The organism is Vibrio sp. Scap24 (assembly GCF_013394185.1).
In the GTDB taxonomy this organism is placed as follows: Bacteria; Pseudomonadota; Gammaproteobacteria; order Enterobacterales; family Vibrionaceae; genus Vibrio; species Vibrio pomeroyi.
On the sequence record NZ_CP041332.1, the window covers coordinates 3,344,537 to 3,400,792 of the forward strand.

Annotated in this window: 60 protein-coding genes and 1 pseudogene (2 of these 61 only partly in view); 26 read left to right on the forward strand and 35 right to left on the reverse strand. The window is 43.9% G+C overall.

The window, feature by feature from the left end; genetic code table 11:
- Positions 1–707, reverse strand: the 5' portion of a protein-coding gene (locus FLM53_RS14905; RefSeq protein WP_176681442.1) for an MBL fold metallo-hydrolase. The gene continues 88 nt to the left of window position 1, outside the view; only the first 707 of its 795 coding nucleotides appear in the window; its start codon is at positions 705–707; its stop codon lies beyond the left edge, outside the window.
- 113 nt (positions 708–820) lie between these two features.
- Here FLM53_RS14905 and FLM53_RS14910 point away from each other — a divergent pair, with 113 nt between their 5' ends.
- On the forward strand, positions 821–1,786 hold the full coding sequence (locus FLM53_RS14910) for a GlxA family transcriptional regulator (protein WP_176681441.1): 966 nt from the start codon (positions 821–823) through the stop codon (positions 1,784–1,786).
- Positions 1,787–1,910: 124 nt separating this feature from the next.
- Here the strand turns inward: FLM53_RS14910 and FLM53_RS14915 are convergent, their stop codons facing one another.
- Together FLM53_RS14915 and FLM53_RS14920 are read right to left on the reverse strand one after the other, a co-directional pair.
- Positions 1,911–3,026 carry a nickel/cobalt transporter gene (locus FLM53_RS14915; protein ID WP_176681440.1) on the reverse strand — a complete coding sequence of 372 codons (1,116 nt, stop codon included), beginning with the start codon at positions 3,024–3,026 and terminating at the stop codon, positions 1,911–1,913.
- 92 nt (positions 3,027–3,118) lie between these two features.
- Positions 3,119–3,841, reverse strand: coding sequence for a DUF1007 family protein (locus tag FLM53_RS14920; RefSeq protein ID WP_176681439.1), 723 nt, complete (start codon positions 3,839–3,841; stop codon positions 3,119–3,121).
- 318 nt (positions 3,842–4,159) lie between these two features.
- Here FLM53_RS14920 and rcnR point away from each other — a divergent pair, with 318 nt between their 5' ends.
- Positions 4,160–4,435, forward strand: coding sequence for a Ni(II)/Co(II)-binding transcriptional repressor RcnR (gene rcnR / locus FLM53_RS14925; protein WP_017631168.1), 276 nt, complete (start codon positions 4,160–4,162; stop codon positions 4,433–4,435).
- Positions 4,436–4,444: 9 nt separating this feature from the next.
- Here the strand turns inward: rcnR and FLM53_RS14930 are convergent, their stop codons facing one another.
- The 3 genes from FLM53_RS14930 to FLM53_RS14940 all read right to left on the reverse strand — a co-directional run bounded on the left by FLM53_RS14930 (position 4,445) and on the right by FLM53_RS14940 (position 5,839).
- Entirely contained in the window at positions 4,445–4,624 is a 180-nt protein-coding gene (locus FLM53_RS14930) for a DUF1289 domain-containing protein (RefSeq protein WP_176681438.1), read from the reverse strand.
- A gap of 32 nt (positions 4,625–4,656) precedes the next feature.
- On the reverse strand, positions 4,657–5,094 hold the full coding sequence (locus tag FLM53_RS14935; protein WP_176681437.1) for a hypothetical protein: 438 nt from the start codon (positions 5,092–5,094) through the stop codon (positions 4,657–4,659).
- Positions 5,095–5,341: 247 nt separating this feature from the next.
- Entirely contained in the window at positions 5,342–5,839 is a 498-nt protein-coding gene (locus FLM53_RS14940) for a heme-binding protein (RefSeq protein ID WP_176681436.1), read from the reverse strand.
- A gap of 225 nt (positions 5,840–6,064) precedes the next feature.
- Between FLM53_RS14940 and FLM53_RS14945 the strand changes: the two genes are divergently transcribed.
- Both FLM53_RS14945 and FLM53_RS14950 read left to right on the forward strand, forming a co-directional pair.
- On the forward strand, positions 6,065–6,739 hold the full coding sequence (locus FLM53_RS14945; RefSeq protein ID WP_176681435.1) for a response regulator transcription factor: 675 nt from the start codon (positions 6,065–6,067) through the stop codon (positions 6,737–6,739).
- Positions 6,723–8,126 (forward strand): cell wall metabolism sensor histidine kinase WalK, encoded by a 1,404-nt coding sequence (locus FLM53_RS14950; protein ID WP_176681434.1) that lies wholly within the window; start codon positions 6,723–6,725, stop codon positions 8,124–8,126. The genes FLM53_RS14945 and FLM53_RS14950 overlap by 17 nt, the downstream gene beginning before the upstream one ends.
- A gap of 30 nt (positions 8,127–8,156) precedes the next feature.
- Here the strand turns inward: FLM53_RS14950 and FLM53_RS14955 are convergent, their stop codons facing one another.
- Positions 8,157–8,981, reverse strand: coding sequence for a DMT family transporter (locus FLM53_RS14955; RefSeq protein ID WP_176681433.1), 825 nt, complete (start codon positions 8,979–8,981; stop codon positions 8,157–8,159).
- A 239-nt stretch (positions 8,982–9,220) separates the two neighbouring features.
- Between FLM53_RS14955 and FLM53_RS14960 the strand changes: the two genes are divergently transcribed.
- Both FLM53_RS14960 and nqrM read left to right on the forward strand, forming a co-directional pair.
- Complete coding sequence (locus tag FLM53_RS14960; RefSeq protein WP_176681432.1) at positions 9,221–9,667, forward strand: NifB/NifX family molybdenum-iron cluster-binding protein; 447 nt, start codon at positions 9,221–9,223, stop codon at positions 9,665–9,667.
- A complete protein-coding gene (gene nqrM, locus FLM53_RS14965) occupies positions 9,664–9,861 on the forward strand; it encodes a (Na+)-NQR maturation NqrM (protein ID WP_176681431.1) in 198 nt (65 codons plus the stop codon). The genes FLM53_RS14960 and nqrM overlap by 4 nt, the downstream gene beginning before the upstream one ends.
- Positions 9,862–9,904: 43 nt before the next feature.
- Here nqrM and FLM53_RS14970 read toward each other — a convergent pair whose 3' ends face one another.
- Positions 9,905–10,183, reverse strand: a complete 279-nt coding sequence (locus tag FLM53_RS14970; RefSeq protein ID WP_123309665.1) for a DUF134 domain-containing protein — start codon at positions 10,181–10,183, stop codon at positions 9,905–9,907.
- 44 nt (positions 10,184–10,227) lie between these two features.
- On the opposite strand from FLM53_RS14970, the gene FLM53_RS14975 reads away from it, so the two are divergent.
- Positions 10,228–10,677: a PaaI family thioesterase gene (locus tag FLM53_RS14975; RefSeq protein WP_176681430.1), complete on the forward strand. Its 450-nt coding sequence runs from the start codon at positions 10,228–10,230 to the stop codon at positions 10,675–10,677.
- Positions 10,678–10,770: 93 nt separating this feature from the next.
- On the opposite strand, the gene FLM53_RS14980 is transcribed toward FLM53_RS14975, so the two are convergent.
- Both FLM53_RS14980 and FLM53_RS14985 read right to left on the reverse strand, forming a co-directional pair.
- Positions 10,771–11,175: an AraC family transcriptional regulator gene (locus FLM53_RS14980; protein ID WP_176681429.1), complete on the reverse strand. Its 405-nt coding sequence runs from the start codon at positions 11,173–11,175 to the stop codon at positions 10,771–10,773.
- Positions 11,176–11,296: 121 nt separating this feature from the next.
- On the reverse strand, positions 11,297–11,683 hold the full coding sequence (locus FLM53_RS14985) for a VOC family protein (RefSeq protein ID WP_176681428.1): 387 nt from the start codon (positions 11,681–11,683) through the stop codon (positions 11,297–11,299).
- A gap of 299 nt (positions 11,684–11,982) precedes the next feature.
- On the opposite strand from FLM53_RS14985, the gene FLM53_RS14990 reads away from it, so the two are divergent.
- Positions 11,983–13,074 (forward strand): transporter substrate-binding domain-containing protein, encoded by a 1,092-nt coding sequence (locus FLM53_RS14990; protein WP_176681427.1) that lies wholly within the window; start codon positions 11,983–11,985, stop codon positions 13,072–13,074.
- Positions 13,075–13,102: 28 nt separating this feature from the next.
- On the opposite strand, the gene FLM53_RS14995 is transcribed toward FLM53_RS14990, so the two are convergent.
- The gene (locus FLM53_RS14995) at positions 13,103–13,318 is read right to left on the reverse strand and encodes a hypothetical protein (RefSeq protein WP_176681426.1); all 216 of its coding nucleotides are present in this window, start codon (positions 13,316–13,318) and stop codon (positions 13,103–13,105) included.
- A 365-nt stretch (positions 13,319–13,683) separates the two neighbouring features.
- Between FLM53_RS14995 and pnuC the strand changes: the two genes are divergently transcribed.
- The 3 genes from pnuC (at position 13,684) to FLM53_RS15010 (ending at position 15,962) form a co-directional block, all read left to right on the forward strand.
- A complete protein-coding gene (gene pnuC / locus FLM53_RS15000) occupies positions 13,684–14,418 on the forward strand; it encodes a nicotinamide riboside transporter PnuC (RefSeq protein ID WP_017065475.1) in 735 nt (244 codons plus the stop codon).
- Positions 14,419–14,426: 8 nt separating this feature from the next.
- Positions 14,427–15,155: a nucleoside phosphorylase gene (locus FLM53_RS15005; protein ID WP_176681425.1), complete on the forward strand. Its 729-nt coding sequence runs from the start codon at positions 14,427–14,429 to the stop codon at positions 15,153–15,155.
- Between the two features lie 126 nt (positions 15,156–15,281).
- On the forward strand, positions 15,282–15,962 hold the full coding sequence (locus FLM53_RS15010; protein WP_176681424.1) for a Crp/Fnr family transcriptional regulator: 681 nt from the start codon (positions 15,282–15,284) through the stop codon (positions 15,960–15,962).
- Positions 15,963–16,007: 45 nt separating this feature from the next.
- Here FLM53_RS15010 and FLM53_RS15015 read toward each other — a convergent pair whose 3' ends face one another.
- The 8 genes from FLM53_RS15015 to FLM53_RS15050 form a co-directional block, all read right to left on the reverse strand.
- Positions 16,008–16,922, reverse strand: coding sequence for a VirK/YbjX family protein (locus tag FLM53_RS15015; RefSeq protein ID WP_176681423.1), 915 nt, complete (start codon positions 16,920–16,922; stop codon positions 16,008–16,010).
- 281 nt (positions 16,923–17,203) lie between these two features.
- Positions 17,204–17,350 carry a hypothetical protein gene (locus tag FLM53_RS15020; protein ID WP_017632874.1) on the reverse strand — a complete coding sequence of 49 codons (147 nt, stop codon included), beginning with the start codon at positions 17,348–17,350 and terminating at the stop codon, positions 17,204–17,206.
- A 27-nt stretch (positions 17,351–17,377) separates the two neighbouring features.
- Complete coding sequence (locus tag FLM53_RS15025) at positions 17,378–17,653, reverse strand: HU family DNA-binding protein (protein ID WP_017632873.1); 276 nt, start codon at positions 17,651–17,653, stop codon at positions 17,378–17,380.
- 351 nt (positions 17,654–18,004) lie between these two features.
- Positions 18,005–18,700 carry a VC0807 family protein gene (locus FLM53_RS15030; RefSeq protein WP_017632872.1) on the reverse strand — a complete coding sequence of 232 codons (696 nt, stop codon included), beginning with the start codon at positions 18,698–18,700 and terminating at the stop codon, positions 18,005–18,007.
- Between the two features lie 155 nt (positions 18,701–18,855).
- On the reverse strand, positions 18,856–20,100 hold the full coding sequence (locus tag FLM53_RS15035; RefSeq protein WP_176681422.1) for an NADH:flavin oxidoreductase/NADH oxidase family protein: 1,245 nt from the start codon (positions 20,098–20,100) through the stop codon (positions 18,856–18,858).
- 207 nt (positions 20,101–20,307) lie between these two features.
- Complete coding sequence (locus FLM53_RS15040) at positions 20,308–20,880, reverse strand: YceI family protein (RefSeq protein ID WP_176681421.1); 573 nt, start codon at positions 20,878–20,880, stop codon at positions 20,308–20,310.
- Positions 20,881–21,102: 222 nt separating this feature from the next.
- Positions 21,103–22,878 carry a hypothetical protein gene (locus FLM53_RS15045; RefSeq protein ID WP_176681420.1) on the reverse strand — a complete coding sequence of 592 codons (1,776 nt, stop codon included), beginning with the start codon at positions 22,876–22,878 and terminating at the stop codon, positions 21,103–21,105.
- Between the two features lie 147 nt (positions 22,879–23,025).
- Positions 23,026–23,934 (reverse strand): LysR family transcriptional regulator, encoded by a 909-nt coding sequence (locus FLM53_RS15050; protein WP_176681419.1) that lies wholly within the window; start codon positions 23,932–23,934, stop codon positions 23,026–23,028.
- Positions 23,935–24,510: 576 nt separating this feature from the next.
- On the opposite strand from FLM53_RS15050, the gene FLM53_RS15055 reads away from it, so the two are divergent.
- Complete coding sequence (locus tag FLM53_RS15055; protein WP_176681963.1) at positions 24,511–25,227, forward strand: DUF1826 domain-containing protein; 717 nt, start codon at positions 24,511–24,513, stop codon at positions 25,225–25,227.
- 67 nt (positions 25,228–25,294) lie between these two features.
- Here FLM53_RS15055 and FLM53_RS15060 read toward each other — a convergent pair whose 3' ends face one another.
- Complete coding sequence (locus FLM53_RS15060; RefSeq protein ID WP_176681418.1) at positions 25,295–25,654, reverse strand: VOC family protein; 360 nt, start codon at positions 25,652–25,654, stop codon at positions 25,295–25,297.
- A gap of 133 nt (positions 25,655–25,787) precedes the next feature.
- Complete coding sequence (locus FLM53_RS15065) at positions 25,788–26,489, reverse strand: YafY family protein (protein ID WP_176681417.1); 702 nt, start codon at positions 26,487–26,489, stop codon at positions 25,788–25,790.
- Between the two features lie 303 nt (positions 26,490–26,792).
- On the opposite strand from FLM53_RS15065, the gene FLM53_RS15070 reads away from it, so the two are divergent.
- On the forward strand, positions 26,793–28,679 hold the full coding sequence (locus tag FLM53_RS15070) for a methyl-accepting chemotaxis protein (protein WP_176681416.1): 1,887 nt from the start codon (positions 26,793–26,795) through the stop codon (positions 28,677–28,679).
- Between the two features lie 102 nt (positions 28,680–28,781).
- On the opposite strand, the gene FLM53_RS15075 is transcribed toward FLM53_RS15070, so the two are convergent.
- Together FLM53_RS15075 and FLM53_RS15080 are read right to left on the reverse strand one after the other, a co-directional pair.
- On the reverse strand, positions 28,782–29,183 hold the full coding sequence (locus tag FLM53_RS15075) for an ACT domain-containing protein (protein ID WP_176681415.1): 402 nt from the start codon (positions 29,181–29,183) through the stop codon (positions 28,782–28,784).
- Positions 29,184–29,315: 132 nt separating this feature from the next.
- Positions 29,316–30,209 (reverse strand): LysR family transcriptional regulator, encoded by an 894-nt coding sequence (locus FLM53_RS15080; protein WP_176681414.1) that lies wholly within the window; start codon positions 30,207–30,209, stop codon positions 29,316–29,318.
- Positions 30,210–30,385: 176 nt separating this feature from the next.
- On the opposite strand from FLM53_RS15080, the gene FLM53_RS15085 reads away from it, so the two are divergent.
- From FLM53_RS15085 to FLM53_RS15105, 5 genes are all read left to right on the forward strand, one after another.
- Positions 30,386–31,288: a Vmh family MBL fold metallo-hydrolase gene (locus FLM53_RS15085; protein WP_176681413.1), complete on the forward strand. Its 903-nt coding sequence runs from the start codon at positions 30,386–30,388 to the stop codon at positions 31,286–31,288.
- Positions 31,289–31,569: 281 nt separating this feature from the next.
- Complete coding sequence (locus FLM53_RS15090) at positions 31,570–32,385, forward strand: TauD/TfdA family dioxygenase (RefSeq protein WP_176681412.1); 816 nt, start codon at positions 31,570–31,572, stop codon at positions 32,383–32,385.
- 323 nt (positions 32,386–32,708) lie between these two features.
- Complete coding sequence (locus FLM53_RS15095; protein ID WP_176681411.1) at positions 32,709–34,475, forward strand: ABC-F family ATP-binding cassette domain-containing protein; 1,767 nt, start codon at positions 32,709–32,711, stop codon at positions 34,473–34,475.
- 291 nt (positions 34,476–34,766) lie between these two features.
- Positions 34,767–35,630: a GyrI-like domain-containing protein gene (locus tag FLM53_RS15100; RefSeq protein ID WP_176681410.1), complete on the forward strand. Its 864-nt coding sequence runs from the start codon at positions 34,767–34,769 to the stop codon at positions 35,628–35,630.
- Between the two features lie 243 nt (positions 35,631–35,873).
- Positions 35,874–37,922, forward strand: coding sequence for a response regulator (locus FLM53_RS15105; protein ID WP_176681409.1), 2,049 nt, complete (start codon positions 35,874–35,876; stop codon positions 37,920–37,922).
- Positions 37,923–38,072: 150 nt separating this feature from the next.
- Here the strand turns inward: FLM53_RS15105 and cqsA are convergent, their stop codons facing one another.
- Positions 38,073–39,254, reverse strand: a complete 1,182-nt coding sequence (gene cqsA / locus FLM53_RS15110; protein WP_176681408.1) for an alpha-hydroxyketone-type quorum-sensing autoinducer synthase — start codon at positions 39,252–39,254, stop codon at positions 38,073–38,075.
- 219 nt (positions 39,255–39,473) lie between these two features.
- On the reverse strand, positions 39,474–40,901 hold the full coding sequence (locus FLM53_RS15115) for a PLP-dependent aminotransferase family protein (protein WP_176681407.1): 1,428 nt from the start codon (positions 40,899–40,901) through the stop codon (positions 39,474–39,476).
- Between the two features lie 103 nt (positions 40,902–41,004).
- On the opposite strand from FLM53_RS15115, the gene FLM53_RS15120 reads away from it, so the two are divergent.
- Entirely contained in the window at positions 41,005–41,919 is a 915-nt protein-coding gene (locus FLM53_RS15120; RefSeq protein WP_176681406.1) for an EamA family transporter, read from the forward strand.
- Positions 41,920–42,185: 266 nt separating this feature from the next.
- Complete coding sequence (locus FLM53_RS15125; protein ID WP_176681405.1) at positions 42,186–43,058, forward strand: aspartoacylase; 873 nt, start codon at positions 42,186–42,188, stop codon at positions 43,056–43,058.
- 97 nt (positions 43,059–43,155) lie between these two features.
- Here FLM53_RS15125 and FLM53_RS15130 read toward each other — a convergent pair whose 3' ends face one another.
- The 4 genes from FLM53_RS15130 to FLM53_RS15145 all read right to left on the reverse strand — a co-directional run bounded on the left by FLM53_RS15130 (position 43,156) and on the right by FLM53_RS15145 (position 46,675).
- On the reverse strand, positions 43,156–44,163 hold the full coding sequence (locus FLM53_RS15130) for a GTP-binding protein (protein ID WP_176681404.1): 1,008 nt from the start codon (positions 44,161–44,163) through the stop codon (positions 43,156–43,158).
- On the reverse strand, positions 44,153–44,713 hold the full coding sequence (locus tag FLM53_RS15135; RefSeq protein WP_176681403.1) for a carbonate dehydratase: 561 nt from the start codon (positions 44,711–44,713) through the stop codon (positions 44,153–44,155). Before FLM53_RS15135 ends, FLM53_RS15130 begins: the two co-directional genes overlap by 11 nt.
- A 37-nt stretch (positions 44,714–44,750) precedes the next feature.
- Positions 44,751–46,133 carry a dihydroorotase gene (locus FLM53_RS15140; protein ID WP_176681402.1) on the reverse strand — a complete coding sequence of 461 codons (1,383 nt, stop codon included), beginning with the start codon at positions 46,131–46,133 and terminating at the stop codon, positions 44,751–44,753.
- A gap of 65 nt (positions 46,134–46,198) precedes the next feature.
- A complete protein-coding gene (locus FLM53_RS15145) occupies positions 46,199–46,675 on the reverse strand; it encodes a Fur family transcriptional regulator (RefSeq protein WP_176681401.1) in 477 nt (158 codons plus the stop codon).
- 639 nt (positions 46,676–47,314) lie between these two features.
- On the opposite strand from FLM53_RS15145, the gene ihfA reads away from it, so the two are divergent.
- The 5 genes and pseudogenes from ihfA (at position 47,315) to FLM53_RS15170 (ending at position 50,598) form a co-directional block, all read left to right on the forward strand.
- Entirely contained in the window at positions 47,315–47,611 is a 297-nt protein-coding gene (ihfA, locus tag FLM53_RS15150) for an integration host factor subunit alpha (RefSeq protein ID WP_004734853.1), read from the forward strand.
- 434 nt (positions 47,612–48,045) lie between these two features.
- Complete coding sequence (locus tag FLM53_RS15155; protein ID WP_176681400.1) at positions 48,046–48,351, forward strand: c-type cytochrome; 306 nt, start codon at positions 48,046–48,048, stop codon at positions 48,349–48,351.
- Positions 48,348–49,574, forward strand: a pseudogene (locus FLM53_RS15160) (molybdopterin-dependent oxidoreductase). Before FLM53_RS15155 ends, FLM53_RS15160 begins: the two are co-directional and overlap by 4 nt.
- Positions 49,574–50,077 (forward strand): cytochrome C, encoded by a 504-nt coding sequence (locus FLM53_RS15165; RefSeq protein WP_176681399.1) that lies wholly within the window; start codon positions 49,574–49,576, stop codon positions 50,075–50,077. The pseudogene FLM53_RS15160 and the gene FLM53_RS15165 overlap by 1 nt, the downstream one beginning before the upstream one ends.
- Complete coding sequence (locus tag FLM53_RS15170) at positions 50,074–50,598, forward strand: cytochrome c (RefSeq protein WP_176681398.1); 525 nt, start codon at positions 50,074–50,076, stop codon at positions 50,596–50,598. Before FLM53_RS15165 ends, FLM53_RS15170 begins: the two co-directional genes overlap by 4 nt.
- Positions 50,599–50,729: 131 nt before the next feature.
- On the opposite strand, the gene FLM53_RS15175 is transcribed toward FLM53_RS15170, so the two are convergent.
- Positions 50,730–51,506 (reverse strand): RelA/SpoT domain-containing protein, encoded by a 777-nt coding sequence (locus FLM53_RS15175; protein WP_055318633.1) that lies wholly within the window; start codon positions 51,504–51,506, stop codon positions 50,730–50,732.
- A 323-nt stretch (positions 51,507–51,829) separates the two neighbouring features.
- Between FLM53_RS15175 and FLM53_RS15180 the strand changes: the two genes are divergently transcribed.
- Positions 51,830–52,483: a thiopurine S-methyltransferase gene (locus FLM53_RS15180; RefSeq protein ID WP_176681397.1), complete on the forward strand. Its 654-nt coding sequence runs from the start codon at positions 51,830–51,832 to the stop codon at positions 52,481–52,483.
- 114 nt (positions 52,484–52,597) lie between these two features.
- Here FLM53_RS15180 and purT read toward each other — a convergent pair whose 3' ends face one another.
- The 5 genes from purT to sbcB all read right to left on the reverse strand — a co-directional run.
- On the reverse strand, positions 52,598–53,773 hold the full coding sequence (gene purT / locus FLM53_RS15185; protein ID WP_176681396.1) for a formate-dependent phosphoribosylglycinamide formyltransferase: 1,176 nt from the start codon (positions 53,771–53,773) through the stop codon (positions 52,598–52,600).
- 167 nt (positions 53,774–53,940) lie between these two features.
- Positions 53,941–54,828, reverse strand: coding sequence for a cytidine deaminase (gene cdd / locus FLM53_RS15190; RefSeq protein ID WP_176681395.1), 888 nt, complete (start codon positions 54,826–54,828; stop codon positions 53,941–53,943).
- Positions 54,829–55,114: 286 nt separating this feature from the next.
- The gene (locus FLM53_RS15195; protein ID WP_017629975.1) at positions 55,115–55,792 is read right to left on the reverse strand and encodes an LrgB family protein; all 678 of its coding nucleotides are present in this window, start codon (positions 55,790–55,792) and stop codon (positions 55,115–55,117) included.
- A 2-nt stretch (positions 55,793–55,794) separates the two neighbouring features.
- Positions 55,795–56,166 (reverse strand): CidA/LrgA family protein, encoded by a 372-nt coding sequence (locus FLM53_RS15200; RefSeq protein ID WP_017080643.1) that lies wholly within the window; start codon positions 56,164–56,166, stop codon positions 55,795–55,797.
- A 24-nt stretch (positions 56,167–56,190) separates the two neighbouring features.
- Positions 56,191–56,256, reverse strand: partial view of an exodeoxyribonuclease I gene (sbcB, locus tag FLM53_RS15205; RefSeq protein WP_176681394.1) — the 3' end only. It continues 1,359 nt past the right edge of the window; 66 of the gene's 1,425 nt are visible here — the last part of the coding sequence; the start codon falls outside the window, past its right edge; it ends in the stop codon at positions 56,191–56,193.

Genomic DNA, 56,256 nt, shown 5'->3' on the forward strand with positions numbered 1-56,256 from the left:
TGGTCAATCGCACAGTGGTTTAACGCTTCCATATGATTCGCAATCACCTTGTTTGGTGAAAGTCGAATAAACTCCATCACTTCATCTTGAGGCATCAACAAAGGTTGCCCAACATCCATTTGCGCTTGCCCTGCAGCCACCACGGTAATATCGGGTTTTAGCTCACTCAGTGCGCGTTTCACATGGTCAGTCAGTACGGTATCACCGCTGATGTAGATCGAAGGCTCATTAGGCAACTCTAAAAAGAAACCCACGCCATTGGCCATAACTTTATGAATCCAGCCGTGACCATGTTGTGCAGGGATAGCAGTCAGATTACCGCCCAAGAAGTCGATGGTCTGCCAATCATCAATACCAGATTCGACGTTTAAGCCGTATTTTTCTAGATAAGCTTTATCTTTACTTGGCGTTGTTACGGGAAGTTGTCGGCTTGAGAGGAAGTCTTCTCCTGCGCCATCAAGGTGGTCACCGTGCTGCAACGCTTTGATACCAAAAGTTTGGCTGTGCGTGATAAGCGTGTGAGTGACTTTATCAAGCAGCTCGTTCGCATTGTGTGGCATTTCAACGGTTGGGTTTTTCTGCATCTTGGCGCGAAACACTGAGAACGGTGGCAAAGAACCTTTCTTACCTAACATAGGATCAATCAAAATATAGTGATCGCCAGATTCGATAATAAACGTTGCGCTTCTTAGGTGATGAATCTTCATAGGGTGCCTCATTAGTTCTGAATGTGTTTCGCTTTGATGATGTAAATATACACCGCGACTCAAAGCTGCAATACTGTCTCTAAAGACATCATTCGCTCAAATATGGTCATTCTATGTCAACGCCTGAAAGAACCATCAATATCGCTTTGCTCGCCTTTGAAGGGATTAGCGCCTTTCATCTGTCTGTTCCTTGTATGGTGTTTCAAGATGTATTCATCCAACAGGCGCCGCCGTTTCGCTTGAAGATTTGTGCAGAAGATGCGCAAGAGATTCCTTCTGGATCAGGTTTTAATATTTCTGTGCAAGAGGATCTTTCAGCGATGGATAACGCTGACATCATCATCATACCCAGTTGGCCAAACTCTCTGCCTGAGCCCAGCAACCAACTTCTTGATTCTTTGAAGCGCCAAAATGAAAGGGGAGCATTGCTTGTTGGTTTATGCCTTGGTAGCTATGTTCTGGCTTGTGCAGGCATTCTTGATGGTAAGCGTGCAACAACGCATTGGGCGTTTGCCAATTCGTTCCAAGAGCGATTCTCTTCAGTCGAGCTAGATCCTAATCCACTGTTTATAGAGCATGAGCAAGTGATCACGTCTGCGGGTACAGCGGCTTCCTTGGATTGTTGCCTTCATATTGTTCGTCGTTATTGTGGCGGGGAAGTGGCCAACGACTTAGCTCGAATGATGGTGACAGCGCCTTTTCGTTCAGGAGGGCAGCAGCAATACATTCCTGTACCCGTTAGCGTAGACACGCCAAAAGAGACGAGCTTGAGCCGAGTAATCGAGAGTGTTCGAAAAGAGCCAACCAAACCCTATTCGTTAGACGAGATGTCTGAACGATGTGCGATGAGTAAACGCACATTTACCCGACAGTTCAAGTCAGCTTATGGCTGTACGTTTGGGCATTGGTTGCTGAATCAACGTTTGGTTCTAAGCCAGCGTTTATTAGAAACTACGCTAAGCCCAATTCCAGAGATTGCAGAACTTTCAGGGTTCGGGTCTGAAAGTGTTTTTAGGAAGCATTTTAGCGCTGCGTTTCATGTCTCACCAACTCAGTGGCGCACAACGTTCAGACGTTAAATGCTCTTATCTAATGTTCTAACTACGGTCGTGTTAGGTAAAGAAGGGCGCATAGAAAAAGGTGGTTCAGCGAATTATCACTCAACCACCTTTAGCTATATTTCTACGTTTAAGTCTAAGAGCGTTACATAGTAAACACAGGCGACATACCGCTGTCTTGTCCACTCATTAGCAACAAGCCCATTAAGACAAGTAAAACACCACCAAATAGCTGCAAATAATGGCCTGCGGCTTTTAGTGACGCACTGTTATTTTTGTTACCGGCTGCCAAATAGCGTTTTACTAAGTTCTTACCTGTTAGTGTCATGATTGCAATCGTCGAGGTCGTGAACGCGGTACCTACCGCCATGGCGAATGCACTCAGAACACCCATCCAATACAAGCCGACCATATTCGCGAACAACAGAACCATAATGGCACCTGTACACGGTCTTACGCCAATTGTAACGATGATTCCGGCGTATTCACGGAGCGTTGAAGCTTTGTTTATTGCGTCTGCATCGGCAACATGCTGGTGGCCGCATCCACAGTCGGCATGAGAATGATCTGCGTGAGAGTGCTCTGCAGGTTGTAATGCGCTAGATGGATTCAACATCATTGAACCTGGAGATACTGATGAGCGAAGCGCCATTGGTGATTGGACTGAAATCGACGAGCGAGCAGACATTGGCGAAGACGTATCAGCAGCTAATGTGGTGATGGTTTTCACTTTCAACTTTGGTTTACGCATTGTAGTGTAGATGTTCTTAAGAGCCTTCCAACAGATCAAGGCACCGACTACCGCGACTAACGCAAAGCTTAACGAAACAAACATATTAGCCTTGTCATCCACCACTCGCATTGATGCGCTAAAGCCCCACAGCAATACACTCACCAGTAAGATTGCAACCAGCGCTTGTAAAAACGCAGAGACAACCGTGAGCACGAGACTCGCTTTCGCCTTAGTTGGGTGAGTTGCTAAGTAAGTGGACACGATAACCTTACCGTGGCCTGGGCCTAAAGAGTGAAGCATGCCGTAGACGAAGCTGAATCCGATGAGGTAGCTGCCTGCACCCCAAGGGTTAGACTTGGCTTCATAGAGTAGGTCAGCAAGTTCTGAGTTAACTTCTCTTTGCCATTGGATACTAGAGATAACCAATGATGGCCACATAAACCACAATTGGTATGCGCCGACAGCAACCAGCAATAAAGCGCCAATACCAATGAGGTAATAATTTGTTTTGATTTGATTTTTCTGCATTTAACAAGAACCTGTATCAGAGACCTTTCTCATTGAGTGAGGTTTAATGAGTTTGAGTTAAGACGTTTTATGACTGAAACGACTCATTATGATTAAGAAGCTGGAACCGCAGCACAGTGAAGCTCAACCGATTGAGTAAACAGTTGGCCTAACGTGTTGTCTGGATCGGCATCGGCAGGTAAAGACATCGCATAGCTCATTTGTTCAGGTGTCGGGTTCGGTTCAATGATCTCCAACTGGCATTGTCTTGCGAGTGAAGACGATAAAGTCACATCGTTATTTGAGATCCACGACATATCGACGAAGTAACTCGGATCAAAAATCAGCACGCGAAGCGAGTCTCGGGTTACTTGTTTTGGTTTTGAAAGTGGCAGGTCAAAAGTCAGTACCATCTTGGCTTTGTCACGCTCAAATTTGGCATGTTTAGCCACTTGATATTTGATTGGCTCTTCACCGTCGTAAAAGTAGGTGAAGTAGTGCTCGTACATCATGTTTTCGATGACAGATGCTGCAAGGTTTTTGTATGTCTCGACTTCTTTCTCTGGCGAGACATCTTCCCCGTCTAACATGTACATAGATGTCATGGCGTCAAAGGACCACTCCATTGAGAATCCGGTAATCATGCCATCCTCGCCCTCAATGTGGGTTTTCATTTCAATCCAAGAATGCGGGTGAGCAGATAGGCTCGGAGCAAAAGAGAATAATGCCAACCAAAGAGGCAAGCGCTTAATAGAACGTAAGCCCGCTGAAAAACGGCTTACATAGCGCGAAGGTAGGTGATTGAATGCGTTGGTTAGAATAAATAGCTGTTTCATGAGAGCGAATGGTTATTTAGTTTAATGTTATATTATAACAATTCATACCATTGTTCACTTCAAAATGTAAGTTTGTTTACTTCTAAATTGTCTCAATCCATGACTGTCTGTCTAATTCTTTTATCGCTATTAATCCGTTGAATAACGCTCGCCTCAGCATTAATTAAGTCAATGCTTGAGTGGCGTGCAGCTTGGATTAGATCTTAAACGCGTCGATAGGATTACACACCAGATAGGCTTAGGAACTACCCCCCAGTATAGGTAAGGTGCTATATTACTTGTTAAATCTTTCTTCCAACCACATTGAGTAACAACGTTATGTCACACACAGCCAAAGATCAGAAAAAACTCAAGGCAAGAGTGAGCAAGATACAAGGTCAGGTTAATGGTCTTAAAAAGATGTTGGATGATGAAGAACAGCAATGTCAGGATGTATTACAACAGATTGCAGCCATTCGTGGTGCTGTGAATGGCTTGATGCGAGAAGTGATTAAAGGTCACCTGCTAGAGCATGTGGTACTAGAAGATGACAAAGTTCAGCGTGAAGAAGATATGGAAGTCGTGCTTAAGGTTTTAGACTCTTACATCAAGTAGCCGGTTTGGTTAATCTGCCTTCATTTGTGACTTTCTTTTCTGCAGTTCTTTCTTAAGAGTATTGATGGCGTAAGGCTTCATCGATTTCCAAGCCTTACATTCTTCTCGGGTTCTCCCACACCCCAAGCACCATCCTTTACTGTTCGAAAAGTCGCACATATCAATACATGGGCTTTTTTGTTTTTTCATTTAGAGCCTGTCCTATTTAAAGTCGGTCTTCATTAAAGCCTGTTTAGCACTTTGTCGACACTTGCTTCAAGAGCACGTAATCGGTTGAACTCTTCGAACAAACGCTGTTCAAGGTTTTTAAAGTTTAGCGGAAGCGTTCGCTGGCAAATGCCATAGCTGTTGTCTTGGGTTTTGTATCCCTTCCAACTTTCGATGCGACTTTTTTCCAACTCTTTAAACTGACGTATAAATTCAGCTTGAGCAGGGCAATCTTCTTCTGCGTGCATACAGATTGGGAAGGCTTTCTGTTTAATTTGAGGACCTTCAATGAATGTCTCAAAGTGAATGCCGCCTTGGCTTTGGTTAAACCAGTTATCTTTATAGAGTTGAAGATACTCACCACGATTATAGATTTCCCAACCATCTTCAAACCAATTTGCGTTTCGTAGCATTTTCTCTAGGTTGCGGAACACACCCTTAACGTCTTTCATTCGGAAACTTTTCTCTGCTAATAGGGTTGCTAGGGGATACGAGATACATCGTTAAAAAAACTATACTCCCCTCCAGTATAAAATACTACCCCCTAGCATATGTGGTTATTTAAAGTTCAGCGCTAAGAGAGGGATGTTAAGTTGCTTTGTATAAAGAAAAGCCCCGCAAGTGCGAGGCAATTCTATTTGGGCAAGTAGATTTTAAGCCGTTTGCTAAACGAATTTAGACAACTAAACAAAAGGATTTTTAGAAGAACTTCTTGATTGCTTTTTCAGCACATGCGACATCTAAATGGCCACCTGGCGCACCGCCCACACCAATCGCACCAATCATCGCATTGTTTAATTGAACAGGAACGCCACCCGCTAGGAACAACAGGTTGTCGTCCATATTCTGCAAGGGTTGCATGATCGGCTTATCGGCGATGAGCTTCATCAAGTTACCTGAAGGCTGCTTCATGCTTGCCACGGTGAACGCTTTTTTGCGTGAGCTATCAAGTGTATGGATGCCAGCACCATCAGAACGCAGCTGAGCAATCACGTTACCCGACAAATCAACAACGGTCGCAGAAACCTTGTAGCCATCAGCTTCACATTGATTGACTGCTTCATGAGCAAGTTTGAATGCGGCTTCTGATGAGATTTGAGTGAAAGATACTGTTTGCGTTTCTGCTGCCATTGTATTGTGAGAAAGGCTAAGAAAACCAAGGGTTGCTGCTAGTACTGTTAGTTTTGTCGATTTCATGTTTACTCCGTTAAAGCATCTGTTTTCAAAAATATCCGTTTTCAAGTTCCGAATACTATTTTTTGCTTGTTTAGAAAGGGTGTTTTTATTCAACAGGCTCATACTAACGAACACATGATTACGAGGAACTTTCTCGAACATTACAAAGTTGCAATGTTGGTTATATTCGAGAAAGGATATTGATAGAGTGTGTTTAGACCACGGCAAACAGATAAACGGACGTTAATGAAAATACTATTGATTGAGGATGACATTCATATCGCAAAATTTTTGGTGAACGGTTTTCAGCAAGAAGGGATAACGGTGACCCACTCAAAGGATGGTGTTGATGGAATACACGAGGCCGTGACTGAAGAATACGACGTGATCATTCTTGATATCATGTTGCCTAAGAAAGACGGATTTGAAGTGCTTGCCGAGCTGCGAGGGCAGGGCTACGCGACGCCCGTCATCATATTAAGTGCCAAGCACTCGGTGGAAGAGCGTGTGCAAGGGCTGCAGTCCGGGGCTGATGATTATTTGGTGAAGCCTTTTGCATTTCCTGAGTTACTCGCTCGTTGCCAAACCTTGGTGCGTCGAGGCAAGCAGCCGACATCTCAACCATTAGAACTGCATTATGGTCCCCTAAGCCTAGATCTTCTGAAGCACACGCTACAAAGAGAACAACAAACGATCACCATCAATCAACGTGAGTTTATGTTGATGAAGCTACTGCTGGAAAACCCAGAGTCAGTGATGTCGAAAACGGCGATTCTTGAGCATGTCTGGGGGCATCAGTTTGATCCGCAAACCAACGTTGTGGATGTGCTCGTGTGCCGACTTCGCAGTAAAGTCGATAAAGGTTTTTCTAAGCCACTGATTCACACACTTCGAGGTGTTGGCTATGTCCTCAAGTCGTAGTATTGAAAAGGCACTTGCCAAAACGCAGAGGCATTTGTTGGTTCGTTTTATGTCGACCTTACTGCTCTGCTTGATGCTGGTGGAGTTGATTGTCGGGGCTATCTTCTTTTTCGATCTCTATCAAACCGAGAAGAAGATCCTTACGTCGATGTCTACTGAGTATCAACGTATTCTGACTTATGATTCGAGCGAACGTTTGATCCGTGTGTTGGAAGCCAACCCTCATCGTTTACTTGAAAACAACATTGCTGCTTATCAGGTTGAGAAGGGCGTTTCATCAGAGGGAACATTCATTGCGGGAACTCAACACCTATCAGCAACAGAGCCTTTTTCCAGCTACCAAATTGATGATAATCGCTCGTGGCTAGAGAGCTTCATCTTTAATCCTTATATGTCGTTATCTATTGAAGGAGAGCAGTATGATTTCTGGTTGGTTTTGGATAACCGATCGAGAGACTATATTGCTTACAATCAATGGCTAATGACTTTGTATGCGCTGTTGGCACTTGTGGCGGTTACTGCGGTGTTTACTCGTAAGATCATTCACAGTGCGATGTCGCCACTGATTACCTTTGGCGATCTGCTCGATAAGTTGAAAAAAGGACAGTTAGAACTTCCCAGCACTAGCACTCAGAAAGAAACCGAACTTCAAACACAGCAAGGTCTTAACGTCATCAGTTCCAGTGTTCACACGGCGGTTGCGAAATTGCAGCACGTGACGACAACCTTGAATACGACAGTTGATGCGATTGCTCATGATATTCGAACCCCTTTATCTCGTATTACTTTGGCGTCTCAAACCGCACTACTGAACAACGCCGATGAGCAAGCAATGAAAGATGCATTGGCATACTGTTCTGAACACGCAATGCAGGCAAGTAATATGCTAACTGCTTTGATGAAGCTGAACGATGAACTGACTGGCAAGCGAATACGCCAGAAAGTATCGACTCAGTTATCAGATGTAATTGGTAATGTGGTGAGCTGGTATGAAGATGTGGCAGAAGATAAACAAATCGAGCTGGTGTTTGAAGGTGAGCGTGACCTTATTGTTCAGTCCGATCCCGATAAATTGACTCAGGTTTTGGTTAATCTTGTTGATAACGCGATTAAGTACACAGAGCCCGAAGGAAAAGTGACGGTCAAAGTTGAGCAAACTACAGAGGGCAAGGTCGCGATAAGCTTTCAAGATACCGGTGTTGGCATAGAGCCAAAATATCAGGATCTGATTTTTGAACGACTTTACCGAGTCGACAGCAGTCGAAGTAATGTTGAGGGGTATGGCCTTGGGTTATCTTTGGCGCTTGCTATGGTCGAGAACCTCGAAGGCACTTTGAACGTGAAATCTGAGCTGGGTGTGGGGAGCACTTTCACGCTTACGCTTTAGTGTTCGGTTTTACCTGTTATCGTTTATTGGCTACGAAGGACGGCGACCTTTGTAGGTAACGAGTAGGTTACCAAGCAACATCACCACGCCACCAATGATCAGAGCTAGCGTTAACGGTTCGTCATAAAGCAGAATCCCGACAACTGCGATAACGGGGAGCCTAAAGAAGTCGAGTATCATCACCAGAGTCACTTCAGCGTTCTTCATGGCTTTGGTCAAGCAATAATGAGCGGAGAGTGCAGACAGGGCGACGAGTAACAACCAAGCTGATTCAAGTACTGAAGGAGTTTTCCATACTTGCCAAGACAGAATCAAACCGATCGGCAGTTGGATTAAACACATGTAAAACAGGATGGTCAGTGGAGCCTCTGTTCTAGCTAATGATTTGGTCGACGTATGCGCGACCGCGTAACAAAATGCCGCGCACAACACGACAATAGCTCCGGCATTCATGACATCTTGAGTCGGTTGAACAATGATGACAACGCCGAGTAACCCTAATGCGATAGCCATCATTTTCTTCAGTGTCAGGCTTTCACCCAGAAAGAGACTTGCCAAGAGAGCTGTCCAAAGTGGGACGGTGAATTCAAGCGCGAACACTTCCGACAGGGGAAGTAATCCAATTCCAACAAACCAGCCAAACTGCCCTCCAAAGTGAAAGACATTACGCAGGCTATGTAAGCGGAGTCGCTGTGTTGAAAACAGTTCCTTTTGCATAGACATGAAGATCAGAAATGACACCACGCATAAACCAATGACGCTTCTTACTAACAACACTTGATAAGTACTGATATTACCGCTGAGCTCTCGTGCTCCGATGGCCATCAAGCTGAATGACATCAGTGTGCCTATCATCCAAAGAATCGTTGATGAGATAGTGATTTCCTTATCGTGCGTATCAGGTTTCCATACTGAGTGATTGTGCAGAGTTTAACCGCTGTATTCAATTGAAACCTATTGTTTAATCGGATTTTGCATACTTGCTATTAAGATCTCTACAAACAGTAAATCTAATTTTTCACACGATAGTTATTGGCATATGCTAATAACTGGGCGTATTCTGAACTCCTGACCATCAATAACAGGAAGTTACCATGTTATACGCAGTACCTTGCCGCGACCTTCATGTCGGCAACCATTTTGCTCGTTCTCCTCAGATAGCTATTGTCGATGAGCGACAACAAATCAAGCATCTTATCCCTTTAGTTGAGTCAGATAGCCCGTGCAATAAGAAGAAACAATGGATGTCTGTCGTTAAATCTTACGATGTGCAGGCTGTGGTGGTTCGACACATTGGGAAGAAGATGTTGGCGCACTTGTTCAACAACGATATTCGTGTCTTTGCGTCTAAAGGAAAGGCGGAAGTGGCGACTTTGGACTTCAGCAGTCTGCAAGAAGTGACAGATATTGATTATGGTCGAGAGTCACGAAATAGCGGATGCAGCAAGAAAACGTGTGGCGAGAAAGGGCACAAGAAAGAAACGTCGATTCTCACGCCCCAGTTGAACCGGTTCAGTGTTATTCGAGGTGTGCGAAAATGACATTCTTACTCACACTAGTGGCTTTTGTTGGAGTGGTTGCGTTAATGGCAATAGGCGTGATTTTTTCACGTAAGCCAATCAAAGGCAGTTGTGGAGGGCTCGCGCAGTTAGACATTGAGCGCGAATGCAATTGCAAGGATGTGTGCGAAGGGCAAAGCCGAAAGCTGTATCAGATTACTGAGCCATCACATTAGTGCTCTTTGATAGCCTTTCGACAAGCAAAGTTAAAGCTTCGGACTATGAGCCTTGAATCACTAATGCATGGCCGTTGACGATGCACTTAGCGACTTTGGTTCGAGCACGTTTAATGATGTTGCCGAACGTTTGGCGCGACACCTGCATTTGCTCGGCGGCTTCAAGTTGGCTTAGGCCTTCTTGGTCCGCTAAGCGTAAGGCTTCCAATTCTTCTAACAGCAGTTCTTCCTTATGAAGCTCGTCCATAGGAATACCATTGGGCTTGAAACAAGAGTAAGCCGCACGGGTACATAACTGGCGATGTTTTTTTGGTCGAGCCATATCAATCTCTAAGAATCTAAGGGTAAAAAGGAATAAGGGAAAGTATGAAGGTTTTCATGCCTCACAATCATCGCCGTTGCCAAGTGTGCAGCCAAGGTTTTTTCGCAGACAGCCCCATTTGTTTTGAAGCCGTTGGCGTGCATGAAGCTCTAGTTAAATATGAAGCTAAATCCAAGTATGAAACTTTAATTAAGTATGAAACTTTCGCCAAGATTGTACCAACAGATAAAGTCGAGGGCTACGATGGCATCATGCAGGGCGGTATTGTTACCACATTACACGACAGCGCGATGCTGCATTGTTTGTTCCAAAACAGTATCAATGCGATGACGGTGAGTTTAACGTCTCGTTTTCATCATCCAATCGCCATTGGTCAAGAGTTGGAAGTTCGCGCTCAATGGGTCAAAAGCAGACGCAATATTCACTTCTTAGAGAGCAAAATCACTCAGAACGGAACCTTGTGTTCGTCAGCACAAAGCCAGTTTATGTCTTAGGTTTTAGCCGTTAGGTGTCAGCCAACACGTAATAGGTCTCGGAGTTGGTGGAAGGTGTATGGGTGGAGTTCGGCAGGGTATTCAAATCGAACGTTATTTCAGGTTTTCATTACACAAACGTTGAAAGTCTCTGGGTGAGTAACCTGTGCATTTGTTAAAGGTCGTAGAGAAAGTCGCCAAGCTTTCATAGCCGACACTCATGCAAACATCGGTGACAGAATGGCCCAGCTTCAAGAGTTCTTTAGCTTTGGCAATGCGCATGTCTTTCAGGTAGTTCCTAGGTGTAACACCATACACCTGTTTAAATACACGAATGTAGTGGAACCGAGACATAAATGCGGCTTTGGCTAGGTCATCTAACTCTATTTTTTCTGGATAGAACTCTTCTATGAATCGCTTCGATTGTCGGATGAGCACGTAATGTTTGGCTGGAAGTGCTATCTCACTATCCAAACGGTCGAGCTCTTGTTCATAGAATGTTTTAGGGGGGGATGACATTGCTCGTTAACCTGTTTTTGGATGGACATTTATTTATATTAGTCTTGTTCAGTACGAAAGACGTAGAACAACCAACAGGTGACACTCTTGGAGGCACCTGTTAGTCGAATAAGTTAGAGCGTTATAGCAATTGCATCAACTGGATGTAATTACCACAGGTGTCGTCTAACACGGCAATTATTACGCTTCCGGCTTCTCTTGGCGTTATTGAGAACTCGACCCCTAGAGCAACCAATCTTTCGTATTCTGCCTTAACGTCATCTACAGCAAATGACGTCCAAGGAATACCAGCTTCTTTCAATGAATTTTGGTATTGCTTAGCGGGTTCGAAAGCCATTGGCTCAAGAAGCAGTTCAACGCCCGATTGTTCTTGAGGAGACACAACCGTTAACCATTTGTGTTCACCGAGCGGGACTTCTGTTTTCTTGATAAAGCCTAGAATATTGGTATAGAAATCCAGAGCTCTGTCTTGGTCTTCAACGGGAACACTTGTTACGACGATTTTCATTGCGAACTACCTTTAATTGTTGGGAACAGGAGCAGAATAACCAGAGGGACCAAACAATACTTATTCTATATTGCTTTCCTGAAAGTGTAGAGTCGAGTTGTCCTGTAGTTCGTACTTTGTTGAGCCCGTTCTTTGCAGAATAAATAGGGTTCTCTATAGTTAAAGTAACAACTATTAAAGCTAGGGCAGCATTGAATTTATCATAAACTCTTTTCATTCCTGAGGACGATAAGGCGTGTTCGTTAGGCGAGCCTTTGCACTCGATTCAATTCATCGCTGCCTTTTCTGGAGGGCTGCTGATGCAAAAATTCTTCAAATCGACACTTCGATACTGTGCTCTTTCAATCGTTTTACTTTTCCCATTTTTCAGCACTTTTGCTTCATCTGCTCAGCTTAAAGTTGGTGTTTACCCTTGTCCTCCTTTTGTTATTAGTTCAATGGATAATGAGTGGGATGGACTCAGTATTGAGCTGTGGGAAAAGATCGCCCAAAACATGGGCGTTGAGTTCACGGTAGAAAATCACCCTCTCGATGACTTACTCAGCTCGATAGAAACGGGGCAAATCGATATTGGTGTCTCTTGCATCTCAATCACGCCAGAACGTGAACTGTTCGCCGATTTCTCACACTCATTCTACGAAACCCACCTTGCTATCGCAGTGAAGAAGAAAGGCTACCTAGAGACGTTACATTCGATATTCTTGAACCCTGCGTTGTGGCTCATTATCGGAGTGATCGTCTTTGTCGCCGGAGCTATTGGCGCATTCTTCTATGCATTGGAACATGGAGAAAATGAAAAGCTCTACTCCATGAAAAGCCGCACGGGACGTTGGCTAGAGAGCTTTATTCTCGGTTTGCTTTTCATTACCCGAGGTCCCTTCAATTACTTTGAATTCAAGAGCTTAACAGGGCGAATTGCGACGGTGTTCATTGGTGTTTTCAGCATGCTTTTTATCGCCAGTATTACCGCTGTGTTGGCGAGTAAACTCACGCTTAGCCAAGGATCTTCTCAGATCAAAGGTGTTAATGATCTAGCGAATGTCAAAGTAGGTGCCAAGGTCGCGACTACGTCCTCTCTGTTATTGACTAGCTTCGGTATCAGACACGAGAACTATATTGATATGCCAAGGCTGTTGACTGCTTTAGAGGAAGGGGAGGTAGACGCCATTGTAGCCGATGATGTGGTGCTCAAATATATGATTGGTAATGGCAGAATGAGAGGGCAATTTGAAGACTTAGAGGTGTTACCATACCAGTTAGAGAAACAAAACTATGGTTTCATCATCACGGAAAATAACCCGTATGAAGAAGAGATAAACCGCGCACTGCTGCAAATTCGGGAATCTAGGAAGTGGCGTAAAATCTTAGTCGAATACTTCGCGGATAACTAACAGAGACAGCGACACAAAGCGTAAGGTATTAGCTATCAGTCTGCTCTGATTCCAACGCTGAAATTTTACGCTTTTTGAAATGTTTAACACCGGCCCAAACGACATAAGCGGCAACAAAAACGATCAACGCTGAGCGAAGTAGGATCGGCGCGTCATGCTCTAACTGCTTAACATGAGGGGCGATACTGGCGAACAATCGGCTGGTAAAAAGCAGCCCCATAACTAACATAATAACTTTATTCATGTGACCAGCCTTTCAATGAGTTGGGTTACACAGAACAAGTTATCGTCGAGTTAGGTTATTAAGACGACCAAGAGCGGTTCTGCTTGGAAATAAAAGCATGCGCTTCTCAAACGTCACCGTCAACGCGATATCGGCCTAAAGCCAGTAAGCTAAAATTTCGTTTTTGGAAGTGGATTGTTCTTCAATGGAAACGAGATTCAGAAATGCCGATGAAGCATCAGGCTCTTTACGATGAATTTGATTCTTCCATTTATTATTCTGATTTATGATCGCATGCAATCTTAGGGGGACAAATGTCCTCCTGTTTGTTTCTGTCAGCGCAATAAGATAGGTGCTACTAAAAACAAATAACAAAGGACATCCCTATGGATCTATTCGCCCTACTTGATATCAACAATACTCTAGTCAATATCCCAATAGGGGATGGCTATGCAATGAGCTGGATCGAAGCATTCGGCACTGTGTTTGGCCTGCTTTGCATTTGGTTTGCGAGCCAAGAGAAAACCATTAACTATCTGTTCGGATTACTGAATGTCACCTTATTTGCGGTTATCTTTTTCCAAATTCAGTTATACGGACTGTTACTTCTTCAACTCTTTTTCTTCTGCGCTAACATTTACGGCTGGTACGCATGGACACGTCCTAATGAGCAAGGTGAAACGCTAGAAGTTCGCTGGTTGAGCCAAAATAAGCTCGTAGCAACGGCTGCAGCGTGTGCGATTTCGATTGCTTTGCTAACTATGTACATCGACCCATTCTTCTTTGCGCTAGCAAACATCGCGGTTGATAGTCTGAACCTATTTGGTGCGGATTTAGCGGAGCCAGTGCTTGAACCGGATGCGTTCCCATTCTGGGATGCGACCATGACCATTCTATCGATTGTTGCTCAAGTTCTTATGACACGTAAGTATGTTGAAAACTGGATCCTTTGGATTGTGATTAACATTATCAGTGTTGGTATTTACGCGACGCAGGGCGTTTACGCAATGTCTGTCCAATACGCTATTTTGATGTTTATTGCGGCGAACGGTACTCGTGAGTGGGCTCGTACAGCTAAACGTAACAGTGATAAATCACTGACTCAAGCAACGGCTTCTTAGGAGTTAAAATGGCAAAGCAACCTCATATTGGCGTAGATGCAACGCAAATTGCTCCGTTAGTCATTGTTTGTGGTGAGCCAGATAGAGCGAATCGCATTGCGAATTTACTTGAGCATGCTGAACTGGTGTCTGAAAACCGTGAATATCGAATTTTCACTGGTACCTATCAAGGTAAAGCGATATCTGTTTGTAGTACGGGCATTGGCGCACCTTCGATGATTATTGCGGTTGAAGAGCTTAAGTTTTGTGGTGCGACTCATATCGTAAGAGTCGGCTCTGCGGGGGCGATGCAATCATACATTGGGCTTGGTGAATTGATTATTGCAGAGGGTGCAGTTCGTGATGAGGGTGGTTCTGCGGCTTACGTTAAACCGTCGTATCCGGCTTATGCAAGTTTCTCTCTGCTTAAAGAGCTAGACAAGTTCTTGCAGCAGCAATCGACACCTTACTATTTAGGAACGGTGCGTTCACACGATAGCTTTTATACGGATGACGAACAGGCGCTTTGTCAGTATTGGAACGGCAAAGGCATATTAGGTGCAGACATGGAAACATCGGCACTGTTTACTGTCGGTCGCTTGAGAGGGGTTAACGTAGCTTCCATCCTGAACAATGTTGTCTTGTACGAACAAGATGTAAAAGACGGTGTTGGACAGTATGTTGATGAAGCAAAAGTGATGATGGAAGGTGAACGACTTGCGTCACTAGCGGCATTAGAAGCCTTGATTGCTCAATAAAGCTTGAACAAACTACTGATAAAAGCGATGGGAGACCGTCGCTTTTTTTATTGTTCTCTCCATTGGTTTAAGCCGCTACAATCGCTATAACATCAACAGCAGTTAATGCAATGAGAGACAGTTAGTATGAAGATCGAACCATATTCAAGCGGACGTTTTAAAAACTACCTAGAACAGAAAAGCTCTGAATTCAAAGCTCTCATTTACCAACACCAAGTCAGTTCGCGCTATTTTGATAAGAATGATGAAATTCTGCGCCAAGGTGAACAGCTTCAATACCTCTATGTTGTGCCAGCAGGGAGAGTCTCCATGAGTATTTCTGCGGCTAACGGGCGACGTTTTCAATTGGGGGAGGTGAATTGCGACTATCATATCTTTGGCGAGATGGAGTTCTTCACTCAAACGCCTTGTCAATGGAATGTAGTGGCAGATGAACACATGCAGGTTGATGTTATTTGTATCCAGAAACTATCAGAAGCATTACATGATAAGCCGGAGATGATGTTCTTTTTCGCCTCAGCACTGGCCGAAGATTATCAAGACTCTATGGGTATTTACACCAATCGTCTTTTACATTCGATTACTTACAACATTGCCTACGATTTACTGGTGCAAAGCCAGACTAATACCGTGTTAGGCGGGTTCGATAAAGTGAACCAAGAAGCTGAACGCTTTGGCACATCGAGCAGGGTGTACCGCAGAGCCGTCAAAGACTTGCTGGACAAAGGTTTCATCAAGAAAGGGCAACAAGGGTTAGAGATTATCGACCAGCAAGCACTTGAAGCCTTTATTGATTCGTATGAGTAAATAAAAGGCCCCGCAATTACGAGGCCTGGGTTCTGTTCCATTAAATCAGCTAGCTTTTGCCAGTTGCATTGGTGACACATAAGAGCCGTTAGTGTGCTGACCAATGACGTTATGAAGATCTTGTTCATATAGATCTAACCAAGCGTAGCGCTCACGATATAGCTTTCGTTTCTGACGCTTAAGTGCTTCAAGATCTTTCCTTGTTGACTGGATAGGCAGAGCATAAAAACATTTGTTATGTTGCTGACCTTCGTGTTCTTCCCATAAGCTATTGTATTTAAGACTTATCTCTTTGCCTTTTTTCCCGTAGCGAGAAGCGTTGTATACATGTCCCGTTTCGTTGACTGCATAGATGTGATTAACGCCAAAACTGGTCGCCATTAATCGAAGGGTTTCGACCATGAAGGACTTGGGTCTTAAACCATAAAATGCCTTGGTGAATGCACGGCTGAAACCATTGTCATTTGCTCCGCCTTGAACACCACCAATGTAGATATCATTGTTAAAAACAGAGAATGATATGGTGTACATTTTGTTCAACATGGAATCAGTAAGGGAGAGAGTTAGCTCACCTTCTTTTCTCGAATTCCTTTCAAAGCTCAGGTTTAGCAAGTAGGTTTGCTCGCCGATTTCTAGCTCTAGAAGATTAAGCCTTTCGTTATATATTTTATGGCGAGCTTCTGTTGTGAACTTGTCTTCGAACCAATCATAGTGCATTGATAGTATGTCGATTTTTTCTTTTTTACTGAAGTCAGTACACAAGTAAGGGGTGACAAACTTAGATAGGAAATTTGGCTGCTTTTTGAATAAGAGCTTTCTCTCAACAGAGCTGAAATTCTCATTCATTTTTTTAGTATCTGAATAATAAAGCAGAGCACGAGCAGCGAACTTAATTATCGCTTTGTACTTTCCCTTATTCTTATGGACATTAGCGTCAATTCCCATGCGAACTACATTCATAATCACCTCAACAAAGAAGCACAACACAAACACATCAGTGCCGTGAACAGCTTCCTTTCTTCTCACAAATAACAAGGGAGATGATGATAATGAAAAGTGTCTTTGGGGTATGTATGGGTATGTATTGCAATGTAATTGAGTCAGTTACTTTGTGCTCAGAACTTATGCAATCCTCTATTAATAATCACATCGGATTGATAGGAATAATGGGGGAAGGAGTAGGTTAATTCTAAATAAACAATGCCACTACAGGGCTGCAGTGGCATTTGAACGATAACAATCTATAGTTCTAGCAGCTTCGCCAATTCACGTTCTTCGAGAAGCTCTTCAATGCGTTGACGAGCCTTTGGCCCTTCGGCTTGTGCTTTCGTTGACTTGCCTGCTTTCTTACTGCGACTGGTTTTCGCTTTTTCCTTTGGCGTAGTCATCGTAACTTTCCTTGTTGTATTGCTGTGTTAAAGGTTGCATGCCTCTTTTAAAGCTTTACCTGCTTTAAATGCTGGCGTCTTTGATGCTGAAATTTGAATCTCTTCTCCAGTTCGTGGGTTACGACCTGTGCGTGCAGCACGAGTGTTCACTTTAAAACTGCCAAATCCAAGGATGGACACATCATCACCGTTCGCAAGCGTCGTAGAAATACCTTCAACGAGAGCATTTAATGCTGAGCCTGCTTGGTCTTTTGAGATGTCTGCAGAAGTCGCGATGTGTTCAACTAATTGAGATTTGTTCATAATCTATATTCCTTATTGAGTACGGCTGGCGTCTACCTTTAGCACCTAGCTGAGGTGATCTTATCAATCGCAACTGAAATAATGTCAGTGATTGGGTAGGGCTTTGTAAAGTAACCAACAAAATCGACTATAAAAGCATCTGTCGGTTCAATCAATGGAATTCATTGATTATTATGGATTTAAAGTCAGTTACTCACGCAAACTTGAGAAAAGTGACCTCGAATTTTAGATGTGATTCATTTGATCAATCAAAGGTAATACCTAACAGGCGCCTTGGTGCGAGTACAAAAACAAAAAGCCCAGCGTATGTGCTGGGCTTTGATATGCGTTTCTGTGCGAAATCAGTAACAGTTACTTGGTGATAAATATCTGCTCTGTTTCTAGCGATGTCATGTCACGAACCTGACGCCAGATATAGTAGAAAATACCGAGCATCATAAGCAGGCTAGGGATCGCGATCGCTGGGTAGCTGTAAAGTGTCAGTTTACCAAGCTCTTCATTGAAAGCTGCAGTGCCAGCAGGGCTGGTTACAATCCAAGTCGCTAGGAAATAGTTCATCGCAGATGAGAAAGCGAATGTACTAGCGAACATGTAATTTGATGTCATTAGGCAACGGTCAAACTTAGCTTGATTACCAAACTGTCTTAAACGCTCTTCAATCAAAGAGATGTTTAACAGTGCGGGCGTGAAGATCACTTTTTGGATAAATGGGTAGCGAGTAAAGGTAGAACCAAGTACCGCCAAGCCAATTAAGCCAGGGATTAGTGCTTCTTTTAGTGCTAACCAACGCGTGTCCAATTCGAAGAAACCAATGCCGCCCGTTAAAAGTACGCTGACAAAGCCAAGTGCGGCGATGAAGTTAAATTTCTTGTTGCGGATAAGCTCCATACCGCCGTAAGCGATAGGGAAGGCGAGTGCGACAAGCAGAGCTAAGCCAGTTCCGAGATGCTCTTCTCCACTGAACTTCATTAGGATGAACGAAGGAAGAAAGACGTTAAAAACGACTTCGAAAAGAGGGCTCGATTTTTTGTTTTCTGTATTACTCATAATTTCTAAATACATTATGTTATGGATTTATTCTCAGGGATTGTTGTTTACCTCGCCCAAGATGTAAAGCCTTAAGGGGGCATGCTATGTAACGACATGTGACACCAACGGCATATTTTTGAATGTCAGGCTCACCATTTGTCAGAAAAAACGCGTTATGCCCTACGCTTTTTGAAGGCGTGCCAACCTGCACTCAAAATCGTTTTAATCACCACGCCAAGAGCGCTCAGTTTCGGATCTGCGTTTTTACCTGCGGCAATTCTCCACATTTGATGTTCGTACCAAACTAATCCCACCATGGCTATTTTATCTAGTGCCGGTTTGCCTGTGGTTGGCACATCTAACGGCATTCCATGGCTTGGGTTTTCAATGAGTTTGTTTGGAAAGTCTGGATCAACCGCCATGGTGCGAGCAATACCAATAAAGTCGGTAGCGGATGTTTGCAACGCTTCGTTCATTGCCGGTGCGGTTCTAAAGCCACCAGTCACCACCAAAGGAGTGTTAACTAGTTTTCTTACTTTGACCATGTAATCCAAGAAATACGCTTCACGTTTCGCTGTACTGGCTTTAACGGGTTCGTTTTTGTTCTTAGAACCCATCATCGACGGGCTCTCATAAGTGCCACCTGAGATTTCAATCAGGTCGATGCCTTCACGGCTAAGCGCTTGAACGACGTGCATTGACTCTTCTTCGGTAAAGCCACCTTTCATGAAGTCTGCGCTGTTGAGTTTGATCCCGACAGGAAAACCTTCCCCAACTTCTGCACGAATGGAGCGATACAGTTCGAGCACGAAGCGAAGTCGGTTATCTAACGAACCGCCCCATTTATCATCTCGCTGGTTGTGTCTTGAAGATAAAAATTGGCTGACAAGGTAGCCATGAGCACCGTGAATTTGTACTCCAGTAAAGCCAGCTTGTTTTGCCAACTTAGCGCTTAAGGCAAACTTACCAATCACTTCATGGATTTCTGAATCAGTCAGTGCTCGCGGGGTATTGAAGCCTTTCTCTAATCCGCGTTCTAATGAGATAGCAGAAGGAGCGACAGGCTTATCACACAGGAATTTGGGGATCTGTTTTCCTGGGTGATTTAACTGCATCCAAATTTGTGAGCCATTTTGCTTTCCAGCACTTGCCCAAGCTTGAAACTGAGTGAGGTCACTGAGTTCATCCAAAACTACGTTCTTTGGTTCACCCAGTGCGTTCCTATCAACCATCACGTTTCCCGTCATAGACAAACCAATGCCACCTTTTGCCCAACGTTGGTACAAGATCGCTAGCCCCTCTTTAGGGTTATGTTGTTTATCACCAAGTTGTTCGCTCATTGCTGATTTAAACAGCCGGTTTTTGATGACTTGACCATTAGGAAGAGTAAACGGTTCGTTGAGGTTAATAGGTTGCATAGATGAGAGTTCGGATGTGCATTATAGATGGCTCTAGTATGTCTTATTTTGTCGAACGTTCCGAATCATTTGAATTTGATTGTATGGTTGAGCTGATTTCGCATAACAAGTGGATACCCTCTTAAACACAATGCTCAATCAAATACTCTTCTCTCAGACACTATGTTAAATGGTTCAGTGTTTGAGAGAAGAGTGGGGAGAGGTGGATTATTGGTCGAACATGAGATTGAAACTTAGTGGAACCTTATCGGAAATCGCTAGCCCGCCAACGGTTGCAGAAAGCTTGTTGAGGTTTTCTGCCGAAATCCCAAAATCAGCGCCATTGACGATGATCGTTGATGTTGAATTGACCATCACAAAACTTTCAGCCGGAACAACCATTACTGGGAAGTCGATGGTCTTAGTTACACCGTGAAGAGTCACTTCAGCGGCTATAGTCGTATTTTGTGGATCACCAGATAGCATTGAAGGGTCGATCTTTCCCGCGATCTTCACGTCAGGAAAAGTCATGGATTCGAAGTAGAGTTCATTGAGTCGCTGGTCGCGAATCGATACTCCGGTACTCAGGCTTTTCAAATCTAACAAAATAGAAAACTGGCCATCTTCTGTCAGCCCACCGGATAAGGGCTTCATGGATGCGGGTTCTACAACAAACTGCTTCTTAATGGTTGCGAACGTCACGTTCGATAACTTTGGATCTAACGTGAAGCCTGTTTCTGAAAAAGAGGGCGCAGAAATAAGGGTACAAAAGAGACCGAGTGCAGGTATTAGCTTTTTCATAAGTGGTCACCATATAGATGAGTTTCTTTGGTAAGTGTAGATAGAAGCTTAGGTCAGTATCTTAAGAATTACTGCAACTCAATAGGTAACAGTCAATTGTTGGAAGCAAGCGCAAGAAGCAGAGCATTTGATGTTACAAAGGGAACAGTTAGTTGAATGAGAAACTAAGGTAGTAACCAGGAGTTGTGCTTGTGAGGCCTATACGGCCCCACAAGTATTAGGTTAGTTTATTTTTTGGTATGTAGATACGTTCTTGGACTCGCCAGTTGGTAGCATTTTACGGCGAATTAAAACACCTTGATCCCAGTCTTTGCCTGCTGGCATGTATGACCATTTAACAAAGTACTCTTTACCTTGAGGGCATTCTGTTCCCATTTCGTAGTTACCTGAGTCACAGAAGCGAACAGTAGTATTCAGCTCACTAAGCGTCGCTTTTGAAATACGCCCTGTTTGGTTAAACCACCAATAGTCTAGGTTAGAAAAGTCGGCATAAGAATAAGGCCCCTCATCATCCAACTCTACTGGCGTGGAACCTGTACACTCTTGGCCAGATACAGTGATTTCCGTTTCACCAAATACATACTCAGAACGTGCTTGTTCCCCGTTGTTACAAGTTTCTAAGTGTTCCCATGTACCTACAAAATTGACGTAGCGGTCAGTATCTTGGTCATCGATTTGATAGATGAAACGAATTTTCTCACTAACGCCACCTTTGTTCGAAACTGATGGTGCTGATTTATCTTGCTCCGAACCTAGGTTGAACTTCTTATCTAGAATGGTTAGTACTTCAGTCGTAGCATCATAAGACTGTGAGTAAATGTTGTATTGCCACGCTGTTCCGTCTCTATTATTTGAATCATCATATAACTCAGTCTCAATCATAGAATTCAATTGAGACTGTGAAGTAGCGAGAACATAAGGCATATAGCTTTCTATCTCTTCATCGTCATAGTCCATGCTCTCTTCTGGTTCACTCTCATTTGGGTTGTTAAACTTGTAGGAGAATTGACTTCCAAGGTTGAACCGCTCATCAGTTGTTGCGTCTTGGCCGTCGCATTTGGTTTGATCATCATCGGTAACGGTGAATTTACGAGAGTCACCTGTCGACGCAACACAGCTTAAGTATTTGCTAGCCCAAGCCGAACTAAAACCTGAGTCGTTGTTACCTTCAAGGAAAACGATAGCGTCGCCAGAGAGTTTGTAATCCCAGCGAGCAGAACTACGAACTAAATCAAACGTCTCTTCGTCGATGGTTTTGTCAGCGTGAACATAAAACTGCTTTTGATTTGTAAGAGGGTCATGATCATTCAACTCATGCAACTGATATTGATTGATACTCACTTCACGAATGATGTTACCGCTACCACGCTGAAACATTGGAACAGACGAATCTTCACCGCGGTCATTATATTCCTTTAACGAACTGTTCATGTGAGCAACTGCGTCATCTTCGCTTACAATGTCAGCTTCATTCATCCCCATATGATCTTCTAGGAAAGTGATAACCGTGTCTTGGTCGTCTAGGTTGATTTTATGCAATGCACTGATGGTTGCTTCACCGATGTTCGTCGAGAGTGTTTCGGGTAACACGATATTTGAGTCTTGGTCGCCAACATTGACCGATTGAAGAAGAATAGCGAGGTTTACTGCTCTTTCGTAAGTACCTGTTGCTTCAAAGGGGCTTAAAACATCACGGTTAGATGCAGCACCGACTTTGAGCCCATCTTCACCACCCAAGTAAAAGGTCAGCGTCGTGTTTGATATCGCGCTGTATTGACCACCGTTATCGGTAAATCCGCTGTTTACGAGTTGATCTGTGTAATAAAGACCATCAACAGCTGCGTCAACAAAGGTGCCTTGTGTTGTCGTAATAGGACTGGTGAAGTCAATCGGTGCAGAGCTTGTGCTATCGTCATCATCATTACACCCAGTGATGCCAACCAAAATTGCTGCTGACAAAGCGCACATCTTAAGTGAGCCAATGTTCATTTTTCTCATTATAATGCCTTGTGATTTTTGAGGTTACTTCTATAAAACGCGAGGATTATGATGAATTTAAATATGAAAATTGGTTATATGTTAAATAATTAATGATTCTTCATGGATAAACGAGCATTAAATAATGAAATATAAATTAACTATGCACTAATTATAATTTTTAGCTGTTGCATATATTTGATTTCTAAGCCACTGATGAGCTGAGTCTACATTTTTACGTGGGTGCCAATACAAAGACATATTTATATCGCTGAGATTAAAAGGTAGGTCGAATGTTTTTATAGAAAACTTGTCCTTACAAGTACTTTCCATAAATGACGGTAAAAGGGCGATGCAGTCTGTTTTCTCAACTAAGGAAAGTGTCTCAAAGAAGCTAGATGCTTTATAAACTATTTTACGAGCATTGAGCGCTTCGATATCAGAATTCAACATTACATTGTCTCTGTTTATCTCATGAGTGATAGAAACATGATGTTCAGTATAGAATTGTTGCATGTTGGTATTAAATCCATCGATTCTAGGATGATCGACTCTGCAACAAGCTTTGAGCTTATCACTCATAATGACTTTGTGTTTTAACATCGTGTTTCCTATCGGGCGTAACCCAATAATCAAGTCGTAGTTACCTAAGCTAAGGTCGTTTTCGTAATCCGAAGAGGTCAAAGGGTGAATAGTGAGAGTAATGCCCGGTGCTAGTTGTTGAATCCTAGTAAATAACTCAGGAAGAAGGAAAAAGTCTACTGTATGTATACAAGCGATCGAAAATGACCTTTTTGAATTAATTGGAGAAAACGAGTTATGTGTCGAGGATAAGGTCGCATTAAAATTGTCAATTATTGCTGCCATATCGGAGTAGAGCGTAGACGCATAGCTAGTGGGTTCCACACCTGAACGAGTACGATTGAAAAGAGTATCTTCGTATATTTCTCTTAATCTCGATAGTGCCTTACTAACTGCTGGCTGAGTTATTGATAAACGTTTGGCGGCTTTTGATAAGTTTTTTTCTTCGAATATGGCGACAAAGATTGGAACCAGATTAAGGTCGGTAGTTTTCATTAGACGTTTTTTAAGGTGGCTTTTATATGATTTTTAAAATTGAACATTATTCTACGATATAAAAAACACCAATAAAACAATGTTTTATTGGTGTTTTTTTATGAGTGTAAATTGCTCAGTATTTGCTTTAATTGTACATTTTCTAGCATTGAGTGAATTCTATATTGAAATTGTATTTGGTTATGTGTTAGGTGGTTTTTATTCTACGGGTTTCTTAATGATGTTAATATTAACCTATGTTTAGGTTGGTATTTCAGCGCTATAAAGGTTGATTATGTTTGATTATTAACAATGGGTCTGGAAATAGTAATTTTATTTTCAGCTTCTTTATGTAAATGGTGAGAACTTCCCCTACAGATTTTAATTTAAGCTTGGAATATATTGTAAAGTTCAACGCAACCGAAATTATTAACGAATTTCATTATTCACAATGCTATCACTATTGAGTTGAGTGCTATAAGCTCAGTTGTAAATGCCCCAATTGATATGTTATAACGTATCATAAGTATTCTTGCTATAGATCATGATAGTAGCAGCAAGAGTGAGGCGATAAGCATGTATCAAGGAGAAGACGTAATGAATGCCGTGTTAACGAAGCCTTTGGCAACCAATAGTAACCAGCCACTTAATATTAGTTCGGCTGTGAGTATCAAAGATCAGGTGAGTCACAAGCCATGCGTTAGTGCTTCGGAGCAGCCCACGGTATTAGCCGATATTTATCAAAGTGATATCAACATCGCGATTTGGCAGCGTAAGTTTGATGCTGATTTAATCGGCGACATTGGCGAGTTTATCGCGTTGAATCCAAACTTTAGTAAGTCTGTTAGCGTGTCACCCGACAATGCCTACGAGAAATTAGAATTCTCGACTGACGGAACGGCTTCTAAAGCGCTATTAGAAAACATGGCGCAGCTGGTGGATATGTTCTGTTGTTTGTTTGAGCTTGAGGAAGTAGGGCTGCGTCTCGCGGTTTTAAATAAGGCAATGTGTCCTCGTTTTCATTTCGACCAAGTACCTTGTCGCTTAGTGACCACTTATCACGGTGTCGCGACTCAATGGTTACAGAATGATTCGGTCGATCGTTCCAAGTTAGGTCGTGGAAGTAATGGACAACCCGATTCTGCATCAGGCTTGTACAATCATGAATCTGATATTCAACAAATGGCGAGTGGTGACGTAGCGCTATTGAAAGGTGAGCGCTGGAGTGGCAATGAAAATGCGGGTCTTGTCCACCGTTCGCCTGTGACCTCATCTGAAGAAACAAGATTGCTGCTGACACTAGATTTCGGTTAGTAAGCTGTTTATGAGATGAGATGAGATGAGATGAGCAAGCGACCAAATGCAGCTTGCTCTTATTCGTTTAAGCGAAGACGCGGATACGGTGTCCGTCTGGATCAACAGCAAGGAAGTTGATGCCGTAAACAGATTCTTCTGGCTCTTGTTCAAACTGAATGCCTTTCTCTTTCCATGCTTGGTAAAGACTTTCTAGTGTCTCTTTGTTTGCAACAGGCATAGAGAGCTCAGTGCCGCCACCCTTGATGTCGCTTGCTGGGGTTAGAACATCCGCTTGCTTAAGTGTGATTTTTACGTTGCCTGCAAAGTCTAAGGCAGCGAAGGTTGGTGATAGAAGCTTTGGCTCGCAATCAAATGCCTTGGCATAAAAGTCCATGCTGCGATGAATGTCTGCGACATAAAGAACAAATGAATCAATGGTAAACATAGTAGCTCCTAGGCTGGTCAATTTGATTTGCGATGTTGTTTCTCAATAAACCCGTTGCGATTTAAGTTAACTCGAATTGTATCGAGTTCGCTTGGGTTGAGAGAAATATAGCGTGAGTCAGTGACAGTTTTTGTCAGTAGCGAATCACTTTATCTGCAATGCCTTCCATGTTCTTCCAGTCTTTGATTAAGTCATGACGCTGACGCTGGTATTTTTCTTCAAGCATTTTCCACTCGGTAATTCTATCGAGCCTGAAATTACGATACGCACTGCGTGTTTCACACCAAGCTACTAAAACGTAATGCTGTTCGAATAAGCCAATCAGCATGGGCCAAACGATTCTTTCGCTAATCTGATCTTTTGCGTCTGTGTAATGGATTTCGGCTTTGTTCTGTTGCTTAATTGCCAACTTGATGTCTGAAAGCTCCATGGTTAACTCTGCGACTTCAATGATAGAAGCAACACGAATAATGTCTTCACTGCGTTTGGCCTGATGATCAGTAGGTAACACGGCCGAAATCTTGGCAATCGCATTTCTAGCCGATTCACTGAACTCCCCATTAGCTTGCTTAGCGACCCATTCAGCACCGAGTCTTAATGCTTCCAACTCTTCCATTGAAAACATCATCGGCGGTAGCGTGAAGGTTGGTTTTAATTGATAACCAACACCGGCTTCACCATCAATTTCAGCGCCTTGTGTTTGTAGTGTCACGATGTCTCGATAAATGGTGCGAGTACTCACGTTTAGCTCTTTAGCGAGATGATCGGCCGACACGGGGTATTTATGACAGCGCAATAATTGGAGCAGATCGAAGAGGCGTTGACTTCGGGACATAGGAAAACTCTAAGTACTTAACAGGTTATAAGATTAATGCATTGAGAATACGAACGCTATTTACATCGATAGAAATGAAACAAAAGGCTTGGCATTTTTAGTGGGGCTTTGACGCGACCAATTAACGTATATCATTCTTGCGATTGTGAATTGATCTGGATCTGTTATTGGTTCACATATAACGATAATACAATGAGTTAGCCCGTTTTATTATTTATTTTAATGTGTAAAATATATTCGCTTGCTACCCGATGGGAACGGTTCTGTTATCCACGGTTATTTATATAAAATTATAGGTTTCCTATGTTAAAGAAACTCTCGCTTAAAAATAAGCTGGCGATCTCTGCCAGTATGGCCATCATCCTGGGGGGGATTTTGGTCGAGGCACTTTCATTTCGTGCATCGTTGCAACGATTGGATACAGAAGTGGAACAGCGCCTAGAAGGGGCATCAGCTTCTTACAACCAATACGTATCAGATTGGATCTTATCCAAAGAGCGTGCGCTCACTTCTCTGTCGAAAGAGTCCAAACAAGAAAGTTTGGTGACTCACCTAAAACAAGTTCGTGATTCTGCCTCTTTTGATAATGTCTTCTTGGCATTTCCTGATGGTTCGCAAAAGAACGCGAACGGTGTTGTGTTGCCACCGGGTAATGATGATCCACGTTTATGGGGTTGGTACACCAATGCTGTAGCAAACCCAAGCAAAGTATTCATGGATAACCCAACGGTTGCGGCGGCAACGGGCGCTAACGTTGTGTCGCTAGGTACTGCAATGCAATTGCATGGTCAGCAGGTTGTATTAGGTGCGGATGTAGAAATCACCGACATCCTTAACAGCCTTGAGCAAGTGATTCTTCCAGGTGAAGGTTACATGTTCATCGCGACCAATAAGGGCACGGTTTACACGCACGCTGACACCAAACTGTTGAACAAGAATATCAGCTCACTTGGGCTTGATTTTGCAGATGTACAAAAGGCGTTGGTGAGCGGTAAAGATACCTCTATCGACTTAAACGGCAGCGACTATGTTGTTTACGCACGTGCGATTGATGGAACAAACCTGATTACCATCAGTGTGGTTAACCATGACTCTTTGGTCGCACCGCTATTTGATGCAGTAATTGGCCAAGTGTTGGTGACATTGCTGGTTGTCATTGTATGTACTGTGTTGTTCAACCTACTGTGTACGATTCTATTCCGTCCGCTTAATCATGTATCTCAAGCATTGGCTCAAATCGCGAATGGTAGTGGTGATTTAACTCAACGTATTCATGTTGATAACCAGGATGAAGTGGGGGAGCTTGCTCAGAACTTCAATACCTTTGTTGGCAGTTTACAGCAGTTGATTGGTCATATCCGTGGACAATCGGAGCAGCTAAACAGCCAGTCGGAGCAAAGTGCCCAGCGTGCAAATCGTTCTGTTGTTGAACTTAACCACCAGCAACAAGAAATCACCATGGTAGCGACAGCGGTGACGGAAATGGCTTGTGCAACTCAAGAGATTGCATCGCATGCTGAGCAAACCGCAAAAGCTGCACAAGACTCAGCGGCAAGCACCAACAGTGGTCACGCTCTGGTTGTCGACACTAAAGGCTCAATTAACAATTTGGCCAATGAAGTTAACGAAGCGGGTAATGTGATTAGCGAACTTAACAAGCACGCTCAAGAGATCTCGACAGTATTAGCGACAATCCAAGGCATTGCTGAGCAAACCAACTTACTTGCTTTGAATGCGGCGATTGAAGCGGCTCGTGCGGGTGAACAAGGTCGCGGGTTTGCGGTAGTCGCGGACGAAGTTCGTGTGCTTTCTCAACGTACTCACTCTTCAACAGAAGAGATTAAATCGACGATCGATATTCTACAGCGCACAACGACCCAAGCTGTTGAGCTGATGGAGAGCAGTTCTAAACTGGCAATACATTCAGTAGAAGATGCCGACAGAGCTTCGCATGCGCTTGAAGAGATCAATACGGCAGTTGCTTTGATTAGCGATATGGCGACTCAAATCGCGACGGCTGCTGAAGAGCAAACACACGTGACGGGTGAAATTACCCAGAACGTGACGACCATTAAAGATGTTACCGACCACCTAGTTGTGGGCGCACAGGACAGCTTAACTGAGTCGAACGAACTTAAGAGCCAAGCCGCTGGTTTAAGTGACAAAGTGGCGACTTTTAAGCTTGCTTAATGGTCTTGTTCTCTGATGCCTGATCAGTGAATGAACAGTAAGCAATAAGCCAAAGCGACGTAGATTACGTCGCTTTTTTTGTGTCTGAAGAATGCACCTTTGTTAGCTCGCTTCTGAAAACTCTCTAAGCGCGCTCATTGCTTCGTCTGCTTTGTCTTTCTGAACGAAGATATGGTCATGGTAATAGCCAGCAATTACGTTGGCGCTGATGCCGTATGAACCTAGCTTAGTAGCAAAGGCGGCTGTTAACCCAACCGCTTCTAGGCTCGAGTGTACCGACAAAGTAATCAAGCTAAACACACCATCGAAATCGAGTTGAGCTTGGCGTGCGGCATCCTCAGCGAGCACCAAGGTTAAGCCTTCTTTTTCACGAAAGGTCGCGATTGGGTCGAGTTGAATATAGTCTGCCAACGCTCCGTCGACAGTACAGAAAACATAATTACCTTCGATGAGCTCAGGCGACATCGATTTGAGAAGAACATCTAAATCGGTAATGGCAGCCATAAATATTTCCCTAATAGTATTAACGCACTCGTTGATGCGGATTGGATAATCTAACCACGATAGAGTCGAGTGGAAGATAAGTAAAATGAATAATCCTTATTCCGCATCAGCTTTGTTAATGACAAGGCTAATCTACCAACTTGTCGATTGCTCCATCTCGCTAGATAGGTGGTCGATAAAGGCCCTTAACAGCGGTGTGACCTGTTTACGCGTTCCATAAATTGCGTGCACACCCAGCGTTTTCGGTTTCCATTCAGAGAGTAGAGGAACCAATAGCCCGTTTTCAATTAAGCCTTCCACCGAAGGAAACGGCAGTAAGCATATACCGTTGCCTTTGAGTGTGGCAGAAAGCAGAACCTCAGACGTATTCGCACTGATGTTCCCTTTAATCGGCACTGATTCCAATCCATTCGGGCCATTAAACGTCCATGCGGTTTTACCAAAGTAACTGAATGACAAACAGTTGTGGTGCGCTAGATCTTGCGCGTCTTTGGGTGTGCCTTTTTCTTTTAGGTATTGAGGCGACCCGCAAATCACTGAGCGACATTCACCGAGCTTTTTCGCGACAATATTGGGCGTTAGCTCGTTGGTTATGCGAATGGCTAAATCGATGCGTGATTCAACAAGGTTGACTGTTTGATCGGTAGAGACGATATCAATTGAGACCTCGGGCCATTTGTCGATGAAGCGGCTGATCACGTCCATTAAGAAACTGTCGACAATGGAATAACTCGCAGTAATACGCAGTTGTCCTTTTAAATGCTTGCGGCTTTGATTTCTGATACCTGCTAACGACGCCTCAAGAGCAAGCAGTTCTCTCGCGACTTCAAGCGTCTCTTTACCCGCACTGGTTAAGCTCAAGCTTCGAGTGGTTCTGTGAAGCAGGCGAGTGTCCATCCAATTTTCGAGTTCACCCAAATAGCGCGTGACTTTGGTTCGAGAAAGCTCAAGGTGTTCGGCTGCTGCACTCAAACTGCCACGCTCAACGATGGTGACAAAGACATTCATTGCCTCGAGTTTATCCATTGTTCTTATTACCCAAATGTTTTTGAATCTAATCGCTGCCAGAAAATAAGTATATGTCCGAAAACCGCAACAGTAAAAGTCAATTTGATGTCTATTTCATCTAAATCCAATCAAATAAGATATTTGCACACTCAATGAGTTGGCAGGCGTTCAGCTCCGAATAATGGAATAAAACTATGAAGAAGTTATCTAAAAACCTTTTATCAAGAACCGCGCTTTTAGGAACAATGAGTTTAGGAGCTATGCTAGCTGCATCGGGTGTTGTCTCTGCAGCGGAGTTAAACATCACTCATTACAATCCGGGCGAAAATGCAATATTCCCAGCAACCTCTGTGCTGGTTTCGGGAGAGAAGGAAGTGATTCTGTTTGATGCACAATTTAGTGTCGCAGACGGAAAAAACGTAGTGAAGCAAATCAAAGCGACTGGCAAAGAGCTATCGATGATTTACATCAGCAGCGGTGACCCAGATTTCTACTTTGGCTTAGAACCGATTGTGGCGGCATTTCCAAACGTCGAGGTTGTTGCCAGTGAAGCAGTTGTTGCACATATCAAGCGCACCAAAGATGCCAAGCTCGAATATTGGGGGCCAATTTTAGAAGACAACGCACCGTCTAAAGTCATTGTGCCAACCGTTCTTAACGACACCACGCTGAGCATTGAAGGTGAAACCATCGAGGTGAGAGAAATCAACACACACCAAGCTTACTTATGGGTTCCGTCTGAGAAAACCGTGTTTGGTGGTGTGTCGGTTTATAGTGGCGTGCATGTATGGATGGCAGATACCGCTTCAAAAGAGATTCGTAGCCAGTGGTCACAATCTTTGGAACGCATGAAAGCACTTGAGCCTGAGGTGGTGATTCCAGGTCACTACTTAGGTGAAATGCCAACGGGTACAAATGGCGTTCAATTTACATTGGATTACGTTGCTGACATCGAAGATGCGCTGGCAAATACAAGTAAGCCAACGTCTGTTGATATTAGTGATTACATGAAGAAAGTATACCCACAATTTGAAGCGACGGAAGGCGATCTAGAACTGGGTGCCAAAGTGCTAACCGGTGAGATGGAATGGCACTAAGTTGATTATCTCGGTTGTGTCTCAGAAAAGCCTGATGATTGTGTGCTAGATTTATTGGTGATACACAACTGGAGATATCGATGATCTGGCTTTCGGTGAAAGTACTACAGATTGGACTTGTCTATGGATACAGGAAGTATCAAAAAACAAAAAGAGCGCCTATTTAGGGGCTCTTTTTTTTGATGTATTAACAGCGTGTCGAAAGAAAACTCGCCATTGTCCGGTTTAATAGTCAGTATCTAAATTGACTCTGAAATGTCACATCATCAATAAGTGAGTTTATGTTGAAAATAGAACCCATTACCCCTCACATCGGTGCTCGTATTCATGGAGTCGATCTCGCTACATGCAGTGCGACTGAACTTGATGAGGTTTATCAGGTGCTTCTAACTCATCAAGTGATTTTTCTGGCTGATCAAACCCTTTCGCCAGAACAGCATTTGATGATTGCACAGCGGTTTGGGCAACTTGAACCAGCACATCCGTTTTTTCCTCGCGTCGAACATGTACCTCAGGTGAGTGTGATAGAAACAACGCGTGGCAATGCGTCGATGGAAAGCTACTGGCATACGGACCTTACTTGGCGCGAATTACCATCGAAAGCTTCTCTGTTGCATGCTCAGCATATACCCAATGTGGGAGGGGACACGATTTGGTGTTCGATGGCGGCTGTATTTGAATCATTAGATGAAGATACGAAAGTAAAGCTGAGAGGCTTATCGGCGACCCATTCGCTGGTGGCGTTTGAAGGCATAGAGTCGGATCAGATTGAGCTTGATTGGCACAAGTCGTTAATAAAAACGGCTCAGGAAAATCCTCCAGTCGTTCACTCTGTTGTTCAAGTTCATCCAGAAACCGGTAAAGAAACACTCTATATCAACGAACAGTTTACGCGTTATATCAATGAGCTCGACCGCCAAGAGAGTGATGCTTTACTCAGCCAGCTGTTTGAAATTGCACGACGCCCGGAGTTTCAAGTTCGTTTCAAATGGGGCAAAGACTCAATGGCGATCTGGGATAATAGGGTAACGCAGCATTACGCGGTGATAGATTACGGCGATACGCCAAGGAAAATGCACAGAGTTACGGTGACCTAGCTTACGTAAGTTTAGGGTAAACTCAGGCTAAGCCGAATGCGGCTAAATACTTTGACTCATCGATTAATGTGATTTATTTTTAGCGCTAATGTTCAACTCAATACAAATATAAGGAGGATTTTTATGAAAGTGTGTGAATTTAACTTTGCGCATATTTTTTGGTACGACCAAATCTCAAGTTTTAACACTATCGTGCTGCGATAACCAAAACTTGAGCGAAGCATTAAACATAACCCTCAATAGAGTTTCTTCACTCTAGTTTACTTGGTTGTTGTCAGCGAATGACGACAGCGCTTTCTTGCGCTTGAAACTTGAGTAAACAAATGACTACATTAATATCTACATCATCTATTTCTTACGATCTAACATCATGCCGCTTATTTGATGGGCTTTCTTTTACCATTAAAAAGGGTGACCGCATTGGCCTAATTGGCAGCAATGGGTGCGGAAAAAGCACCTTACTACGTCTATTAAACAAAGACTTACCAGACTACGTTGGTAGTGTCTCATTCGCCTCTTATGCCGAAGTCGCGCTTATTGAGCAGCATCTCCCTAAACGATTGCTGACTATGTCGATGCTCGATTCCGTTGTCGATAACCTGCCGACAGAGATACAACTCTCTGAGCAATGGCGTGCTCAAATCATCTTGTCTAATTTAGGCTTTGACGAAAGCTATTGGGAGCAGCCGATTGGCACCTTAAGTGGCGGTCAATACGCACGAGTGCTGGTGGCAAGAGCCCTGATTGTCGAACCCGACGTTCTACTACTGGATGAACCGAGCAACCACTTAGATTTGCCAACCTTGCTTTGGTTAGAGCAGTTTCTGATGGATTGGAAGGGCACTTTTGTGATGGTGTCACATGACCAAAGGTTACTCGACCATGTAACCAACTGTACTTGGGTACTGCGTGATAAAAAATTGCAAAACTTTAGTCAAACTTGCACACAAGCAAGGAAGGCTTTAGAGGAGAAAGACCGAGCTGATGCTGAAAGGCAAGAGGCGGAACAGAAGGAGATTAACCGGATTGAAAAGAGTGCGCAGCGATTAGCTATTTGGGGCAGGGATTTCGATAACGAAGGCCTAGCACGCAAAGCCAAAAGCATGGAGAAACGTGCCGCAGGTTTACGAACGACCATGACCCGTTTGGATACGATTGAGCCATGGACACTAAGCCTATCCGGTGAGTCGATGAAAGCGAACCGCTTACTTGAACTAGCTTCGGTGCCAATCGCCGCCGCGCAAGATCAAGCACCTTTGTTTGAAGTTCTGTTCCAGCAGGTTAAGAGCGGTGACCGAGTCGCTATCTTAGGTAAGAGCGGCGCAGGGAAATCTTCATTGTTGAAGGTGCTATGGGCAAGCTATCAAGCCTCTCAACTTGAAGATAATGGTTACTTTCATCCTCAAGTTGAAGTGGGTTATTACGACCAAAGCTTGAACCAACTGTACGATGAACATTCTTTGATAGATTCGTTGTACCCGTTTTATCCGGTTTCTCAGGAAGCCAGAAAAATGGCTTTGATCAGCGCGGGTTTTTCTTATGAAAGACACGACCAAAAGATTGCTGAACTGAGTGGTGGCGAGCGTTCCCGGCTACTGTTTGTCGGACTATCTCTGGCTAAGTATCATTTCCTGCTGCTTGATGAACCAACGAACCACCTGGATATTGAAGGTAAGGAAGAGTTGGCTGATTGTTTAACTCGTTTCGAAGGCGGCCTGTTGCTGGTTAGCCATGATCGAGAACTCATCGAGAGTTCATGTAATCGATTCTGGTATATCAATGACGGTCAGCTGGTGGAAATGACTTATCTAGACGCGGTTTATGACGCCATGTCTGTCGGTAATCAAGCTGATAGCTTAGAGATGGGAGGGGAAACTCCGAGCACTGTGCTATCACGCTCTTCTGCCATTGAAAATCAACACCATGAGCAAGCTCAAAATGACGAAGAGTTGCTGTTGGAAAGGCTGTTAGAGTTGGAAGAATTACTAACACAAGACCAAGCACGCAAAGCGAAACACCAGAAGCCCGATCTACAACAGAAATGGCAGCAAGAAATCGTGAGCATTAATGCGAAATTGGAGAGCAGTTAGCTTTTAATTCTACTCGCTAAGCATATTGGTTAGCAGCGTAGTTCGACTGTGACCGTTCACTATGAAAAGTAAGGCTCTTTAGCTTCGTATCGACTAAAGAGCCTATTTTCAATTTCTCATCGTGAGATATTTCCTTTTAACATCAACATAGCCTCCATTCGTTTTTATAAAAACATATACTTATCCATAGTGTTAAAAGCACATCACCTAGCGAATATCGCAATCTCAGTCAGGCGAATGCGGTTCTCTGTGGGTATCATTTCTACGAATTCTTAACTGGGTACAAGAAAAATGAATGTAGTGAAGCACCATGAACGAAGAATACGGAAGGTATGTGACTTCATCGATGGTCATTTAGATGAAGCTTTGAGTTTAGAAGAGTTAAGCTCTGTTGGCGCGAGCTCTAAATTCCATTTTCACCGTGTTTTTAAATCATTCATGGGTATTAGCACCATTCAATATGTACTGTTGGCGCGCTTAAAACGAGCTTCTTTTCGATTAGCTTTTGAGCCAGAACACAGTGTTACAGACGTTGCCTTTGAAGCGCATTTTGAAAGTCTCGAGGGGTTTTCTCGTGCATTTTCTAGAAACTTTGGGCAAACGCCCTCCCAGTTTAGAAAACAGCCAAATTGGCCATCTTGGCATTCAAAGTATGAGTTTAACCCACCGAAAATTGGAGACAGGGTAATGGACGTAAAAGTCGTAGAGTTTTGTGAAACACAAGTCGCTTTAATTGAACACAAGGGAAGCCCTAAGCTTGTCTACAACGCGGCAGCCAAGTTTATTGATTGGAGAAAATCGACAGTGCTCTCTCCCGTAAAAACGAGCCACACTTATGGGGTGCCTTATTCCGACCCGGCTGATACCGTGGAAGACGAGTTTCGTTTTGATATTTGCGGAGTACACCAAGGCAATGTGCCGAAAAATGCCTTTGGTGTGAAGTCTGGTGTTATTCCTGGCGGTCGATGCGCTGTTGCTGTTCACAAGGGAAGCCATGACCTAATCAGTGATACCGTTTACTACTTGTATCGAAATTGGTTACCTGAAAGTGGAGAGGAACTAAGGGATTTTCCATGCTTTTTCCACTATGTGAATCTTGTTCACGAAGTGGACGAATGCGATTTGATAACTCACATCTATTTACCGATACGTTAGGCTCGTTACTGAACTAACATTGCATATCGATTAGGAGGCCTCGTATTCACGAGGCCTTGTTGTTTTTATAAGCATAAACACAAGTCCTAAAATTTGAGATTAAAAGCAAATACCTTCATATATATTTGATTGAAACCTCACTGCTGACAGGGGATGTGTAATATAATCGGCGCCTAAATATAAGAATAAAAATTAAACCATAGAACCAGTAAACGTTAGGGCTTAGAGAACAAAGTATTTCGTATGAACGCTATTCGCAAAGTTTATCAATACGCAGAACCTAATCTCACCCTTGTGGGTTGGATGGGCTTTGTCGGCTTTCCCATTTACTACGTTGTGTGGGAGTTTTTATTCCCTCAACCTTATGAGAACCTACCGCTGCGTCTAGCGTGTTCGTTATTATTCTTAGGCATTATTTTTCGTAATCGTGTGCCATTTGAATGGCGCAAATACCTTCCGGCTTATTACCAGGTTGCAGTAACCCTCTGCTTGCCGTGTTTCTTCTTTTATATGCTGCTGATGAACAATTGGTCCAATGTTTGGGTCATGTCTTTCATGTCGGCTATATTCCTGCATATTTTATTAGTGCACGTCACTAAAGTTATGTTCGCTCAAACTTTTGCCGGAATCGGCATTGCGACTTTATGTGCTTGGGTGGCACAAGGCTTCTATCTAGAAATTACAATGGACTGGACGCATGTTCCCATCTTCTTGTTTATCTACCTGTTCGGCAATTTGTTCTACTTCCGTAATCAGGTGGAACATGAAAATAAGGTGTCACTGGCGAAGTCTTTTGGTGCCGGTATTGCCCATGAGATGCGAAACCCGTTAAGTGGTTTATTAACGTCTATTGATGTCATGCAATCCATACTGCCGAACCCCAAAAGTGGCGACCATAAAGGGCAATATGCGCTGAGCAATGAAGATGTTATCCAGCTACGAGAAGTGGGTGATGAAGCGATGGAGATCATCCATTCAGGTAACGAAACGATTGATTTGTTATTGACTTCAATTGATGAAAACCGTGTATCCCGATCGACCTTTAAAAAGCATTCGGCGCAAGCGGTCGTTGAGGATTCGATTGCTAGCTTCAACTACAAGCGCGCCGCCGATAAATCTGCAATCTCTTTAGACGTACAAAGCGACTTTGACTTCTTAGGCAGCGATACCTTGTTGAAGTACGTGATGTACAACTTGTTCAAGAACGCATTCCATCATCGCAGCCCTGAAGATTTCCATATTCATGTCACGATGTGCAGCGATGAAGTCACCAATCAAATCATGGTGACGGATAACGGATCTGGCATATCAAGTGATGTGATTCGACGTATCTTCCAAGACTTCTACACCACAGGCCAATCGGGCAACTACGGTTTAGGTTTGCCATTTTGTCAGAAGGTCATGCGCTCGTTTGGTGGCGAAATCAAATGTCAGTCGGAAGTGGAACAATGGACGCAATTCACGATGACGTTCCCATCTCTGACATCCAATTCAGTGAAAGAGATTAAGAGCGAACTGACTAAGTTAAAGAGCGTGGTGATGATCAGTGACCAGAAGGTTCTGACCAGTAAAATGACCGAGATGTCACGTTTTATGGGCTTTGATCTCACTATTATGGATGTCGCCTCTGCGCTTAAAAATAAGGAATATCAGTTCGAATTTGATCTGGTGTTCGTTGATATGGAGAGCTTGGATCTACGAGCTAGCTGCTTGGAGAGAATTGAATCACTGCTTTCGTTTACCGAAGCTCGAATCATTTACCTCTATGAGCATCATCCGATTAGGCGGGTACGTAACGTCTCTTTCGAGCCTATTTGGGTGGAAACGCAGGTTTGGCTACTCAATACCAAAGCGACCATCGACCGTTTACTTTTCGATTCCAATTACGTGATGCCTTCTGTGCCAGTAAAACCGCTAGAGGCCGCGAATAAGCGTACGATTATGGTGGTGGATGACAATGAATCTCTGCGCCGTTTTACCGCGATGTTACTGGAAAAGCAGGGCTTTGATGTTGTGCAAAAAGAAGATGGTCAGCAAGCGTTAGACGCGTTGGATAGTGATGATATTGACTTAATTCTGATGGATATCGAAATGCCAATCATGGATGGTGTGGAAGCGTCCCGCCGAATTCGAAGTGCCAACAAGGCTTACTCTTCTGTTCCGATTATTGCCCATACCGGTGACAGTTCGCCGGTCACTTTGGAGAAAATGGAATCATCAGGCATGTCTGATTTCATCGTCAAACCCGCTGATAAAAACCGACTGTTCGATAAGATTGCTCACTGGATCTAGTGAATGTTATAGGTTGAGCTACACGACCATCGTCTAGGCGACTCAAATACAAGAAAGAGCTCAGCGAATCGCTGGGCTCTTTTTGTTTAGCGACATGGTAGCGTCCATTCTGTCCTGCCGTTTTTAGTTAAAGAATTAGTGTGTTCAGAGTTATACGAATTCTAACTCAGGGTGATGGTACGCCTCGTGACAAACCGTGAGCACATGGTCAATGTCTCGTGGCGTCATGTCGGCATTCACTGAAAATCGGATAATGTTCTTATTCTTACCCGTCGCTGGACGGCAGAACACTGCGCCGAACACATCTCGCTCTTCAAGGAAATCGCGTACTCGCTCCGTATTTCTTTCATTACCGCACTCTAGCGAGACGATTTGAGATTCACTACGGATGTTAAAGCCGATCCGTTTGAGGCCCGTAATAAGCGACTGTGTTCGCTTAAACAGGACTTCTCGTTTGCTATCTGCACCTTTAATCACCTCCAATGTTTTATCTAAACGAATCACTTCTTGCGGCAACACGGTTGAGCTAAAAATGGCGGGATAAGCGACAAACGGCAAAGTATCAGAGAGCTGCTTAGGCCCAAGGATCGCGCCTGCACGATAAGCGAAGGTTTTAGCTAAGCTGACAGTGATAAAGTCGACTTGGTCGGTGAGCCCAAGCGCTTGCACCAAGCCTGCACCTTTTTCACCGTGTGTCCCTAATGAGTGCGATTCATCGACGATAACAGCGCAATCAAACTCTTGCGCCATTTCGTAGATGTCGCGGAGCGGGGCAATGGTACCGATGGTGCTGTAAACTGAGTCGACCACAATCACACCAGAACCATGACGTTCCAGTTGCTTACGTAAGTGACTCATATTGTTATGCATAAATGGATGAGCTGCCGCACCCGCCGCGCGAATACCTTCCCATAGCGACATGTGCGCAAAGAAGTCGATATAGACAGGCGTATTTGGTGGGCAGATCGTTTGAAGTAACCCAATATTGGCCGCCCAACCAGACTGAGAAAGCAGGCAGCTTTCCATTCCAACATAGTTGGCGAGTTCGGTTTCAAACGCAGGTTTAGATTCTGCATCTTGTAAGAAAATCGCAGACATCACCACATTGTCGTCGTGGTCGCTGATCGCCGCTTGGTGAGCTTGTTGGATTGCTTTGTTGTGTGACAAAGACAAATAATCATTGCTCTGCATGACAACGGCGTCGCGCGATGGACGTTTACCCAACACCAAGTGTTTTTGGCTTTGGTTCTGGGTAATTAGGTCTTGAATATAGAAGCTCAAGCGTTCTTCAATAAAGGAAGGTAATGGTTTGTTTTTGGTTTTATCACTCATAATAGTTCTCTTCAAATACAGGATAACGCCAGCGCTGACTGCTGTATATTGAAGATAAAAAGTGATGTGTCATTAGCCAAGTTGCATAATTTTGTGGGTGCTTGCAAACTCAGAATTTAAGGGTTTTTAGGCGAAGGGATTTTCTTACGGTAACGAGCTATAACCCAATTCCAATCAGAATAATAACCGCCTCTTTTATAACAAATAGCGATGAAGAGACTAAGGATTAAAGCTGTGAGAGAAAGCTCTTAAACCAGTCGAACCATTGACACATTGATGGATAAGTTTAATCAAGTCATCCAACTGCTGTTTGGCTTCTCCCTCTAGCGAATAACCAAAATTGATGCGTAGACAGTTGCTGTAGAGATCAAGAGTGCTGAACAGATGGCCAAGTCTGATATCAAGGTTTTGTGCGGCCACCGCTTGAGTAAATGCTAGTTCATTTAGATTGGGGATTTGTAGCCAAAGCACCATGCCACCTTGTGGGTTACTGACCTTCACATCTTGAGGCAGGTGTTGTGCTAAATAGCTGAGGTATTGCTGACGCAATGAAAGGATTTGAGAGCATCTTCTTCTAATGTGTTTGGCGTACTGGCCAGACTCGATAAAGTCAGCAACCGCAAGTTGAGTCGGCAGGGCAACACCATAACTCGCAGCAGAAAACTGAGCCTTGTACTCGTTTATGTATCTTCCCGGTAAGCACCAGCCTAAACGGTAACTTGGCGACAGGCTTTTCGATACCGACCCACACCACAACACATATCCACCTTTGTCATAGTATTTTGCTGGCAGAGGTGTGTGTGATGAGTATGAGAGCTCCAAATACACATCGTCTTCAATGATGGGCACTCGATAGTAATTCGCTAATTCAGCCAGTTTCTGCTTTTGACTGGCAGACATATTGATCCCCTGGGGATTCATATGTGAGGTACAAAAGATAGCGGCATCCACACGTTTATTTTTAAGGTGCGTTTCCAGTTGTTGTAGGTCGACACCGTCATCCAAAGACGGGATCTCTATGATCTGGCGTGACATCTTGCCGAGCAACTCCAGAATACCGTTGAAGCAAGGGGAGCTAATCGCAATGGTATCACCTTCTTTTGTACACGATTCAAGAGCGGCTTTAATCGCCGACATGCAGCCTGCAGTGATCACCATTTCGTCCGGTGCAAAGTGGACATCAAGCTTGGCAAAGTGGGTGGACAAAGCTTGTCTTAGCATCGGTTCGCCCTGTGTATCAGGGTAGTGATTAAGCCTGTCGCCCATACGTTTGATAGAGCGGCGGAAACTGCGTTCTAGCTCAACAATCGATTGTTCATCATTAGTGGTGCTAGAGACGCCTAACGGCCCATTGATTGAGTTGTGAGTCGATGAAGTTTGTCTAACTTTGGAAACTTTACTCTCAAACTGTGCCCACTCAGGTGTTGAATGAACAGGCTTGTGAGGCGAGACAAAATACCCTGCTTGCGGGCGAGAATGAATCCAACCCTGTGATTCTAACTCTTGGTAACAGCTCACTACGGTCGACATGCTGATGGCTTGCTGTTTAGCTAATTGACGCAGCGAAGGCATACGCCCACCTTCGGGTCTTTTCCCGGTTTCAATCTCATCAATGAATTGATTCGCAAGTTTTCTGTAGATACTCATGGCAACGACCGTTGTTAACTGTACTGGTTTTTATTGTAAAAATTGTATCTGTACCGGTTTTATTGTTCAAGGGATACTCTTTCAAAACAAAGGAGGGGTCAGTATGAAAAGAAATGATTTGTTGTTAGCGGTGTTCGTGATGGCAATTTGGGGATTCAATTTCTCGATGATCAAAATGGGTGTGACCAATGTGCATCCGTTGTTGGCAACCGCAGCACGTTTCTCGTTAGCGGTGATTCCTGTGATATTTTTTGTAGCGAGACCGAATGTCGCTTGGCGTTATTTAGTGAGTTACGGCTTAGTGTTTGGTGTGGGTATTTGGGGCATGGCTTCATGGTCAATCACAGCAGGGCTCTCATCGGGACTGTCGTCGGTATTGCTTTCTACCAACGTATTAATCGGTATGGCCGTTGGGGTATGGGTATTCAAAGAAAGTGCGTCGGTTCGTAAGTTAATGGGTGCGATGCTAGCCATGTGTGCACTCGCGGTCTTAGTCTCGGCTGCAGAGGGCAATGTCACCGTTAATGGCGTTATCTTGATTATGATTGCAGCGTGCAGTTGGACGCTAATGGGCGTGATTGTGAAGGCGTCTAAAACTAAGCAGGCTTTTGCATTCAATGTGTGGGGAATGCTGTTTGCGCCAGTGCCGTTGGTGTTGTTTGCTGTGATGTTACATGGTGATCAAATCATCTGGCAGGGGATGGAACAATGGGATTGGAACACAACGATTGCAGTGTTGTTTCAGGCTTACCCTACGACATTGTTTGGTTACTGGGTGTGGAATAAGTTGTTAATCCAATATCCGTTAAGCACTACCGCACCGTTAACCTTGCTCGTGCCAATCTTTGCATTGATCAGCGGTTACTTTATGTATGACGAAGTATTGTCAGTCGCACAAGTGGTTGCATCTGTGCTGTTTTTAGTCGGGATTGGCTTAATCGTAAAACCTGCGAAGGCTGCGATCACCAAAACATTAGATGACAAAGAATCAGCAGGAAAACTCGCTAAGCAATCATGATGTCGTTCGCGGTAAATAAGCGCGATGTAAACTAATCATTGAAGCTACAGTGTTGATTAAGGAACTAAGGCCTCGCAATCGCGGGGCCTTTTCATGTGTAGGTTTCGAGGTGAAATATCGTTGCGGTTTAGCTTTCTCATAGTTCCTTTGAATTATCTGATACTCGCTCGTTAAGTCTTCTGGAGAAATAGGTATATTGTTGTTATGTTATATCGTAACATTAATGCAAGGGTGACTTGCACTTTCGATACTTGGAAATCAATTACATGGATAACATCAATCAAGTCTTACTGGTTGCCGGAACTCACGGTAACGAGCTTTCTGGAATCTACCTAAACAAACTGATCAAAGAGCGTATGTATGCCGCCGATCGTTCGACATTCTCTACGAATTCAGTTATCGCAAACCCTAAAGCGGTAGAGCAGAACGTTCGATATCTTGATACGGATCTAAACCGTCAGTTTTCTAATGCTAACCACGACGACACTGCAGGTTTAGCTGAGTACACAGTGGCGCGACAGTTTATAGATAGACACGCGAGCACAGAGCAACAACTGATTGTGGATTTGCACAACACGACTAGCAATATGGGGGCGACATTAATCTTACTTTCCAATGATGCTTTCTATCAAAAAATGGGCGCGTATGTGAAACAACGAATGCCAGAAGCTAATATTCTGTTTGAAGATAGAAAGCCTTGGGATGAGCAGCCTTACCTTTGTACTGCCGGAAAGTGTGGAGTGATGATTGAAGTTGGCGCTCAGGCGCATGGCTCACTGAAGTTCGATACTCTCAAACTGATGAAGCAGATGCTGACCATGGTTCTTGATTACGTTGAGAAGCACAACCTCAAGCAAGTACAAGCGTTAGAAGACTACGATGCCTTTTTCTATGTTGAAGAGGTCAATGTTCCGCTTGGTCCAGATGGTATGCGCGTTGCTACTGTGCACCCAGCGATCTGTGGTCGAGACTTCGAGGTAGTGAAGCAAGGTGAGCCGATACTTGCAACTTTCTTTGGCTATGACATCTATTGGGAGCGCGAACGAGATATTTATCCACATTTCATTAATGAAAGTGCTTACGCTAAAGCCAACATTGCAATGGCACTGGCCGAGAAGCGTTTGGTCTCAGTGAAATAGCGTGTTGAACCTATAACGGATTAGTTAAAAAGCCCTATGAATGTATCAATTCATAGGGCTTTGATTTTAGGTTGGGGTAAGGGTTAACCAGCTCTGGCTAAATCTGACACGCCAACAATTGGTTTTCTAGATCGTTGTCGATGCTATAACCAATGACTTCTATTCTGGTTTCATTGCACTCATCTAACTCACACTCTGTTAGGCCATCTTCCGTTAGGTTGTAACCAAAGATGCCGCTTTGAGTAATGAACACCGCTTTCATTCGTTCGGCTTTGAGTCCAACTAATACCTTAAGCAATTGCTGACGGTCGAACAGTTTGTCAGCCGCGAATCGCCAACCAATACTTTCAAACCCTTCACCTTGATTGCTCGCCTTTATCATACCGCTCTCTGGCATTGGTAATTCTGAAGCGAGTGGCTTGTCTTGTTCATGATGATGGTGATGATGGTGCCCATGAGCTTGATGATGGTAAAAGTTGGTGTCTCCATCAAACTCATCGAAAGGGATCTTACCGTGATGGGCAAATATTAGCTTGGTGTCTGGGTGACAAACCTGTGCGACGTACTCAGCCAGTTTCTGTTCATCGCCACTTTTGTAGAGATCGACTTTATTACCCACGATAGTATCGGCAATGGTGATTTGCTGATTGAAGGTGTCGTGTTCAGAGTAACGTGCATCAGAAAGCTTACGGGCATCGACCAAAGTCACGTTCTTCTGTAGTGATAACACCTTACGGTAGTGCTCAGAAGACAAGACTTCTAACACTTCTTTAGGGTGACCAAGTCCGGTCGGCTCGATCAACAAGCGATCAGGTTTTGCCTCAGACAGCAGTTGATTCAGTGCGATTTGCATCGGTAAACCAGCCGCGCAACACATACAGCCGCCAGGCACTTCACGGATAAACACTTGTTGTTTGCTGTCGTCACCTTGGATCAAACTGCCGTCTACGCCGATTTCTCCAAATTCGTTCACCAAAATAGCCCAGTTTTCATCTGCGGGTTTGTTCTTCATTAGATTGAGAATTGCGGTAGTTTTACCCACGCCGAGAAAGCCAGTAATGATATTGGTTGGAATACCCAAGAGAGGCTTTTTATCAGAGCTCATTGGCAATTCTCCTATAACCTTGAACAAGGGTATGGTTTGCCGAAACAACGGACTCTGAAAACGCAGAATACTCAGGTGGTACCTTTGAGATATTGTTCAAATCAAACCCTGAACCGATGTTGGTCATTGGTGGTACATGGAAGTTCTCAGGTAAGTCGTGTCCGTCCACCACACAGTTATGGCGAATCACACAACCTTTGCCAATCACCGCATTAAAGACGACTGAGTTGAAGCCAATAAATACGTCGTCACAGACCTGACAAGGACCATGAATGATCGAACGGTGAGCTATGGATGAGCGTTCACCAATAGTGACGGCAGCGCCAGCTTTAGAGTGAATAACCACTCCATCTTGAATGTTGGTGTCGCGCTTAATTACGATGGCTTCCATGTCGCCTTGTTCGTTGACCTCATCAGCTCGAATCACAGCGTAAGGGCCAATAAACACGTTGTCTTCAATGATGACCTTGCCACAGATGATGGCGGTCGGGTCAATGAAAGCGGTCTCTGATACTTCTGGCATGTGACCGCTTGGATTTCTTCTTAACATATTGATTTCTTTTTATTGATGGTAATAACTGCTGAACCTAGCGCTCGAATGACAGCCTCATTGCAGGAGTGACCATGTCACTCGATATGTCTTTTGATGTATCAGCGGTATGCGTATTCTGCTTCTCAGGGGATTCTGGATTGCTGTACACCTTGGCACCATTGACCCAGGTGTGCTTGATCTGAGCAGAGAATTCGTGCCCTGCGAACGGTGACCACCCACATTGATACAAGCTGTTGTCATTACTGACTAGAGTTGGTGTCTGTGGATCGACTAATACTAAATCGGCGAAGTAGCCCTCACGGATATAGCCGCGTTCCTGTATCGCATAACGGATCGCTGGGTTATGTGCGGTTTTCTCGACCACCTGATCGACAGTTAAAGTTCCAGTACGTACGTGGTCAAATAGACTCAATAGGGCGTGCTGGACCAGAGGTAACCCTGCAGGTGCTTGTTCGTAAGGAACTTGTTTCTCTTCCCATGTATGTGGCGCGTGATCTGTCGCGATGATGTCGATTTGCCCCGTGCTCAACGCTGCTAATAGAGCGTCTCTATCACTTGGGTATTTGACGGCTGGATTGCACTTAATTTGATTACCGAGCGTTGCGTAATCTTTATTGCTAAACCATAGGTGATGGACACAAGCTTCTGCCGTAATGCGTTTTCCCTGAATGGGGCCGGCTTCAAACTGAGCGAGTTCTTTTTCTGTCGTGATGTGCAACACATGAAGTTGACTGTTGTGTTTTTTGGCTAGCTCAATCGCATAGGAAGAAGAGGCATAACAAGCTTTGTCATCTCTTAGAATGGGGTGATCTTCAATCGTGAAAACCGCTTTCTCTTTTCTTAATTGTTCTTGGTTTTTCGCGATAACAGGCCCGCTTTCACAGTGGGTGACAATCAGAACGGGAGAATCACGGAATATGGCATCGAGTGCTTGAGGATCTTCAACCAACAAGTTGCCCGTTGAAGCGCCCATAAACACCTTTACACCACAGTGTTTAGTTGGGTCGAGACGTTTAATTTGTTCGAGGTTGTCTTCGGTTGCTCCGAGATAAAACGAGTAATTTGCTAGAGAGCTTTGTGCTGCAATATCGAACTTTTTTTCTAAGGCTTCAATGGTTGTTGTTGCAGGGTTTACGTTTGGCATCTCCATATAGCTGGTAATACCGCCTGCAACAGCAGCTCGTGACTCAATAGCGATTGAGCCTTTGTGTGTTAAACCCGGCTCACGAAAGTGAACTTGGTCGTCAATCATTCCAGGGATTAGGTAACAGCCTTGAGCGTCAATGACCTCATCGTTTGGGCTTGGTGTTATGTGGTTTGCGATCTTTTCGATTCGCTGGTCGACGATCAATACATCTGTTTCGGTAACGATGCCTTCGTTAACCACGCGGGCATTTTTTATGAGCGTTGCAGACATAGCGTTTCACTTTCTCCTTGTTGATGGGGCTAATACTGTTGAGGGTGTTTAAGAGAGTAGGAGCATCATTGAGTGGAAGCAGGCTCATTTTGGTTCGCACATTCGTCGCACACACAGCTTATCTCTAACTGAGGGCTAACAACGGTGAAGCCTTCTTGTTTAGCATGAGATTGAAGGTCACGAATAATGGCAGGGTGGATGGTTTGCTCGCTGATCTTGTCGCACTTGGAGCAGATCAAAAATTGGGGGATGCCATGCTCATGTTCGCAAAGAATATGGTCGCAAAGTATGAACTTATTGGAGACTTTCAGTTTATGCGCCAAGTGATGCTCTTCTAGGAACTCCAACACTCGATAAACCGACATCGCCTGAACATTCTGATCAAAGTGCTCTTTACAGTAATCGACAATTTCATAGGCAGACAGTGCTTTGTCAGCGTGTACCAACGCACGCAGTATCAACAGCCTCTTTGCCGTAAACTGTTTGCCATTGGTTTTGCAGCCTTGTTTTACATGCTTAATGATCGCTTCGACGTCTCTCATTCAATCTACTAAATTAAAAACAACATAGAGATGTTATAACATAACAATTTGAGCGGTGAAACGTACTTTTGGTTTTGTTAGTACTAAGTGTGACTATTATTAGTTTTAAATGAAATAAGGAAGCGCGACGTTTTTAAGATTGGAAACACAGGTTCAGCTGGGCAATACCGTTTTAAAACGTCGACGAGCGCGGCACATATCTGAATTCGATATTGACCCAATCGAATTAAATGCTGAAATGATACGAATCTCATATTTAATAACGCTTATTTAGTAACCTCTGTTGAGTTCGATATCAAATCAAGTGGCTGATTTTATTGGGTATCGGAGAAAAGTCTCAGAAATTAATATTTAGAAAACTAAAGTTTTAAATATTGGTTAAGTTGGTTTGGTTGGAATATAACTCTGTTTGATGGCTGTGAAGTAGAGGTTTTTTAGCTATATGTGTGAATTTAGGAGCGAGTTATCTTTCTGATTTGAAAGAATAATTCAATAGTTCAGATAAAAAAGTTGGCGAAAATCAGAAGCTTGGCATACACTTTCCTTGTAAATGACCTTATCTCATTGATTGAATAGGGTAAATGCTTTGGCGCTACTGGCGATGGTAGCAATGTTTAACATAGCTTTGAGGAAAGTTTTATGGCACTCACGAAGGCCGATTTGGCTGAGAACCTGTTTGAGACACTCGGATACAGCAAGCGGGATGCCAAGGAAACGGTGGAAGTGTTTTTCGAAGAAGTTCGTAAAGCGCTCGAAAATGGCGAACAGGTAAAACTGTCTGGTTTTGGTAATTTTGATCTTCGCGAGAAAAACGAGCGACCTGGTCGTAACCCGAAAACTGGTGAAGACATTCCAATTTCTGCTCGACGTGTTGTTACTTTTAGACCGGGACAAAAACTAAAGGCCCGTGTCGAGAATATTAAAATCGAGAAGTAGCCAAGCAATAGACCACGCCTAGCGTGGTCTTTTTGTTTTGATTCTGGCAATTATTGTTGTTTATCTCTTTCAGTCTTTTATCATCTCGCATCTCGCATCTCGCATCTCGCATCTCGCATCTCGCATCTCGCATCTCGCATCTCGCATCTCGCATCTCGCATCTCGCATCTCGCATCTCGCATCTCGCATCTCGTGCATTCTATATCGTACGTATTTCCATAGTTCGACGACCGACTTTAGTTATTACCCATACATTTAAAATGGACAACTAAGCAGTATTGATTCAGATTGTCTTATTTGTTTTCTAAATCTGTTCAGTGAAATTGAACGGAGGTTAAGTCTAATTGAATTTAAATCCGCCGAGTTATTTGCTGTAATGCGACCAATAAGCAGTCAGTTAATCTATTTTGTTGATCTAAATCTAAGGAGAAGCTTTGCGTAAGTCCGCTTTAGCTTTGATGTTACTCTTTTTATCGACTGTCGCCTCGGCAGCGGAGTACCAGCAACTCGCCAATATGTGCATTGCTTGTCATGGCGGTAACAACGATACCTCATTTCCCTCTATCCCAAACCTTAAATGGCAAAACCAAGTCTACCTTACTGAGCAACTGTCTGACTTTAAAAGTGGTAAACGTGAGGACAAAACGATGTCTAAAGTCGCGCAACTATTGTCAGAAGAAGACATCAAGAAGTTAGCTAATTACTTTTACCAACTGAATAACACAGGGTCACCGCAATGAGTTTAGATAGAAGACAGTTCCTTAAAGCCGCGCTTTCAGTAACCGCAGTATCTGCATTGCCAGTATCGTGGGTATTTGCCGCGAATCGCCCTGAAGGGTTAGCTGCACTGGATATCAATGCATTAACGTGGGCAAAAGCAGAAGATCTACCGGATTACTACACCGTTTTAAATACCAACCCTTTGAATGCGTATCCGCCAGAAAGTATGCTTGCGCCTGCTGTGACACCTGCAGATGTTCCTTTTGTTCGTTGGAATGGCTTGATGCCAGACTTTACGGAGATGGACCCTGATACTTAGACCTTCGAAGTGAAAGGTGAATCGGTAAAACAGAGTAAAACCTATACGATAGCCGAGCTCAAATCTAAGTTTAAGCACCATACCCAGAGCTTGGTTCTTGAGTGTGGCGGTAACAGCCGTAACAATTTTTATCCAAGCACCAAAGGTAATCAATGGAACAATGCTGGTGTCTATTGTTCACAGTGGACCGGTGTATTGTTGAGCGATGTGCTTAAAGATTGTGGTATCAAAGATGATGCAGTTTATGTTGGTAATCATGGCTTTGATAAACATTTGAGTGGTAAAGGTGAGGCGATTTCGCGGGGTGTTCCTATTGCAGCTGCGATGAACGATAACGCATTGATTGCATGGGAGATGAATGGTGAGCCGATCCCTTATCTCCATGGTTATCCGCTACGAACTGTATTTGGTGGCCGACCGGCTTCTGTTTCTCAGAAATGTACAACAGGCATTAGTATCCGTAACAAGATCCATGATGGTCATAAGATGGCAGCTCCTGCTTATCAAGTACCTAAGAACCCAATTGCCCCGGGGGAGAAAGTGGACAACAAAGATTTCCGAATCATAGAAGAAATGATTGTGAAATCGCTGATTACTTCTCCCAAAAGCGGGACAGAGTTTGCTCTCGGTAAGAAGATCAAAGTTAGTGGCCATGCATGGGCAGGGTTAAGAACCGTTGAGAAGCTGCAAGTGAGTTACGACTACGGTACTACTTGGCATGATGCAAAGTTGAATAAGCCAGTAAACAAGGGCGCATGGCAACAATGGGAAGCGGATCTAGACCTTCCTATGACAGGTTATTATGAGATCTGGGCGAAGGCGACCGACAGTGAAGGTGATAGTCAACCTGTGGTGCAACCGCAGTGGAACCCCAAAGGTTACCTGTTTAATGGTTGCCACCGTATCGCAGTAAGAGTGTCGTGATGCCTTCTATTTCTAATAAGCCTATTGATGGTAGTTCTAAACTTACCAATTTGATTGATGGCTACTCATTTCACGCAGACTCAAACCGGGTCAGTAAGCGCAGTTACCGTAAAGGGATAATCAGAGCGGCGTTGGTGTGCAGTTTGTTAACATCGATGCTTGTTCATGCTGGAGACATTCCAGAGAATCCGAAAGAGTACTATGGCGTAGATAAAGCATCGGGTCTGATTATGGCGCCCGGTTGGGAGACAGTGAAAGGGCAATGTAACGCCTGTCATACCAGCTTAATCGTTGCTCAGAACAGTGGTAACAGGGAGCAATGGCGTGAAACCATTCAATGGATGGTAGACACTCAAGGTCTGTGGGATCTGTCTGATACTTGGGATCCGGTACTGGATTACCTAAGTACCTATTATCAGGATAAAGGCATCGATATGAATAAGTATCGTCGTAAGCCTATTGATAGCGCATTGATGCCACCTATGCCAGGAGAGGGTCAATGATCATCAATCAATTAAAGCGAACTTCTTTTGTTCGTGGAGTTGTTGCGATAGCCGCTGCTGCAGTGATTTTGTCGTTGTCGGCGTGCACCGACGAACAACCGAACACTGAAGACAAAGTTGCCTCACGCGTCGAATCATTAGGCATAGAGTCAGAACCATCGGTAAAGCTTAATTCGGAAGCTAAAACCGAGGTTGAAAGTCTTGTTGATAACAAGGCCACTGCTAAGGATCACATGCCTAGCTTAGCTTCTGGTGAAAAGTTGGTTCAGAACCTATGTAGCCAGTGTCATGGCGATAAAATTATTCCTTTCGTACAATCTTATCCAAACATCAAAGGTCAGAAAGCTGGGTATATACTTAAGCAGCTCCGTGATTTTAAAAACGATGAACGACAAGATTTGTATATGCAGTCGGTGGTCAAACATCTTTCGGATGAAGACTTACAAGACGTAGCCGCATTCTATGGCACGTTGAAGCCATTGGATTTATACAACCGCACTAAAGAGTATTATCACCATTAGATGGGACTCTCTCGAGGCTTTAGTTAAGTTGCTTTCTACGAGGTTTTATAAGCCAAACAGTAGATAAAAGAAAGGGCTGCGATTATGCAGCCCTTTGTCGTTTTTGTTTATGATAAGCACTCAGCCAGTGGTTAAGCCGCTTTAATGTGCGTTGTAATGTACGGCTGCCATGCTTGTTGGTATAGCTCTAAAGATTGGCGTCTTAGGCTATTGATTTGCGCCGCTTCGATGTCGTTGATTGGACGTTTTTCTGCAATTGCGTGACGCTCAATGCCTTGGATGATTTCGTATAGTTCGTGCTCTGGACCACTTTTCACATCAGCAATCGCTTTCAAGTGAAGTTGAACTTCAGCAATGATGTTGGTTTTAGGCAAACGAACTAACAGGTTAAGGTCACGGTAGCCAGAATCAGCAGGTGACTTAAACTTGTTTTTCAATTTCACAACGTCCGCTTCACGGCTTAGTGATTCATACACTTCAACCAAGCTTTCTACGTCGTTTGCGATAATCGTTGCACGCGCTAGGTCAGTAATTCTTGTTACATCGCCATCAAGCTCAAGGTCAATTTTCTCTTCTGCACGAGCTTGAGATTTAACACCTGCGAACAGGGCTTCTGAATTGGTTAGTAGGGCAGTACTTTTACAGATAGTTTCTAGCTCAGCTTGTGCTTGGTGAGCTTTGCTGTAAAGGATGTCGAAATCGGTATAAGGCTGAGTCGGACGTGAGTCGAATGCTTTAATGCCATATAGACCGCTTAGGCTATGGCGGAATACGTTTGATGAAACTTGGTTTTGCGCTGGAGTGCGCGATTGATCAGTTGAACTCGTTGAAACAGGTGCTGCTGCGAATGCAGGCGCTCGGCTCAATACTAGAAGCATTAGGGCCGTCGTACGGAGAAATACACTCATTCAAACTCCAAAATACAAGGTTACAAAAACGGGTAGTCAAAAGGGGTAACCAGTAACGCATAAGAGTAAAAGCAGCTTAACTAAACTCACTACATATTAAATGGGGCTAGCTAAGGCAGAAACCAACTCTAACGTTTAATATTGCTTTAAAATGTGAACATATAGACAAATAATTCAAGCGTTTGTTCCCGAATTTTAAGAACTTTGAACTCGGCCAGTTTCTGATTTTATTGAAACCAATTTGGAACTTTAAACCAAGCTAAGGTTGCTCTTACCTCTCTATACTGTACCCTTGCATTATGACTGTTTAACATGAACGAAAGATGAATAATCCTGAATTTTGGCACAATAAATGGGCAGCCAACCAAATTGGTTTCCACCTTGAAGATGTAAACCCACTTCTGATTGAATTTTGGAAAAAAACCGACCCTAACTACGAAAAGAGTGTGTTTGTCCCACTTTGTGGCAAAAGCGAAGATCTGATTTGGTTAGCGTCTAAGCATGAAGAGGTTCAAGGGGTTGAGCTTAGCCAGATCGCGGTACGCGCATTTTTCTCAGAGCATTTTTACACGCCGACTGTGACTCAAATTAATGGTCAGCATGAGCTTTACCAATTCGATGAACTGAGTGTTTACACGGGTGACTACTTCACAGCGCCTATTCAGCCTGTTGACATTATTTATGACCGCGCTTCTTTAGTGGCATTGCCTGAAGAGATGCGAGTGCAGTATGTCGAGCGTTTGAAACAACTACTGAAACCGGGCGGTAAGATCCTTCTGGTGACGCTGGATTATGACCAAAGCGAAATGGCTGGGCCTCCGTTTAGCGTGCCTAAGCTAGAAATTGATCAGTTGTTCGAAGGTTATAAGATCACATTGTTGAATCAGGACATCGCAGACGAGGAACATCCTAAGATTGCGAAGAAAGGTTTGTCTCGCTTCTGTGAAGAAGTGTATTTGATTGAGTCAGACGCTTAAGTTCAGTCTGCTTAGTTAAGCCAACAGATAACACCAACAAAAAGACGGGCTCGATAGCCCGTCTTTTTTATTGTTCAGATTTGAACTCGCGATTGTTCAGAATTGAATAGCGGGTTAGTAAATCACTTTTACTTTTGAAGCGCTTTCAATGGCATCTTCAATTGCTGTTTCTGTGCTATTACGACGAGTTAGCGCCACACCAAGACGACGGCGACCATCAATGTCAGGCTTACCAAACAGACGAACCTGCGTTTGTGGTGCGTCTAGCGCTTCTGCAAGGCCTTCAAAGCGGATATTCGTTGATGTGCCTTGACCAAGGATTACCGCAGAGGCACAAGGGCCATACTGAGCAATTGATTTGATCGGCATACCCGTAAATGCGCGTACGTGTAGTGCAAATTCCGATGATTCTTGAGACATCAGAGTCACTAAGCCAGTATCGTGTGGGCGAGGGGATACTTCATTGAAGATCACGTGGTCGCCTTTAACGAACAGTTCAACACCAAAGATGCCGTGACCTCCTAGTGCGTTAACCACTTGCTCTGCCGTGTATTGCGCCGCTTTCAGTGCGTTGTCTGACATGATTTGTGGCTGCCATGATTCACGGTAATCACCGTCTTCTTGGCGGTGACCGATTGGCGCACAGAAATGAACACCGTCGACTGCTCGAACGGTAAGCAGTGTGATTTCGTAATCAAAGTCGATGAAGCCTTCGACGATCACACGACCCGCGCCAGTACGACCGCCTTCTTGTGCGTAGTCCCAAGATTTCTGGATGTCTTCTACAGTTTTGATAACGCTTTGGCCTTTGCCTGAAGAACTCATTACTGGTTTAACAACGCAAGGCATACCCACGAATTCAACAGCAGCGGCAAAATCTTCAAAGGTGTCTGCAAAGCGGTAAGGTGAAGTGCTTAGTTTCAACTCTTCAGCTGCTAAACGGCGAATACCTTCGCGGTTCATCGTTAGTTTGGTTGCATTAGCCGTTGGAACGACATTCAAGCCTTGTGCTTCAAGTTCAACTAACTTGCTAGTGGCAATAGCTTCAATTTCAGGAACCACATAATCTGGTTTTTCTAGCTCAATGATAGCTTGAAGTGCATCACCATCTAACATGTCTAATACATGGCTACGGTGCGCAACTTGCATTGCTGGCGCGTCTGCATAACGGTCACAAGCAATAACTTCTAAACCTAAACGTTGGCACTCGATAGCAACTTCTTTTCCGAGTTCACCTGAACCTAATAGAAGTACACGAGTAGCATTTTCACGAGTAGCAGTACCAAACATAGAAATTCCTTCCGATCTTTTGAACGATTGATTGAAAACGGGGTGATCATACTTATTTAAATGACAAAAGCAAACGTTTGCGCAACTTGCGGCGTTAATTACAAGTATAAAAAAAGCAGCCCCGTTAAATAGGGCTGCTTATTTAAATTTTTGTTAACCAGATGTACTTAGATTGCTGAGTAAGTCACTGGAATGTCGGGATTAATCGCTTCTAATGTAGATTGCGTATCCGCCAGGTGACTGATGCTACCTTCAGCAATTTCAACCAAAGCAGCGCTTTCAATTTGTTCAAAGTCGAAGCCCGCCAGTTTGAGTTGAATCAATGCCACTTGTAGAGGCGGTAGGCTCGGGTTGAATGCTGCGTTTTCAGCGTAAGCACCGGTGAAAACCTCACCCGACGTCAGCTGTAGTGAAACACCACTTAGGTTTTTGGTGTAAGGCGCATGGCTGCGGTTAAGTGCTGCTAGTGCTTCTACAACAATAGGAGTTGTTTCTTCAGTCGTGTACTTATGATCAAGCTTAGTCATTAGCCCAGTCGTCACACCTAAATCAGCAGGGCCGAAAGAGTCTGGAAGGTATTCTTGTAGTGACATCTCATCGCGTTGTGGAAGCTGAACTTTAAGCTCTTTCGCTGTGGTCAGTTCATTCATAAACTGACGACAGTGACCACAAGGACTGAAGTTGATAGTAATATCTGAGATGCCTTGCTCGCCTTTCATCCATGCATGGCTGATTGCAGATTGCTCAGCGTGTACGGTTTGGCCAAGTTGCGCACCAGCGATTTCAAGGTTTGCACCAAAATACAAGGTACCAGACAAACCACGCACGATTGCACCAACATAAAAGTCAGATAATGGAGCGTAAGAATACGCTGCGGCAAAAGGAAGTAGTGCAATACGTAGTTCGTCATCCGCTAAACCACTTACTTGTAGTAGGTTGGCAAATTGTTCTGGAGACAATGTCGCGTCAAAGTTGTCTGCTAATACGATGTCACTCAAAAGCGCTTTCATTGATGATGGAGCACTTTCCAGCGCCAGGGTAATACGACTGTTCATGTTGAATCCTTAATTGACCTTAGGCTTTAAGTTTATGCAATACTCAGGAATTTTCTGTGATAAAGATCACCATTGAATTGTTGTTGTTACATTGGTTTACATAATTAGAGTGAGGTCACACTTGAAATCGATTACAAGAGCTATTTATACAGCTGATATCGCACTTATTGCACGTAAAAGACCGTGACTTGACTGCTATTGCTAAATAAATGCGAATAAAAAGCCCAAACAGACACTGTAATAAACAGCATTCTGGTTGGGCTGAATCGCGTAGTGATCGTTTAGGTTAAGAATAGAACCAAATCACAACTGAAAACACACTAGGCGCAATGATTGAGGTGATAACGCCACAGAGCACCAAAGCCAGCGAACTGAATGCGGCGTCTTCTTGGTTCTTTTCCGCACAGGTCGCGGTGCCCAAAGCGTGAGAAACCGTACCCATGGTTAAACCTCTGGCAATTGGGCTCTTAATACCAATCAGATTATAGATAGGATAAGCAAAGATCGCCCCGAACAGACCTACGATCAAAACCAATATTGCCGCAATGGCTGCCTCACCACCTAAATGACTCGATACTTCCATCGCGATCGGCGTCGTCACCGATTTGCCTAACAGGCTCGCAATCAAGCTAAGGTCGGCTTTAAAAGCTACCGCAATGATTGCTGTGGTTGTCATCGACATCACACTGCCTAACGTGCAGGCAAAGGTAATAATGCGCCAGTTAGCTCGAATTTGAGGCAACTGCTCGTAAAGAGGGTAAGCAAGAGCCACAACCGCTGGTTGAAGCATGTAAGTAATCCAAGTGTTGTCTGCGTAGTAAGTCTCGAAAGGCACTTTGAAGAACAACAGAATGGGAATAATGATGCCAATGCTGATCAATAACGGGTTACACAGGGGTGAGTTCACTTTTTGGCTTACCCAGCGAGCAAACAGGAACACCACGATGGTCAGTAGAATCCACATGATTATTTACCTCTCGAAAGCAAGCGGTCTAAGAACCATGATAAAGACACCAATACGATGAGCGTACCGCCAACGGCACTGGCCATGATTGGCAATGCATTGGCAATAAGCATGTCGAAGTGATCCATTAACCCAACACTGATTGGGACGAACAATAAGATCATCAAACGAATAATCAGACTGGCACCGGGTTGTACCCAGTGTGATGGAACAATACCTATCACCATGGCAGTAAACAGAATCAACATGCCAAAAATACTGCCTGGAATTGAGGTCTCTAGATATTGTTGTAACGCGTTGCCTGCAGTGAGAGCACCTATAATTAAGGTGAAGGAGATTAAGCAGTAAACGAGTTTGATCAATCTTTCTTTCAAAGTGTCACATCTCTTGATAATGAATTAACTAGCTAGCTTTTCTACGTATTGATAAACCGCTTTCAAGATAGCCATTTTCTTCTCGTCACT

Coding starts and splice junctions, on each gene's coding strand:
- FLM53_RS14910 (WP_176681441.1), top strand. CDS start 821: ATGTCAACGCCTGAAAGAACCATCAATATCGCTTTGCTCGCCTTTGAA.
- FLM53_RS14915 (WP_176681440.1), bottom strand. CDS start 3,026: ATGCAGAAAAATCAAATCAAAACAAATTATTACCTCATTGGTATTGGC.
- FLM53_RS14920 (WP_176681439.1), bottom strand. CDS start 3,841: ATGAAACAGCTATTTATTCTAACCAACGCATTCAATCACCTACCTTCG.
- rcnR (WP_017631168.1), top strand. CDS start 4,160: ATGTCACACACAGCCAAAGATCAGAAAAAACTCAAGGCAAGAGTGAGC.
- FLM53_RS14930 (WP_176681438.1), bottom strand. CDS start 4,624: ATGAAAAAACAAAAAAGCCCATGTATTGATATGTGCGACTTTTCGAAC.
- FLM53_RS14935 (WP_176681437.1), bottom strand. CDS start 5,094: ATGAAAGACGTTAAGGGTGTGTTCCGCAACCTAGAGAAAATGCTACGA.
- FLM53_RS14940 (WP_176681436.1), bottom strand. CDS start 5,839: ATGAAATCGACAAAACTAACAGTACTAGCAGCAACCCTTGGTTTTCTT.
- FLM53_RS14945 (WP_176681435.1), top strand. CDS start 6,065: ATGAAAATACTATTGATTGAGGATGACATTCATATCGCAAAATTTTTG.
- FLM53_RS14950 (WP_176681434.1), top strand. CDS start 6,723: ATGTCCTCAAGTCGTAGTATTGAAAAGGCACTTGCCAAAACGCAGAGG.
- FLM53_RS14955 (WP_176681433.1), bottom strand. CDS start 8,981: ATGATAGGCACACTGATGTCATTCAGCTTGATGGCCATCGGAGCACGA.
- FLM53_RS14960 (WP_176681432.1), top strand. CDS start 9,221: ATGTTATACGCAGTACCTTGCCGCGACCTTCATGTCGGCAACCATTTT.
- nqrM (WP_176681431.1), top strand. CDS start 9,664: ATGACATTCTTACTCACACTAGTGGCTTTTGTTGGAGTGGTTGCGTTA.
- FLM53_RS14970 (WP_123309665.1), bottom strand. CDS start 10,183: ATGGCTCGACCAAAAAAACATCGCCAGTTATGTACCCGTGCGGCTTAC.
- FLM53_RS14975 (WP_176681430.1), top strand. CDS start 10,228: ATGAAGGTTTTCATGCCTCACAATCATCGCCGTTGCCAAGTGTGCAGC.
- FLM53_RS14980 (WP_176681429.1), bottom strand. CDS start 11,175: ATGTCATCCCCCCCTAAAACATTCTATGAACAAGAGCTCGACCGTTTG.
- FLM53_RS14985 (WP_176681428.1), bottom strand. CDS start 11,683: ATGAAAATCGTCGTAACAAGTGTTCCCGTTGAAGACCAAGACAGAGCT.
- FLM53_RS14990 (WP_176681427.1), top strand. CDS start 11,983: ATGCAAAAATTCTTCAAATCGACACTTCGATACTGTGCTCTTTCAATC.
- FLM53_RS14995 (WP_176681426.1), bottom strand. CDS start 13,318: ATGAATAAAGTTATTATGTTAGTTATGGGGCTGCTTTTTACCAGCCGA.
- pnuC (WP_017065475.1), top strand. CDS start 13,684: ATGGATCTATTCGCCCTACTTGATATCAACAATACTCTAGTCAATATC.
- FLM53_RS15005 (WP_176681425.1), top strand. CDS start 14,427: ATGGCAAAGCAACCTCATATTGGCGTAGATGCAACGCAAATTGCTCCG.
- FLM53_RS15010 (WP_176681424.1), top strand. CDS start 15,282: ATGAAGATCGAACCATATTCAAGCGGACGTTTTAAAAACTACCTAGAA.
- FLM53_RS15015 (WP_176681423.1), bottom strand. CDS start 16,922: ATGAATGTAGTTCGCATGGGAATTGACGCTAATGTCCATAAGAATAAG.
- FLM53_RS15020 (WP_017632874.1), bottom strand. CDS start 17,350: ATGACTACGCCAAAGGAAAAAGCGAAAACCAGTCGCAGTAAGAAAGCA.
- FLM53_RS15025 (WP_017632873.1), bottom strand. CDS start 17,653: ATGAACAAATCTCAATTAGTTGAACACATCGCGACTTCTGCAGACATC.
- FLM53_RS15030 (WP_017632872.1), bottom strand. CDS start 18,700: ATGAGTAATACAGAAAACAAAAAATCGAGCCCTCTTTTCGAAGTCGTT.
- FLM53_RS15035 (WP_176681422.1), bottom strand. CDS start 20,100: ATGCAACCTATTAACCTCAACGAACCGTTTACTCTTCCTAATGGTCAA.
- FLM53_RS15040 (WP_176681421.1), bottom strand. CDS start 20,880: ATGAAAAAGCTAATACCTGCACTCGGTCTCTTTTGTACCCTTATTTCT.
- FLM53_RS15045 (WP_176681420.1), bottom strand. CDS start 22,878: ATGAGAAAAATGAACATTGGCTCACTTAAGATGTGCGCTTTGTCAGCA.
- FLM53_RS15050 (WP_176681419.1), bottom strand. CDS start 23,934: ATGAAAACTACCGACCTTAATCTGGTTCCAATCTTTGTCGCCATATTC.
- FLM53_RS15055 (WP_176681963.1), top strand. CDS start 24,511: ATGAATGCCGTGTTAACGAAGCCTTTGGCAACCAATAGTAACCAGCCA.
- FLM53_RS15060 (WP_176681418.1), bottom strand. CDS start 25,654: ATGTTTACCATTGATTCATTTGTTCTTTATGTCGCAGACATTCATCGC.
- FLM53_RS15065 (WP_176681417.1), bottom strand. CDS start 26,489: ATGTCCCGAAGTCAACGCCTCTTCGATCTGCTCCAATTATTGCGCTGT.
- FLM53_RS15070 (WP_176681416.1), top strand. CDS start 26,793: ATGTTAAAGAAACTCTCGCTTAAAAATAAGCTGGCGATCTCTGCCAGT.
- FLM53_RS15075 (WP_176681415.1), bottom strand. CDS start 29,183: ATGGCTGCCATTACCGATTTAGATGTTCTTCTCAAATCGATGTCGCCT.
- FLM53_RS15080 (WP_176681414.1), bottom strand. CDS start 30,209: ATGGATAAACTCGAGGCAATGAATGTCTTTGTCACCATCGTTGAGCGT.
- FLM53_RS15085 (WP_176681413.1), top strand. CDS start 30,386: ATGAAGAAGTTATCTAAAAACCTTTTATCAAGAACCGCGCTTTTAGGA.
- FLM53_RS15090 (WP_176681412.1), top strand. CDS start 31,570: ATGTTGAAAATAGAACCCATTACCCCTCACATCGGTGCTCGTATTCAT.
- FLM53_RS15095 (WP_176681411.1), top strand. CDS start 32,709: ATGACTACATTAATATCTACATCATCTATTTCTTACGATCTAACATCA.
- FLM53_RS15100 (WP_176681410.1), top strand. CDS start 34,767: ATGAATGTAGTGAAGCACCATGAACGAAGAATACGGAAGGTATGTGAC.
- FLM53_RS15105 (WP_176681409.1), top strand. CDS start 35,874: ATGAACGCTATTCGCAAAGTTTATCAATACGCAGAACCTAATCTCACC.
- cqsA (WP_176681408.1), bottom strand. CDS start 39,254: ATGAGTGATAAAACCAAAAACAAACCATTACCTTCCTTTATTGAAGAA.
- FLM53_RS15115 (WP_176681407.1), bottom strand. CDS start 40,901: ATGAGTATCTACAGAAAACTTGCGAATCAATTCATTGATGAGATTGAA.
- FLM53_RS15120 (WP_176681406.1), top strand. CDS start 41,005: ATGAAAAGAAATGATTTGTTGTTAGCGGTGTTCGTGATGGCAATTTGG.
- FLM53_RS15125 (WP_176681405.1), top strand. CDS start 42,186: ATGGATAACATCAATCAAGTCTTACTGGTTGCCGGAACTCACGGTAAC.
- FLM53_RS15130 (WP_176681404.1), bottom strand. CDS start 44,163: ATGAGCTCTGATAAAAAGCCTCTCTTGGGTATTCCAACCAATATCATT.
- FLM53_RS15135 (WP_176681403.1), bottom strand. CDS start 44,713: ATGTTAAGAAGAAATCCAAGCGGTCACATGCCAGAAGTATCAGAGACC.
- FLM53_RS15140 (WP_176681402.1), bottom strand. CDS start 46,133: ATGTCTGCAACGCTCATAAAAAATGCCCGCGTGGTTAACGAAGGCATC.
- FLM53_RS15145 (WP_176681401.1), bottom strand. CDS start 46,675: ATGAGAGACGTCGAAGCGATCATTAAGCATGTAAAACAAGGCTGCAAA.
- ihfA (WP_004734853.1), top strand. CDS start 47,315: ATGGCACTCACGAAGGCCGATTTGGCTGAGAACCTGTTTGAGACACTC.
- FLM53_RS15165 (WP_176681399.1), top strand. CDS start 49,574: ATGCCTTCTATTTCTAATAAGCCTATTGATGGTAGTTCTAAACTTACC.
- FLM53_RS15170 (WP_176681398.1), top strand. CDS start 50,074: ATGATCATCAATCAATTAAAGCGAACTTCTTTTGTTCGTGGAGTTGTT.
- FLM53_RS15175 (WP_055318633.1), bottom strand. CDS start 51,506: ATGAGTGTATTTCTCCGTACGACGGCCCTAATGCTTCTAGTATTGAGC.
- FLM53_RS15180 (WP_176681397.1), top strand. CDS start 51,830: ATGAATAATCCTGAATTTTGGCACAATAAATGGGCAGCCAACCAAATT.
- purT (WP_176681396.1), bottom strand. CDS start 53,773: ATGTTTGGTACTGCTACTCGTGAAAATGCTACTCGTGTACTTCTATTA.
- cdd (WP_176681395.1), bottom strand. CDS start 54,828: ATGAACAGTCGTATTACCCTGGCGCTGGAAAGTGCTCCATCATCAATG.
- FLM53_RS15195 (WP_017629975.1), bottom strand. CDS start 55,792: ATGTGGATTCTACTGACCATCGTGGTGTTCCTGTTTGCTCGCTGGGTA.